The sequence below is a fragment of the Polaribacter uvawellassae genome, from assembly GCF_039748955.1.
Classification (GTDB): domain Bacteria; phylum Bacteroidota; class Bacteroidia; order Flavobacteriales; family Flavobacteriaceae; genus Polaribacter; species Polaribacter uvawellassae.
This window is the reverse complement of sequence record NZ_JBDIZN010000004.1, coordinates 57672-115342: the sequence shown is the minus strand read 5'-3', so window position 1 is coordinate 115342 and position 57671 is coordinate 57672. Positions and strand designations below refer to the sequence as shown.

The 57671-nt window shown below is 30.8% G+C and carries 54 protein-coding genes (2 of these 54 cut by a window edge); 30 read left to right on the top strand and 24 right to left on the bottom strand.

What is annotated here, in order from left to right:
• Positions 1-217, bottom strand: the beginning of a protein-coding gene (aroB, locus tag ABDX67_RS10490; RefSeq protein ID WP_347174981.1) for a 3-dehydroquinate synthase. The gene continues 842 nt to the left of window position 1, outside the view; 217 of the gene's 1059 nt are visible here — the first part of the coding sequence; it begins with the start codon at positions 215-217; its stop codon lies beyond the left edge, outside the window.
• A 94-nt stretch (positions 218-311) separates the two neighbouring features.
• Between aroB and ABDX67_RS10485 the strand changes: the two genes are divergently transcribed.
• The 13 genes from ABDX67_RS10485 (at position 312) to hisIE (ending at position 13006) form a co-directional block, all read left to right on the top strand.
• On the top strand, positions 312-1475 hold the full coding sequence (locus ABDX67_RS10485) for a proline dehydrogenase family protein (protein WP_347174980.1): 1164 nt from the start codon (positions 312-314) through the stop codon (positions 1473-1475).
• Positions 1472-1777 carry an LETM1 domain-containing protein gene (locus ABDX67_RS10480; RefSeq protein WP_347174979.1) on the top strand — a complete coding sequence of 102 codons (306 nt, stop codon included), beginning with the start codon at positions 1472-1474 and terminating at the stop codon, positions 1775-1777. The genes ABDX67_RS10485 and ABDX67_RS10480 overlap by 4 nt, the downstream gene beginning before the upstream one ends.
• A 77-nt stretch (positions 1778-1854) precedes the next feature.
• Complete coding sequence (gene typA / locus ABDX67_RS10475) at positions 1855-3627, top strand: translational GTPase TypA (protein ID WP_347174978.1); 1773 nt, start codon at positions 1855-1857, stop codon at positions 3625-3627.
• Between the two features lie 73 nt (positions 3628-3700).
• Positions 3701-4729: an endonuclease/exonuclease/phosphatase family protein gene (locus ABDX67_RS10470; protein ID WP_347174977.1), complete on the top strand. Its 1029-nt coding sequence runs from the start codon at positions 3701-3703 to the stop codon at positions 4727-4729.
• 18 nt (positions 4730-4747) lie between these two features.
• Positions 4748-5125, top strand: a complete 378-nt coding sequence (locus tag ABDX67_RS10465) for a hypothetical protein (RefSeq protein WP_347174976.1) — start codon at positions 4748-4750, stop codon at positions 5123-5125.
• 266 nt (positions 5126-5391) lie between these two features.
• Entirely contained in the window at positions 5392-6249 is an 858-nt protein-coding gene (gene hisG, locus ABDX67_RS10460) for an ATP phosphoribosyltransferase (RefSeq protein WP_347174975.1), read from the top strand.
• Between the two features lie 104 nt (positions 6250-6353).
• Positions 6354-7637, top strand: a complete 1284-nt coding sequence (hisD, locus tag ABDX67_RS10455; RefSeq protein WP_347174974.1) for a histidinol dehydrogenase — start codon at positions 6354-6356, stop codon at positions 7635-7637.
• A 126-nt stretch (positions 7638-7763) separates the two neighbouring features.
• Positions 7764-8816, top strand: a complete 1053-nt coding sequence (gene hisC, locus ABDX67_RS10450) for a histidinol-phosphate transaminase (protein ID WP_347174973.1) — start codon at positions 7764-7766, stop codon at positions 8814-8816.
• Positions 8817-8824: 8 nt separating this feature from the next.
• The gene (hisB, locus tag ABDX67_RS10445; protein ID WP_347174972.1) at positions 8825-9934 is read left to right on the top strand and encodes a bifunctional histidinol-phosphatase/imidazoleglycerol-phosphate dehydratase HisB; all 1110 of its coding nucleotides are present in this window, start codon (positions 8825-8827) and stop codon (positions 9932-9934) included.
• 68 nt (positions 9935-10002) lie between these two features.
• Positions 10003-10584, top strand: a complete 582-nt coding sequence (gene hisH, locus ABDX67_RS10440) for an imidazole glycerol phosphate synthase subunit HisH (protein WP_347174971.1) — start codon at positions 10003-10005, stop codon at positions 10582-10584.
• A gap of 92 nt (positions 10585-10676) precedes the next feature.
• The gene (locus ABDX67_RS10435; protein WP_347174970.1) at positions 10677-11462 is read left to right on the top strand and encodes a 1-(5-phosphoribosyl)-5-[(5-phosphoribosylamino)methylideneamino]imidazole-4-carboxamide isomerase; all 786 of its coding nucleotides are present in this window, start codon (positions 10677-10679) and stop codon (positions 11460-11462) included.
• A gap of 71 nt (positions 11463-11533) precedes the next feature.
• Complete coding sequence (gene hisF / locus ABDX67_RS10430) at positions 11534-12289, top strand: imidazole glycerol phosphate synthase subunit HisF (protein WP_347174969.1); 756 nt, start codon at positions 11534-11536, stop codon at positions 12287-12289.
• Between the two features lie 78 nt (positions 12290-12367).
• Positions 12368-13006, top strand: a complete 639-nt coding sequence (gene hisIE / locus ABDX67_RS10425; RefSeq protein ID WP_347174968.1) for a bifunctional phosphoribosyl-AMP cyclohydrolase/phosphoribosyl-ATP diphosphatase HisIE — start codon at positions 12368-12370, stop codon at positions 13004-13006.
• A gap of 40 nt (positions 13007-13046) precedes the next feature.
• On the opposite strand, the gene ABDX67_RS10420 is transcribed toward hisIE, so the two are convergent.
• On the bottom strand, positions 13047-13997 hold the full coding sequence (locus tag ABDX67_RS10420; protein ID WP_347174967.1) for a DUF5694 domain-containing protein: 951 nt from the start codon (positions 13995-13997) through the stop codon (positions 13047-13049).
• A 94-nt stretch (positions 13998-14091) separates the two neighbouring features.
• Positions 14092-14889, bottom strand: coding sequence for a LytTR family transcriptional regulator DNA-binding domain-containing protein (locus ABDX67_RS10415; protein ID WP_347174966.1), 798 nt, complete (start codon positions 14887-14889; stop codon positions 14092-14094).
• 130 nt (positions 14890-15019) lie between these two features.
• On the opposite strand from ABDX67_RS10415, the gene creD reads away from it, so the two are divergent.
• A complete protein-coding gene (gene creD, locus ABDX67_RS10410) occupies positions 15020-16378 on the top strand; it encodes a cell envelope integrity protein CreD (protein ID WP_347174965.1) in 1359 nt (452 codons plus the stop codon).
• On the opposite strand, the gene ABDX67_RS10405 is transcribed toward creD, so the two are convergent.
• Entirely contained in the window at positions 16375-17202 is an 828-nt protein-coding gene (locus ABDX67_RS10405; protein WP_347174964.1) for a DUF1853 family protein, read from the bottom strand. The genes creD and ABDX67_RS10405 overlap by 4 nt on opposite strands.
• A 67-nt stretch (positions 17203-17269) precedes the next feature.
• On the opposite strand from ABDX67_RS10405, the gene ABDX67_RS10400 reads away from it, so the two are divergent.
• On the top strand, positions 17270-17941 hold the full coding sequence (locus ABDX67_RS10400; RefSeq protein ID WP_347174963.1) for a DUF2461 domain-containing protein: 672 nt from the start codon (positions 17270-17272) through the stop codon (positions 17939-17941).
• An 88-nt stretch (positions 17942-18029) separates the two neighbouring features.
• On the opposite strand, the gene ABDX67_RS10395 is transcribed toward ABDX67_RS10400, so the two are convergent.
• The 8 genes from ABDX67_RS10395 to ABDX67_RS10360 all read right to left on the bottom strand — a co-directional run bounded on the left by ABDX67_RS10395 (position 18030) and on the right by ABDX67_RS10360 (position 24871).
• On the bottom strand, positions 18030-18368 hold the full coding sequence (locus tag ABDX67_RS10395) for a hypothetical protein (RefSeq protein WP_347174962.1): 339 nt from the start codon (positions 18366-18368) through the stop codon (positions 18030-18032).
• 192 nt (positions 18369-18560) lie between these two features.
• Positions 18561-18740, bottom strand: a complete 180-nt coding sequence (locus ABDX67_RS10390; RefSeq protein WP_347174961.1) for a hypothetical protein — start codon at positions 18738-18740, stop codon at positions 18561-18563.
• Positions 18741-19022: 282 nt separating this feature from the next.
• Positions 19023-20051 (bottom strand): hypothetical protein, encoded by a 1029-nt coding sequence (locus ABDX67_RS10385; protein WP_347174960.1) that lies wholly within the window; start codon positions 20049-20051, stop codon positions 19023-19025.
• Between the two features lie 230 nt (positions 20052-20281).
• Positions 20282-21439: a hypothetical protein gene (locus ABDX67_RS10380; RefSeq protein ID WP_347174959.1), complete on the bottom strand. Its 1158-nt coding sequence runs from the start codon at positions 21437-21439 to the stop codon at positions 20282-20284.
• A gap of 315 nt (positions 21440-21754) precedes the next feature.
• Positions 21755-22522, bottom strand: a complete 768-nt coding sequence (locus ABDX67_RS10375; RefSeq protein WP_347174958.1) for a cyanophycinase — start codon at positions 22520-22522, stop codon at positions 21755-21757.
• 4 nt (positions 22523-22526) lie between these two features.
• Entirely contained in the window at positions 22527-22697 is a 171-nt protein-coding gene (locus tag ABDX67_RS10370; protein WP_347174957.1) for a glycine zipper domain-containing protein, read from the bottom strand.
• A gap of 14 nt (positions 22698-22711) precedes the next feature.
• Positions 22712-23470 (bottom strand): DUF3667 domain-containing protein, encoded by a 759-nt coding sequence (locus ABDX67_RS10365; RefSeq protein WP_347174956.1) that lies wholly within the window; start codon positions 23468-23470, stop codon positions 22712-22714.
• A gap of 63 nt (positions 23471-23533) precedes the next feature.
• Entirely contained in the window at positions 23534-24871 is a 1338-nt protein-coding gene (locus ABDX67_RS10360) for an MATE family efflux transporter (RefSeq protein ID WP_347174955.1), read from the bottom strand.
• A 109-nt stretch (positions 24872-24980) separates the two neighbouring features.
• Between ABDX67_RS10360 and ABDX67_RS10355 the strand changes: the two genes are divergently transcribed.
• The 3 genes from ABDX67_RS10355 to ABDX67_RS10345 are packed head-to-tail and all read left to right on the top strand — an operon-like array spanning position 24981 to position 27163.
• Positions 24981-25379, top strand: coding sequence for an acyl-CoA thioesterase (locus tag ABDX67_RS10355; RefSeq protein ID WP_347174954.1), 399 nt, complete (start codon positions 24981-24983; stop codon positions 25377-25379).
• Positions 25380-25416: 37 nt separating this feature from the next.
• Positions 25417-26535, top strand: a complete 1119-nt coding sequence (locus ABDX67_RS10350) for a DEAD/DEAH box helicase (RefSeq protein WP_347174953.1) — start codon at positions 25417-25419, stop codon at positions 26533-26535.
• A gap of 1 nt (position 26536) precedes the next feature.
• Positions 26537-27163 carry a trimeric intracellular cation channel family protein gene (locus ABDX67_RS10345; protein WP_347174952.1) on the top strand — a complete coding sequence of 209 codons (627 nt, stop codon included), beginning with the start codon at positions 26537-26539 and terminating at the stop codon, positions 27161-27163.
• A gap of 139 nt (positions 27164-27302) precedes the next feature.
• Here the strand turns inward: ABDX67_RS10345 and ABDX67_RS10340 are convergent, their stop codons facing one another.
• Positions 27303-30551 carry a S41 family peptidase gene (locus ABDX67_RS10340; RefSeq protein WP_347174951.1) on the bottom strand — a complete coding sequence of 1083 codons (3249 nt, stop codon included), beginning with the start codon at positions 30549-30551 and terminating at the stop codon, positions 27303-27305.
• A gap of 96 nt (positions 30552-30647) precedes the next feature.
• Here ABDX67_RS10340 and ABDX67_RS10335 point away from each other — a divergent pair, with 96 nt between their 5' ends.
• The gene (locus ABDX67_RS10335; protein ID WP_347174950.1) at positions 30648-31109 is read left to right on the top strand and encodes a MaoC family dehydratase; all 462 of its coding nucleotides are present in this window, start codon (positions 30648-30650) and stop codon (positions 31107-31109) included.
• Between the two features lie 53 nt (positions 31110-31162).
• Here the strand turns inward: ABDX67_RS10335 and ABDX67_RS10330 are convergent, their stop codons facing one another.
• Positions 31163-31582: a hypothetical protein gene (locus ABDX67_RS10330; RefSeq protein WP_347174949.1), complete on the bottom strand. Its 420-nt coding sequence runs from the start codon at positions 31580-31582 to the stop codon at positions 31163-31165.
• A gap of 163 nt (positions 31583-31745) precedes the next feature.
• Here ABDX67_RS10330 and ABDX67_RS10325 point away from each other — a divergent pair, with 163 nt between their 5' ends.
• The 5 genes from ABDX67_RS10325 (at position 31746) to ABDX67_RS10305 (ending at position 40801) form a co-directional block, all read left to right on the top strand.
• Entirely contained in the window at positions 31746-33302 is a 1557-nt protein-coding gene (locus ABDX67_RS10325) for a DEAD/DEAH box helicase (RefSeq protein WP_347174948.1), read from the top strand.
• 32 nt (positions 33303-33334) lie between these two features.
• The gene (locus ABDX67_RS10320) at positions 33335-34240 is read left to right on the top strand and encodes an EamA family transporter (RefSeq protein WP_347174947.1); all 906 of its coding nucleotides are present in this window, start codon (positions 33335-33337) and stop codon (positions 34238-34240) included.
• 46 nt (positions 34241-34286) lie between these two features.
• On the top strand, positions 34287-35162 hold the full coding sequence (locus tag ABDX67_RS10315) for a sterol desaturase family protein (RefSeq protein ID WP_347174946.1): 876 nt from the start codon (positions 34287-34289) through the stop codon (positions 35160-35162).
• Positions 35163-35187: 25 nt separating this feature from the next.
• A complete protein-coding gene (locus tag ABDX67_RS10310) occupies positions 35188-37974 on the top strand; it encodes an alpha/beta hydrolase family protein (RefSeq protein ID WP_347174945.1) in 2787 nt (928 codons plus the stop codon).
• A gap of 97 nt (positions 37975-38071) precedes the next feature.
• A complete protein-coding gene (locus ABDX67_RS10305) occupies positions 38072-40801 on the top strand; it encodes an alpha/beta hydrolase family protein (protein ID WP_347174944.1) in 2730 nt (909 codons plus the stop codon).
• Between the two features lie 61 nt (positions 40802-40862).
• Here ABDX67_RS10305 and ABDX67_RS10300 read toward each other — a convergent pair whose 3' ends face one another.
• On the bottom strand, positions 40863-42938 hold the full coding sequence (locus ABDX67_RS10300) for a S9 family peptidase (protein ID WP_347174943.1): 2076 nt from the start codon (positions 42936-42938) through the stop codon (positions 40863-40865).
• A gap of 166 nt (positions 42939-43104) precedes the next feature.
• Here ABDX67_RS10300 and ABDX67_RS10295 point away from each other — a divergent pair, with 166 nt between their 5' ends.
• The 6 genes from ABDX67_RS10295 (at position 43105) to ABDX67_RS10270 (ending at position 50873) form a co-directional block, all read left to right on the top strand.
• The gene (locus ABDX67_RS10295) at positions 43105-43947 is read left to right on the top strand and encodes an aminotransferase class IV (protein ID WP_347174942.1); all 843 of its coding nucleotides are present in this window, start codon (positions 43105-43107) and stop codon (positions 43945-43947) included.
• Positions 43948-44023: 76 nt separating this feature from the next.
• Positions 44024-47032 (top strand): hypothetical protein, encoded by a 3009-nt coding sequence (locus ABDX67_RS10290; RefSeq protein WP_347174941.1) that lies wholly within the window; start codon positions 44024-44026, stop codon positions 47030-47032.
• A 112-nt stretch (positions 47033-47144) separates the two neighbouring features.
• A complete protein-coding gene (locus tag ABDX67_RS10285; protein ID WP_347174940.1) occupies positions 47145-47600 on the top strand; it encodes a cold-shock protein in 456 nt (151 codons plus the stop codon).
• A 276-nt stretch (positions 47601-47876) separates the two neighbouring features.
• Positions 47877-48068, top strand: coding sequence for a cold-shock protein (locus ABDX67_RS10280; RefSeq protein ID WP_347174939.1), 192 nt, complete (start codon positions 47877-47879; stop codon positions 48066-48068).
• Positions 48069-48216: 148 nt separating this feature from the next.
• Positions 48217-49557 (top strand): DEAD/DEAH box helicase, encoded by a 1341-nt coding sequence (locus ABDX67_RS10275; protein ID WP_347174938.1) that lies wholly within the window; start codon positions 48217-48219, stop codon positions 49555-49557.
• A 2-nt stretch (positions 49558-49559) separates the two neighbouring features.
• Positions 49560-50873: a DEAD/DEAH box helicase gene (locus tag ABDX67_RS10270; RefSeq protein ID WP_347174937.1), complete on the top strand. Its 1314-nt coding sequence runs from the start codon at positions 49560-49562 to the stop codon at positions 50871-50873.
• Positions 50874-50882: 9 nt separating this feature from the next.
• Here ABDX67_RS10270 and ABDX67_RS10265 read toward each other — a convergent pair whose 3' ends face one another.
• The 9 genes from ABDX67_RS10265 to ABDX67_RS10225 all read right to left on the bottom strand — a co-directional run.
• The gene (locus ABDX67_RS10265) at positions 50883-51731 is read right to left on the bottom strand and encodes a restriction endonuclease (RefSeq protein ID WP_347174936.1); all 849 of its coding nucleotides are present in this window, start codon (positions 51729-51731) and stop codon (positions 50883-50885) included.
• Positions 51732-51744: 13 nt separating this feature from the next.
• Complete coding sequence (locus ABDX67_RS10260; protein ID WP_347174935.1) at positions 51745-52638, bottom strand: hypothetical protein; 894 nt, start codon at positions 52636-52638, stop codon at positions 51745-51747.
• A 3-nt stretch (positions 52639-52641) separates the two neighbouring features.
• Positions 52642-53070, bottom strand: a complete 429-nt coding sequence (locus tag ABDX67_RS10255) for a DUF2141 domain-containing protein (protein ID WP_347174934.1) — start codon at positions 53068-53070, stop codon at positions 52642-52644.
• Positions 53067-53459, bottom strand: coding sequence for a hypothetical protein (locus tag ABDX67_RS10250; protein WP_347174933.1), 393 nt, complete (start codon positions 53457-53459; stop codon positions 53067-53069). Before ABDX67_RS10250 ends, ABDX67_RS10255 begins: the two co-directional genes overlap by 4 nt.
• 12 nt (positions 53460-53471) lie before the next feature.
• Positions 53472-54593, bottom strand: a complete 1122-nt coding sequence (locus tag ABDX67_RS10245) for an ABC transporter permease (RefSeq protein WP_347174932.1) — start codon at positions 54591-54593, stop codon at positions 53472-53474.
• A 45-nt stretch (positions 54594-54638) separates the two neighbouring features.
• The gene (locus tag ABDX67_RS10240) at positions 54639-55745 is read right to left on the bottom strand and encodes an ABC transporter permease (protein ID WP_347174931.1); all 1107 of its coding nucleotides are present in this window, start codon (positions 55743-55745) and stop codon (positions 54639-54641) included.
• A 48-nt stretch (positions 55746-55793) separates the two neighbouring features.
• Complete coding sequence (locus ABDX67_RS10235) at positions 55794-56180, bottom strand: GxxExxY protein (RefSeq protein WP_347174930.1); 387 nt, start codon at positions 56178-56180, stop codon at positions 55794-55796.
• Between the two features lie 66 nt (positions 56181-56246).
• Positions 56247-56972 (bottom strand): ABC transporter ATP-binding protein, encoded by a 726-nt coding sequence (locus ABDX67_RS10230; RefSeq protein ID WP_347174929.1) that lies wholly within the window; start codon positions 56970-56972, stop codon positions 56247-56249.
• Between the two features lie 50 nt (positions 56973-57022).
• On the bottom strand, positions 57023-57671 hold the 3' portion of the coding sequence (locus ABDX67_RS10225; protein ID WP_347174928.1) for an ABC transporter ATP-binding protein. 254 nt of this gene lie beyond the right edge of the window; 649 of the gene's 903 nt are visible here — the last part of the coding sequence; its start codon lies beyond the right edge, outside the window; its stop codon occupies positions 57023-57025.

Genomic DNA, 57671 nt, shown 5'->3' with positions numbered 1-57671 from the left:
AGTTTTTATGAATCTCTCCAGATTCAATTTCGATGATTTCAATCGGACAATTTGCAGTTAAATTTGGAATAAATTTTCCGTAGCAACATTCATTTGTATTCTCATCGACTAAAATAAAAATTGAAGAATACGATTTAGAAGCTATTAATGTGTTTAATTGTAAGTATCCATTTTCTTGAAAATGAACAAAATAGGTTGCTGATTTAATTGATTTCATTACTTGCATATTGTGCTTGCAAAATAAGCAGAAATAATTGAAATATAAATACATTAAAGTTATCTTTGTTATAATAAATTACAACTGTTTATCTATGAAACTTTTTGAAAATACAGAAGTAGCATTTTCTTTAAAATCTGATTCTCAATTAGAACGCGCATATTTTTTATTTAAAATGATACAGAGCCAACCAATGGTTCGTATAGGAACTGCGGTTACAAACTTTGCCTTAAAAGCACATTTACCTGTAGAAGGCTTAATACGTTCAACTGTTTTCGATCACTTTTGTGGCGGAGTAACAGAAGAAGATTGTATGCCAAACATAGATAATCTGTTTACTAAAAGAGTAAGCTCTGTATTAGATTATTCTGTTGAAGGAAAAGAAAATGAAGAAGAGTTTGATAAAACTTTAGGCAAAATAATGCGAATTCTTGACTTTTGTGAAGAGAAAGAATCGATTCCTTTTGCTGTTTTTAAACCAACAGGATTTGGTCGTTTTGCTTTGTATCAAAAAATTACAGAAGGAGAAACTTTAACAGTTGATGAAAAATCTGAATGGTTACGAATTGTAGAGCGTTATCATACAATTTGCAAAGCAGCAGCAGAAAAAGATGTTCCTATTTTAATTGATGCAGAAGAAAGCTGGATGCAAGATGCAGTAGATCATTTAATTGAAGAATTGATGGAAGTTTACAACAAAGAAAAAGCCATCGTTTTTAGCACATTGCAAATGTATCGTCACGATAGATTAGCATATTTAAAAGAGCTGCATCAAAAAGCACATCAAAAAGGTTTTCATATCGGAATGAAAATTGTTCGCGGAGCTTATATGGAAAAAGAGCGAGAAAGAGCAGAAGAAAAAGGGTATGAATCTCCTATTTGTGCTGATAAATTAGCAACTGACGAAAACTATAATGCAGCTATTGTATATATGATGGAACATCCAAAAATGGCATTGTTTGCAGGAACACATAACGAAGAAAGTTCGTTTTTAGTAATGGATTTAATCAAAAAGCACAACATCGAGTTAAATGATAAACGTGTTTGGTTTGGTCAGCTATACGGAATGAGTGATCACATCAGCTTTAATTTAGCGAAAGAAGGTTATAATGTAGCAAAATATGTACCGTTTGGACCAGTAAGAGATGTGATGCCGTATTTAATTAGAAGAGCAGAAGAAAACACATCTGTAGCCGGACAAACAAGTAGAGAATTGAATTTAATTAAAACAGAAAAAAAACGTAGAAAACTATTGTGAGTACTACAATTCAAGAAATAAAAGTAAATATTTATAAAAATAAAAAACGACTTGCAAAAGAAATTCAAGAAAGCAAAGAGTTACTTTCATTATTAACTAAATCTACACACAAAAAACTTACTTCAGAAGAAAAAGGAAAAGTAAAAAAACAATTGATTGACATTTGTAAAAGTATTCCTGCATTGGCAGTTTTTATGCTTCCTGGCGGAGCTTTATTATTGCCACTTTTAATAAAATTGATTCCAGATATTTTACCCAGCGCATTTAGAGAAGACGATTCTATCAACATAGACTTAAAATAAATCAAAAGAATTCAACTTTTAACTTCTTTATATTCAATCAAAAAACACTACTTTTGCACGAAATTTAAGAAGCAAGTATGCAATCAATTAGAAATATCGCTATTATAGCACACGTCGATCACGGAAAAACAACCTTGGTTGATAAAATTATAGATCAAGCTAAAATCTTAGACGATCGTAAAGAACGTACAGATTTATTATTAGATAATAACGATTTAGAACGAGAAAGAGGAATAACAATTCTTTCTAAAAACGTATCTATAAATTACAAAAACACAAAAATTAATGTAATTGATACTCCTGGTCACGCCGATTTTGGTGGAGAAGTAGAGCGTGTATTAAAAATGGCAGATGGTGTTTTGTTATTAGTTGATGCATTTGAAGGACCAATGCCACAAACTCGATTTGTATTAGGAAAAGCACTAGAATTAGGGCTGACTCCTATTGTAGTTGTAAATAAAGTAGACAAAGAAAACTGTACTCCAGATTTAGTACACGAGAAAGTATTCGATTTAATGTTTGCGTTAGAAGCAACAGAAGAACAATTAGATTTTACCACAATATATGGTTCTGCAAAGAACAATTGGATGAGCACTGATTGGAAAAATCAAACAGACAATATTATTCCTTTATTAGATGCTGTATTAGAATCTATACCAGAAACTAAATACAACCCAGGAACTCCACAAATGCAAATTACTTCATTAGATTTTTCTTCATTTACAGGAAGAATTGCTATCGGACGTATTTTCCGTGGAGATTTAGAAGCTGGTAAAGATTACATGTTATGTAAAGCAGATGGATCTACTAAAAAAGTAAGAATTAAAGAATTACACGTATTCGAAGGAATGGGTAAAGTGCAAGTAGATAAAGTTCCTTGTGGAGATATTTGTGCAATTACTGGAGTTGAAGGATTTGAAATTGGTGATACCATTGCAGATTTAGAAAATCCAGAAGCATTGCCAAGAACAGAAATAGACCAACCTACAATGAGTATGTTGTTTACCATTAACAATTCTCCTTTCTTTGGCAAAGAAGGTAAATATGTAACTTCTCGTCATATTCGTGACAGACTGTTCAAAGAATTAGAAAAAAACTTAGCATTAAAAGTTGAAACAACTGATAGTGAAGATAAATTTAACGTTTTTGGACGTGGAGTTTTACACTTATCAGTATTGATTGAAACAATGCGTAGAGAAGGATATGAATTACAAGTAGGAAGACCACAAGTAATTATCAAAGAAATTGATGGAAAAAAACACGAGCCAATGGAAACATTGTCTATTGATGTGCCAGAAGAAGCTGCTTCTAAAGCAGTAAACTTAGTTTCTTTACGTAAAGGTGACTTATTGATTATGGAACCGAAAGGAGATTTGCAACACTTAGAATTTTCAATTCCATCTCGTGGATTGATTGGTTTGCGTAACAAAATTTTAACAGCAACTGCTGGTACTGCAATTATCAACCATAGATTTAGTGAATACGGACCTTATAAGGGTGATTTTAATGAAGACATCAAAGGAGCAATTGTTTCTTCTGCGGCTGGTAAAGCAACTGCATATGCATTAAATCGCTTACAAGATAGAGGACGTTTCTTTATTGATATAAATCAAGAAATTTATGTAGGTCAAGTAATTGGAGAAAACTCGAAGTCAGAAGATATGGCTGTAAACTTAATCAAAGGAAAGCAATTAACAAATATGCGTAAATCTGGCACAGATGATGCGATGAAAATTGCACCGAAAGTTGACTTTTCTCTTGAAGAAAATATGGAATATATTAAAGCAGACGAGTATTTAGAGGTAACTCCAGTGAGTTTACGTATGCGTAAAATTGATTTTAGAGCATAATAAAAATTACATTTATTATTAAAAGAGCTACATTTTGTAGCTCTTTTTTTATTTAAAAAAGTACATTTACTAAATGAAATCAATTCAAAAAAACATTTTTATTATACACTTACTCGTTTTACTTTCTAGTTGTTCTAAAGAAATTAAAGTCGATTTTGCTGCTTTTAACATTTATCATGAAGGAACCAAGGTTGATAATGGTTTCAATCAAATAAAAGAAGTCGTACTAGCTGTAAACCCAGATGTTATTGGTTTTACTGAAGTTAGAAACTATGATGGAGATTGGACAACTAAAATTCAAACTTCTTTAAAAGAAAGTAATAGAAATTATTATAGAGGATATGTTGGTGGAGATATATCATTATTGAGTAAATTTCCAATAATCGATTCAGTTTTAACAGGAAACGGTAGTATCGGAAAATTTACAATTGATATTAAAGGAAAAATAATTACGGTTGCTGTTGCTCATTTAGATTATACTCAATATGCATGTTATTTACCTAGAGGATATTTTGGTGGAACTCCAAATTGGGGAGAAATAACTGATAAGAACGGGCAATTAAAACCAATAAAATCTATTGATAGTATTTTATCTTACAATTTGTCATCACAACGAGATGAACAAATCAATAGCTTTTTAAAGTCGATACAAAACTCTTTAAACCCAATAGTTCTTTTAGGTGATTTTAATGAACCTTCTCATTTAGATTGGCAGCGGAATACCAAAAGCCTATTTGATCATAATGAGTTGGTTATTAATTGGCAAAATAGTATTGTTTTAAAAGAAAATGAATTTATAGATTCTTATAGGGAAATCTATCCAAATGTAGTTAAAAACCCTGGATTTACATGGCCTTCATCATATAGTGAAAATAAAAGTACAAGTTGGACTCCAAAAGCTGATGAAAGAGACCGCATTGATTTTATTTATTATAAAGGGAAAGATATTTCAGTGTTAAAATCTGCAATTATTGGACCTAAAGAATACTATGTAAGAAATGTTGTATCTACAAAAGGAACAGAAAATGACACTTATTTAGCTTCAGAATTAAATTGGCCTTCTGATCATAAAGCTGTTTTTACAAGTTTGATTATTAAATAAACAATTTATCTTTGCAACATGAGTGATTTTAAAGTTTTTTTTGAAACATTACGCAATAGCGTTATAAATGATGAATTCGTAAAATTAACATTAAGCAAACCCATCAGAAAAAGTAATGGTTTATTAAATGTGTATTTGCGCTTGTTTGTAATTGACGGAAAAGAAATTTTTCAGTTCAAATACCGTTATGCAACCGAAAACACATACAAACAATTTTCTTTAAATGAAGCAATTTCTGAATTGGAAATATTACTTATGGAATCTTTTAGAGTTGGAACTTTATTTACCTTAAATGAAGATTTATTGGTAACTGTTTCTAAAAAGAAAGTAATTTCTTACAGAGATAATGCGCCAAGTTTTAAAAATAAATTACCTGAAATTCCTTTAGAATCGTAGTGATTCTAACAAAAAAAAATTTTAATCAAAATTTTACAGAAATCATTTGTGTATTAAAAAATAAAATCACAATATTTGCGGAGTTAAAAACAACGACATGACATTTATTCAAAACCATCATCATCATTTTCATAATTCGACTCAGGCGAAGTGAAAGTGTATTGAATAAATTCAACATATATTTTAAACCCGTTTGAGTACATCGAACGGGTTTTTTCTTACACAGATATTTCCTTTTGGTTTACTCAAACAAATTTAAAAAAACAATGAGTAAACTAAGAATAGCCATTCAAAAATCAGGAAGATTAAACGAAGATTCCTTACAAATTTTAAAAGATTGTGGTATTTCAATCGACAACGGAAAAGATCAATTAAAAGCAATTTCAAGTAATTTTCCACTAGAAGTTTTTTATTTAAGAAACGGAGATATTCCACAATACCTAAGAGATGGAGTAGTAGATATCGCCATCATCGGAGAAAACATTTTGATTGAAAAAGGAGAAGATATCAATATCGCAGAAAAATTAGGTTTTTCAAAATGCAAGGTTTCTTTAGCAATTCCTAAAAATGAAACTTATACAGGAATTGAATATTTTGACAATAAAAAAATTGCTACTTCATATCAAAATACAGTAAAAAAATATTTGCTAGACAAAGGAGTTGATGCACAACTACACATCATTAATGGTTCTGTAGAAATTGCGCCGAATATAGGTTTGGCAGACGGAATTTGCGATATCGTTTCAAGCGGAAGCACTTTATTTAAAAATAATTTAAACGAAGTAGAAGTTTTGTTAACATCGGAAGCTGTATTAGCCGTTTCACCTTTAATTTCTGATGAAAATCAGCAAATATTGAACAAATTACAATTCAGAATTAAAGCTGTTTTAAAAGGACGAAACTCTAAATATATTTTATTGAATGCTCCGAATGAAAAACTATCAGAAATCATTGCTGTTTTACCTGGAATGAAAAGTCCTACAGTTTTACCATTAGCAGAAGAAGGTTGGTGTTCTGTTCACTCTGTGATTGATAAAAATCAATTTTGGGAAATTATTGATGTTTTGAAAGTAAAAGGTGCAGAGGGAATTTTAGTATGTCCAATTGAAAAAATGGTACTGTAATGAAATTATAGTGTTAGGTCGAGCGGAGTCGAGACCTCATAATTAGTTCTCAGCATCGTTTGTACAGACAAAATATTAAGTGATGAAATAATAAAATTAAAAAAATGAAAGTAATCCAAAACCCACAAAAAAAAGTTTGGGAAACTATCTTACAACGACCAACAAAAACTTTGGATGATATTGAAAAAACAGTCAATCAAATTTTTAATGAAGTCAAATTACACGGTGATGTTGCCTTAAAAAAGTACACAGAAAAGTTTGATGTTGCTGCTTTAAATAAGACACTTGTTTCTAAAGATGAAATACAAGAAGCAATTGAGTTCGTTTCTGATGATTTAAAAAATGCTATTACTGTTGCTAAAGAGAATCTCACAAAATTTCACGTTGCTCAAAAAACAGAAAAAGTAGTTGTTGAAACTATGATCGGAGTACAATGTTGGCAAGAAAAAAAACCGATTACAAAAGTTGGTTTGTACATTCCCGGTGGAACAGCGCCATTATTTTCTACCGTTTTAATGTTGGCAATTCCTGCTCAAATTGCAGGTTGTAAAGAAATTGTGTTGTGTTCTCCACCAGATAAAAACGGAAAAATCAATCCAGCAATTGTATATGCAGCAAATCTTTGTGGAGTTACCCAAATTTTTAAAGTAGGCGGAATTCAAGCGATTGCTGCCATGACATTTGGTACAGAAAGCATTCCTAAAGTGTCTAAAATATTTGGACCAGGAAATCAGTATGTAACGGTTGCAAAACAAATTGCTACAAAATATGGCGTTGCCATTGATATGCCAGCTGGTCCAAGTGAAGTTTTAGTTGTAGCAGATAATTCAGCAAAAGCATCGTTTGTTGCTTCAGATTTGTTGAGTCAAGCTGAACACGGAATCGATAGTCAAGTTGTATTGGTTTCGGATTCCGTGGAATTGATTGAATCCGTTCAGCATGAAATACAAAAACAGCTTTTAGAACTGCCAAGAAAAGATATTGCTGCAAAAACATTAGAAAATTCGAAAGCTATTTTAATTGAAGATGTAAATGAAGCCATAGAACTCATCAACAATTATGCGCCAGAACATTTAATTATTGCAACAAGAAATAACGATTTTTTTATTGAATTTATAGAAAATGCTGGCTCGGTATTTATTGGAAATTATACACCAGAAAGCGCGGGAGATTATGCTTCTGGAACCAATCACACCTTACCAACAAACGGATTTTCAAAAGCCTATTCAGGAGTGAATTTAGATAGTTTTTTAAAGAGCATTACCTATCAAAAAATATCAAAAGAAGGTTTGCAAAATATTGGAAAATCCATTGAAATTATGGCTGAAGCAGAAGGATTGCAAGCGCATAAAAATGCGGTTTCGATTCGGTTAAAAGAAATTAATTAATACAAATGTCTGTTCGAGTGATTTCGAGGAACGAGAAATTGTATCGAGAACAAATGAATATTACATCTCGATACAAATTTATTCCTGAAGTCATAAACTCACTCAATGTGACAACATAAATATAAAATGAAAACAAATTTCAACATCAACAATCTAGTAAGAGAAAACATCAAATCTCTAAACGCTTATTCATCCGCAAGAGACGAATATAAAGACACAGCATCTAAAGAAATGATTTTCTTAGATGCCAATGAGAATCCGTTTGCAAATGGTGTCAATCGTTATCCAGATCCGCAGCAAAATTCGGTAAAAGAATTGCTGTCAAACATTAAAAAAATTGACACTAAAAACATTCTTTTAGGAAATGGAAGTGATGAAGTATTGGATTTACTTTTTAGAGCATTTTGCGAACCAAATAAAGACAACATCATCACATTACCACCGACGTACGGAATGTATGCTGTATTGGCAAATATCAATGCAATTGAAAACAAAAGAGTTGCTTTGACAGCAGCTTTTCAACCCAAAGTCGCACAAATTTTAAGTAGAGTTGATGAAAACACAAAACTCTTGTTTTTATGTTCACCGAATAATCCAACCGGAAATAGTTTTTCTGAAGACGCTGTTGAAGAATTATTATTAAAATTCAACGGTTTGGTGATAATTGACGAAGCTTATATCGATTTTTCTGAACAAGAAAGTTGGTTAAATAAATTAGAAGAGTTTCCGAATTTGGTCATCACACAAACCTTTTCTAAAGCGTATGGAATGGCAGGAATTCGGTTGGGAATTTGTTATGCTTCCAAAGAAATTATTTCGGTTTTAAACAAGATAAAACCTCCGTATAATGTGAATGAATTGTCACAACAAAAAGCCATAAGTAGATTGTTAGATTTTAATTCAGTTCAAAAAGAAATTCAACAACTAAAAAGTGAAAGAGTTCAACTTGAGAATGAATTAAAAAATATTGATTTTATTAAAAAAATCTATCCATCAGATGCAAATTTTCTGTTGATACAAGTAGACGATGCTACGAAAAGATATCAGCAATTAATTAGCAACGGAATTGTAATTCGAAATAGAACTAATGAGCCTTTGTGTGAAAATTGCTTGCGAATTACTGTTGGAACTGCATTAGAAAATAAAAAATTAATAAAAATCTTAAAAGAAATTAATTAAAAAATATCATGAAAAAAGCACTATTTATAGACAGAGACGGCACGTTGGTTATTGAACCACCCATCGATTATCAATTAGACAGTTTAGAAAAATTAGAATTCTATCCAGGTGTTTTTAGATGGCTGAGTCGCATTGCAGAAGAATTAGATTTTGAGTTGGTAATGGTCACCAATCAAGATGGTTTGGGAACAAAATCTTTTCCGGAAGAGACTTTTTGGCCAGCACAAAACAAAGTAATTCAAGCCTTGAAAAACGAAGGAATTGTTTTTAATGATATTTTAATCGACAATAGTTTTCCTGAAGAAAATTCGCCAAACAGAAAACCAAGAACAGGTTTGTTAACAGCATATTTGAAAGGGAATTACGACTTAGAAAACTCATTCGTTATCGGAGATCGTTTAACAGATATTGAATTGGCAGAGAATTTAAAGGCAAAGGGAATTCTTATCACCGTTGATGAAACATTGAACTACAAAAACGATACACAAGCTTTAAAAACAATCAGTTGGAAAACCATTTACGAGTTTTTAAAGTTATCAGAAAGAACTGCATCGATAGAAAGAAATACCAACGAAACAAAGATTAAAATCGATGTTAATTTAGACGGAACTGGAAAAAGTATTATTGATACTGGAATTGCTTTTTTTGATCATATGTTAGACCAAATTGCGCGTCACGGACAAATGGATTTAAACATTCAAGTGCAAGGCGATTTAGAAGTTGATGAACACCATACCATTGAAGATACCGCAATTGCTTTAGGAGAAGTATTCAACAAAGCATTGGCAAACAAATTGGGAATTGAACGTTATGGTTTTTGTTTACCAATGGATGATTGTATGGCGCAAGTTGCCATCGATTTTGGTGGTAGAAATTGGTTGGTTTGGGATGCCGATTTTAAAAGAGAAATGATTGGCAAAATGCCTACAGAAATGTTTTATCACTTTTTTAAATCGTTTACAGATGGTGCAAAATGTAACCTAAATATCAAAGCAGAAGGAACTAACGAACACCATAAAATTGAAGCAATTTTTAAAGCTTTTGCAAAAGCAATTAAAGTAGCAGTAAAAAGAGATGTAAATAAAATGGTATTGCCATCTACAAAAGGAATGTTATGAAAATTACGAATTATAAATTACGAATTTTGATTTGTAAGAAACTAATTACTAAACCCTAACTACTAAATATGAAAATCATAATCATAGATTACGGAGCAGGAAATATCAAAAGCATTCAGTTTGCCTTTAAACGATTGGGTTTTGATGCAATTTTATCAAACAATATCGATGAAATAAGAAATGCTGATAAAGTGATATTTCCTGGAGTTGGAGAAGCAAGTTCTGCCATGAAAATGTTGCAAGAAAGCGGATTGGATGCATTAATTCCGACGTTGAAACAACCAGTTTTAGGAATTTGCCTAGGAATGCAATTGATGTGTAAATCAACAGAAGAAGGAAATACAAAAGTTTTGGGGATTTTTAATACGAAAGTAAAACGCTTTTCATCAAAGGTAAAAGTTCCGCAAATGGGTTGGAACACTATTTCTAATTTGAAATCAGAATTATTCACTGGAATTAAAGAAAAGGAATTCATGTATTTGGTGCATAGTTTTTATGCAGAAAATTGTGATGAAACCATTGCAACCACCAATTATGAAATGGAATATGCAGCAGCTTTGCAAAAAGATAATTTTTACGGAGTGCAATTTCATCCAGAGAAAAGTGGCGTTATAGGAGAACAAATTTTGAAGAATTTTATAGCGCTTTAACGTTATTCTGAACTTGTTTCAGAATCTTATAAAATAAATATAAATCAAAAGACCCTGAAATATATATTCAGGGTTGATTAACAAGTTAATCAATGAGAATCATACCAGCAATAGACATCATCGACGGAAAATGCGTCCGATTGTCAAAAGGTGATTATAACACCAAAAAAATATACAATGAAAATCCGTTAGAAGTTGCCAAAGAATTTGAACAAGCAGGAATTGAGTATTTACATTTAGTAGATTTAGATGGTGCAAAAGCGAGCAAAATTATCAATTATAAAGTATTAGAAAACATCGCATCAAAAACCAATTTAAAAATCGATTTTGGTGGCGGTTTAAAATCTGATAAAGATTTAGAAATTGCTTTTAATTCTGGTGCAAATCAGATTACTGGCGGGAGTATTGCTGTAAAAAATCCAGCATTATTTGAAAAATGGATAACTAAATATGGAAGCAATACAATCATTTTAGGTGCCGATGCAAATCATGGAAAAATTGCGACCAATGGTTGGTTGGAAGAAAGTGAACAAGAGATCATTCCATTTATTCAAAACTATGTAGAAAAAGGAATTGAATATGTGATTTCTACTGATATTGCAAAAGACGGAATGCTTTCTGGGCCTTCGTTTGAGTTGTACACTGAAATTTTAAAAAATTGCAGAATGTCAGTTCGAGCGGAGTCGAGAACGAATGACTTCTCAACTGCGTTCCAGGAGACAAAATTTCTGAAATTAATTGCTTCAGGCGGAATTTCAACCTTTGATGAATTGCCAAAATTAGCAGAACTAGGTTGCGAAGGCGTCATCATCGGAAAAGCAATTTATGAGAATAGAATTTCATTGAAACAATTAAAACAATTTATAATTAATAACTAAATGTCTGTTCGAGCGGAGTCGAGAACTATTTATAACCTCTCGACTCCGCTCGAGGAGACAATATAATAACTATGTTAACAAAAAGAATCATTCCGTGTTTAGACATCAAAAACGGAAGAACAGTAAAAGGTGTCAATTTTGTGAATTTACGTGATGCTGGAGATCCTATTGAGTTGGCAAAATTTTATGCAGAAAATGGTGCTGATGAATTGGTGTTTTTAGACATTTCTGCAACAGAAGAAAAACGAAAAACATTGATTGAATTGGTGTTAAAAGTAGCAGAACAAGTAAATATTCCGTTTACCGTTGGTGGCGGAATCTCAAGTGTAGAGGATGTTTCTGTCTTATTAAATGCTGGCGCTGATAAAATTTCAATCAATTCATCCGCAGTGAAAAACCCAAAATTAATCAATGAGTTGGCACGTAAATTTGGAAGTCAATGTATTACTGTTGCAATTGATGCAAAAAGAATAGAAGGAACTTGGAAAGTACATTTGGTTGGTGGAAAAGTAGCAACAGAACTCAATTTATTTGATTGGGCAAAAGAAGTGGAACAACGCGGTGCAGGAGAAGTTTTATTCACATCGATGGAAAATGATGGAACAAAAGACGGTTTCGCAAATGATGCTTTGGCGAAATTATCAAGCTTGGTAAATATTCCGATTATTGCTTCTGGTGGCGCAGGAAATAAGCAACACTTTACGGATGCTTTTATCAAAGGAAAAGCAGATGCAGCATTGGCAGCAAGTGTTTTTCATTTTAAAGAAATAGAAATTAACGAATTAAAAAAAGAATTACGTCGAAATGATATTCCGGTAAGATTGTAAATCCCCCTTTAATCCCCCAAAGGGGGAGTTTCTGCGAGGATTATTTATTGGAGTTATTTGAAAAATAAAAAATATAATATGAGTTTTATAGATATAGAAAAGAGTAAAATCTTTTCCCCTTTGGGGAAATTAAAAGGGGAATTAGTCCCAGCCATCATTCAAGATGCAACTACAAAAAATGTATTGATGTTGGGTTATATGAATGAAGAAGCATTTGCTAAAACGAATGAAACGAAATTAGTAACCTTTTTTAGCAGAACTAAAAATCGTCTTTGGACTAAAGGAGAAGAAAGTGGAAATACCTTGCAATTGATTGATATGAAACTAGATTGTGATAATGATACGTTGTTAATTCAGGTAATTCCAACTGGACCAACGTGCCACAAAGGTTCTGATACCTGTTGGAATGAGGAAAACAGTTCAAACTATGGCTTCTTTTCAACCTTAGAAGACGTAATAGCAGAAAGAGTTGTCAATAAAGAGACTCAGAAATCGTATGTAGCCAGTTTATTTGCAAAAGGAATTAATAAGGTAGCACAGAAAGTAGGAGAGGAAGCTGTTGAAGTTGTAATAGAAGCAATGGATACAAACGATGAATTATTCATATATGAATCTGCGGATTTGCTATTTCACTATTTGATGTTATTGCAAGCAAAAGGGTTTACGTTAAAAGACATTGAGGCAGAATTAAAGAAAAGACAAAAAAAATCGTCATAAAAATTAATTTATGACGATTGCAATTCTAACTTACTCAAGTTTAATATTCATTCATCAGAATTACTTTAAAATTCGGATATTTTTCTTTGAACTCTTTTTCTAAACCAATCACATGAGCGGCACCTATAATAACAACATTTTTGTGTTTTTGCGATTTTAGTACATCATTAGCAATGTTTTTAGCAATTCTCATATTTCTTTCATCAAAATATTTTCTACCTTCTTTACAACCTTCTGTATCGGTAATTACATAAGAAAAAGATGCCATGTCATGCAGCTGTTGTAAAGATTTTCTCTTATTGGTGTGTTTTCCTAAGCCTCTAAAAAGTGCCGGTAAAATGGCGCTATTATAATTTTTCTTGTACAATTTAGAATTCGCTTGGTTATTTCCGTTGCTTACACCTTCTTTTCTACATTTTGTCCATGCATCATGATACTCTTTATTAGTTTGTTGATCATCTATATTGATAACTTTTTTATGATTCATTGCCAACGCCAATTTGTACGTTAAATCTCCATCTTCGTGTCTTGTTGGCTTTTTGGCACCTTTTATTCCGTATTTTTTGATGTATGAATACAATTCATAATTTCCATTATCTCTTTGATATGCGAAAGACTGAACTAAATAATCGAAATCGGCAGCGCTCATTTGTGTAAAGTGCTTTTGTAAAATGATTGTGAATTTTGATTCATTAAAATCGAAATGCTTTTGTAAAGAATCGGATAGTTTATAAAATTGTTGGTACCCTTTAGACCAGCCATTTTTTAAATATTCCCAAGAAATAGAATCATTTGGCATTGGCGATTCTACATAAATAGCTTCTGGATTGTAGTCCTTTGCAAAACGCAACATTGGTTTGTAACTGTTTTTTACAATTTTAGGAACTGTGTGCATCGTTCCAATAATTAAAATTTCTTGTTGCTTTTTTTCTTGGCTAAAAAGTGATACAACTGATAAGATGAATGCGAATACTGTAATTTGAGTTTTCATAATGTGTTTTTTTAATGATTTAACTTGATGAGACAAATCTATATCAGAAAAATAAACAAACTCAATTATAATAGGTCTTTGGGGCGAAATACAGTTATTCTGTGGTAGAATTCAAAACTACTTTTACATCGTTTTGATAGGTTCTAGAAACTGGCACCTCTATGTGGTGAGATAACAAGGTAAAAAGTTTGCTATTTGCTGTTTTCCATTGTAAAAAGTGAAAAGGATTGATTAAAAAAGAACGATGTGTTCTTAAAAATTCAGGAAACTCATCAGCAACTACAGACAATTTGTTTCTAATTAAGCTTTTCTTTAAAGCATTTCCCGAAATATAAAAAACTTCTACATAATTATCGGAAGACTGAATGCAAATGACATCATTAAAAAACAACCGTAAACCTTCATAATTTCCTTCGCCTTTAATTTCTATTTTTTGTTTTTCTACTTTTTTGTTTAGGTATTTTCCAAAAGCAAATCGAGCAATAATAAGCATTGGTAAAATTGTTGCCATTGCAGGTAAAATAATCGATTTTATATGATATGATAAATCATGTGCATTTGGATGCCAATTCACAACAAATTGTAGATAAAATAACCGAACCAAAACAATGGTGATTATTATAAAAACAGTGAAAAACAATAGCTCAGTTCCAAGAGTCCATCTCTTTTTACTTTTTGTATACAACCAATATTGAAATGGAAGTGAAATGCTATATAAAAACCCTCCTAACAAACCATAACCTGATAAATACAGTAGCTTTTCATTAGCCAAAAGTTCGTTTACATCAAAAGGTTCAGTAAAATAAAGGAATATAAAAATCCAGAACGCCAAACCTAAAGCAATAATAAAATGGTTTTTCACTGACGGATCAAATGGATAACTTTTATTCAATGTAGAGTTTTAAGGTTTTCAAATATAATAAAACGAATTCTAATTGATTATGAACGAATTCTAGTTTTGAAAATTTAATGTTTCCTTTCTAGACTAATTTTAAAGTCATAAACTTTAAACACTTTTAATTATGGAACAACAACCAAACAAATTTTTACACTGGATTAAAACATCAACAACTGCAAGAATGGGAATGATTGGCTTTTTAAGCTTTTTATTAATGATTCCTTTATTTTATATCGAAAATTTAATTAGAGAACGTTCTTTTCGGCAAGAAGCTGTTGTGAATGAAATTAGCAATCAATGGGGAAATGAAGTCGCTATTTATGGACCCATTATAAAAGTTCCCTATAAAGTATTTTCTGATAAAACAATCACTAATCAAAAAACAAAATTAGTAACAACAGAAACTGTTGAATATATAGAATATGGCTATTTTTTTCCTGAAAAATTAAACGTTAATTCCACCATTAATCCAGAACAAAAAAAACGAGGAATTTATACCACAGCAGTTTTTAACAGTAGCATATTAATTAATGGAACTTTTGATTCATTGAGTTTTAAACAAAAGGAAATTGAAGATGAAAATATTCTGTGGGATAAAAGTAAAATTATATTAAAAACAACCAATGTAAAAGGTGTAAACAATGCTTTATCTATAGTTGTTAACGGAAAGAATTTTGCGTTATCATCAGCAGGAAAAAGCAGGTATAACAGTCAAGGATATTACACTTTAGAAAGTGGAGTAATAGCTTTAAAAGAAAATAGAAAATCTGCCAAACCAATTTCGTTTTCTGTAGATTTTAGTGTTCGTGGAAGCAAAGAAGTCCGTTTTATTCCAATAGGAAAAGAAACAACTGCACAAATAAAATCGAGTTGGAAAACTGCAAATTTTATGGGTGAATTTTTACCATATAATTCTGATAAAATTAATAAAGATGGATTTGATGCAAAATGGAAAATTCTAGATATCAACCGACCATTTTCTCAACAACATTTTAACGAATTACCGTTTTTTAATGAATTTGATTTTGGTGTAAACTTTAAAATTCCGGTTGATGAATATCAAAAAAGTGAACGCTCTGCTAAATATGGTTTCTTAGTAATTTGCTTAACTTTTCTAGTTTTCTTTTTAATACAAACCATGAGTAAAATTAACATGCATCCATTCCAGTATTTGATGATTGGACTTGCTTTGCTAATGTTTTATACTTTATTAGTTTCAATTTCTGAACATAGCAACTTTTTAAAAGCTTACGGAATAGCAAGTGTTTCTGTAATAGGATTGATTACCATTTATGCAAAGAACATCTTAAAAAGCGCAAAGTTTATGATGTTAATAGGAACTTCATTATCAATTTTATATGCTTTTATTTTTGTAATTATTCAGTTAGAAAGTTATGCATTGTTAGTTGGTAGTGTTGGTTTGTTTTTAATTCTTGCAACTGTAATGTATGTTTCTAGGAAAATAGATTGGTCAAACACTTAAACAAGCTGAGCTTGCCACCAAACCATAAAAAATTTAGAAATTTCTCCGTTTGGATGTTTCATCCAGCAAAGCGGAGACGTTTCTTTGTTGAGTATTTCTGAAACTTCTTTTTCAAAAGAAAGATAGTTTTGCCAATTAACTTGCGTGTGTGGTTTGAGTAGCCAATTCTTTTTCGTCGGAATGTAAAACTTACAATCTGTAAAAGCTGTTAATTCTTTTTGGTTGATGTAAAACCCAACAATACAATCCGAATTTAAAACCTTTAACTGAACATCTTGTTGTGTAAACGGAACAAATAATTGCGCTTTAAAATACACTTGTTGTTCAATTTCTGATGATTCTAAACCAAGTTCTTCTAAATACGATTCACATTCAGCAGCGTAGAGCAAAGGCAATTGTTTATCTTTTAGTTTTGTGATTTTTTGCACCAAAGAATCTTTTCTGTTTGGGCCAATACAATGATCAATTTCAGATTCTCCAACCGAAGTATCGTACACATAAAACTTGTAAATCACTTCTAAATGAATGGGTTTTTCATCTTTTAAAAGCAAACAATCCAACTCGCCAAGCGTAATTTTTTTGCGCTGAATTTGAATGTTTTCAGCCAAAATTTGTGTCGATTTTTCTTGTTGTAACTGAAATGAAACAAAGCGTTCTATGTATTTTCCTAATCGGAGTTTTGTATTGATGGCTAAATTAAATGTAACATCGTTTTGTGTGATTTCAAATTGTTGCAAACCAAAAACAGCATCTTTTTCCCATAAACGATGTGTTTGCAGAAAACCTGTGTACTGTTGTTGTATTTGTTTTGATGGCAATTTCATTCTGCATCGAAAATACAAATCTATTTCCGATTTCTTTTGTACATTGAACTTTTAAAATTTCTACTTTATGCAATTCGACAAATCAGCCTTTCAATTTTTATCAGATTTAAAAGAAAACAATAATAGAGAATGGTTTACAGCACATAAACCAAGGTTTGTAGAAATACAGAATGATGTAAAAAAGTTATTCTCAGAAATGCAAGTAAACCTTGAAAAGCATGATGAAATTGAAAAAATGAAAATCTATAGAATTTATAGAGATGTTCGTTTTTCTAAAGATAAAACTCCTTACAATCCGCGTTTAGCAGTTTCGTTTTCAAGATTAGGAAAACAATTACGTGGTGGTTATTTCTTGCAAATTAAACCAGGAGAAACTATGATTGGCGGTGGATTTTGGCAACCAGAAAAAGAAGATTTATTAAGAATTAGAAAAGAAATCGAATTAGATGCTACTGAATTTAGAGATGTATTAAGTGATGAAAATTTTCAAAAATATTTTGGAAAAGAATTTCATGGCGAAGAATTAAAATCTGCGCCACGTGGTTTTGACAAAGAACATCCTGATGTAGATTTGTTGCGTAAAAAAGGATATATCGCTGTCAGAAACTTTTCTGATAAAGAAGTGTTATCGCAAAATTTTTTAGAAGAAATAGATAATACATTTAAAGCAATGCGTCCGTTTTTTAATTTGTTTTCTGATGTGTTGACTACCAATTTGAATGGAGAATCGTTGATTTAAGAAAACCTGTTCTCGATACAGTTTCCTTTATTCTCGACTCCGCTGGAATTGACAGAAAATTACTCGAACTGACATATCGTTTACATAGTTAGTCTTCTAACAATTCATCATCTTCTTTATATTCTTTAGAAAAACGTGCTAATAAAAGCGGTAAAATAATAGAAATGATTCCTATAATTGTTAGAATCGGACTCTTTTCTATAAAATTTAGTGCAATAATATAAAGTCCACAAAGAATAAAAACTGCTTTAAATAATTTTTTATTAAAAATAATTCCTGCAATTGTATAGAAAAGTCCAATTAACACAAACATTATTGTATTAAGTAGTTGTTTTGTTTCTGGGCTGTAATCTAGAAACCAATTAGATATTTGTCCAATTAAGACAATTGCTATCAATACTCTAAAAATTGTAATTCCGATTTTCATTATTTATTTTTTTTGGAGTGTTTACTCAATTTTATATAGTTATAAATCATAAAAAACATTACAATTGTATAAAAGGAAACTTCCAATATAAATAGTGTGTTTACTTCTTTTATATCTGATAGTTTAAGAAATAAAAGTATGAATGCACATATAAACATTAATACAGAGTATGTTTTATTCATGATTTTTTAGTTAATTATTTGTAAGGTTAAAAATATATTTTCCAATAGAAAATCCAAATAAGTAGAGTAGTGCTACACCAATTAATACTGAGTAAATTCCAATAAATAGCTTTTTTCGTTTTGCATCTTTTTCATCTTTTAATGTAAAAAATGCTGCCAATGCTAAAAGTATAATGTAAAAATAATCCATAGTGTTTGTTTTATTTGTTGTTACAATATATTATTTTTAATGAATACAGTCTACAATGTGTTTAAGCGTTGTTACATTTTGATAAATTTGCTTTAAATTTTATTGAATTACTGATGCATTTATGTAAATACGGTTTACAATGCCTTTAAGTGAACTTACATTTTAATTAATTTGATTTGCATTCTACTAAAGTACCGTTTCTTTTTAATTGGGTTGACTTACTTTTTATGAAAGCGACGTTGCTTTTTAATTTATTTAGTTTACATTATTATTAGATTGCCTTTATCTTTTTAGAAACCTGTATTCATAAACTTTCGGTTCAATTTTTTTTGCAAGAGATTTTAAGTTATTACGTAGATCTGAAATCAATTCGGTATAAATTGTATCATCACTAGAATTATTCATTTTTCCTTTTTCATTTCTTCCTTGAAAATATTCTCTGATTTCATAAAGTGATGCATTAACATTCAAATTATTTTTTGAATGATAGTATTTCCATAATTCTCGTCCTGAATTTAATGCTTTTTCAGATTCTATTGAAAATACCCGAGAACCTTTTGGGTTATTTAACTCATTTTCAAAAAGAGTAGATTCATCTATATTGACCTTTTCTATTTTTCCATTAATAAAGTCAAACATAAAATTACTTTTAAACTTTTCTTTTGCATTAACTTCTTGTTCTGAAAATGGAATCCAATAATTTGTACCTATTTCACTTTTGATAATAGTACTAAAAATTGTAAAAACAAGACAATCATTTTGAAATTCTAAATCTTTTTTCCAATCTGAATTTGGGACTAAATATTGATCTCTGTCATTTATCCATGTTTGAGCAATAGATTTTCTAACAGAATAATATATGGTAACAGGAATGAGGTTATTTTGGTTAATCCAAATCCCTCTAGGATTTGCCATTTGTTCTTTTTTATTTAGAATATAAACGATACCATTTTGTTGAAAATCATTACCGTTTGTTCCTGCTAGAAACCCAATATAATTATCTTTAATTTTGTATGATGAAATCCACTTGTTAATATACTCACTTTTATCAGCAGAATAAAGTTCTTTAGTTCCAATAAATTCTGCTTTTTCGTCATAAATATCTGTATTTATACTGTTAAAAACCTCCTTTTCTTTTGTATTCCAAATTTTAAACCCAATTGGAAACTTACCTTTTACATTGTCAAAAGTATATGCAGGTGCAATAAACATTTTTTCAATTCTTGCTTTTAAATAGTTACGTAGAGATATGAAAGCAGAACCTTGTAATACTTTTAATTTTGAGAATTCCGCTATTATTACTCCTTCCATTTCTGCGTATATTCTTATCAGAAATTGTGCATAAATTTCTCTTCCAGCTGTTCCTAAAATATTATTATATTTTGAATGAGTTTTTGATTGATTTACTCCAGCTTTTCCTTTTTTACCAATACTTGAAACTTCCGCATAAGGAGGATTTATATAAATAATAAGTTTTTTTCTTTTTTCTTCATCATTTATAATGTCTTGTAAGTTTTGTGGAAGTTTTGTAAAATCATCATTTAAAAAATCGAATTGAAAAACGTGGTTTTTAAAAGGTTTGCACCGTGTTCTATACGTTCGTGTACTACGTTTACATCTGCTTGGTCTAAAGTACTTGCATAAATGTTGTATTTATTTGTTAAACCTGCAAGAAGATTACCAGTACCAGCAGCACAATCCCAAATATAATATTCGTCTTGCCAGTTTTCTCCTAAAGAATTTGTAAGATACTTTTGTGAAAGTTCTACCCATTTACGAGGAGTAAAAAAAGCTCCTTTACGTTCTCTAATATCTTGAGGAACTAATAAATCTCTTCGCTCTATAATATAGTCTTGAAATTCTTTTAAAGGTGGTCTTTTGTAAATTTTCCAAAACTGTTGGTATGTTTCTTTAATTCTAATGTTAATTGTTGCATCAAACATTTGTTTGATATTTTCTTTTGCTATTGTATAACCTTGGTTGTTAAAAACAACAAATAAACTATCTCGTATTGAAAGGTCATCATCAATATTTTGAGTTCCTTTATCGTCAACAAATAAATCTGCAAGGTAAAAATCGCTATCAAAGATATTTGCTTTTCTTAAATCGTCCCAATTAACATCAATTATTGGTTTTACAATTTCTAGCCAACGTAAATAAATTGGTATAAAATTATTTTTATCAATCTTTATTTTGCTTTTAGATGTTGCTTTGGCAACATTATTTTTTATAAATGTTTTTAATTCTTTTTCGTCTTTTTGGTAGTTGTAAACGTAAGTGTTAAGTTTTAGATTGGCTTCTATTCGTTCTTTAATAAGTTTAAATTCTTTGGTTTCGTGGTTACTTGGTGTAACATTCCAATTAAAATCATTTATATAAAAAATATCTTGAATGTTTATATAAGGCACAAATGCAATTTTTTTAAAATCAAAAGCACCAAGAAATGCTGGCGGCATTGTTTTATCAAATGTTCTAGCTTTTCCAATAGTTAATATAAGTTGCACAAACATTGTTGGTACATCAAAATTACCTGTTTTTGCTTCTGCCCAAAGAAGTGGTGTTCGACCAAACAAACTATCTTGTTTAGGAAAAACTGTAAAATCTATATTTCCTAATATTTCTGTTGTATCAAATTGCTTAAACCAGTCAACACCAACTTTATTTTTTAATTCTTCTTCTCTAATTTTTTTGTACTTCATTTAATTATTATGGAGATTTTTTTATAACTTCTATTGTCACATATTAAATAAAAGCTTTTTGTTTGGATAAAATATATTTTTAAAAAGCAATTATTGAGCAATGACGAAATTCTAAAAGCTAAGATACTAAATACAGAACAATATAAAATTGTAGAAAACCGCAACTGTTTATAAGTATTTAAAAAGATACCTTAACTCCCAGCAAAAGGAGAACCAAAAATTCCAACCGCCATTTCTATATAAAGCAACACCAAAAGAAATAGGAGTATTGCAATAAGGAGCAATTTTTTATTTTTTAGAAGTTTCATTTTATAGTTATTCTTTCTTCGTTTTCTTCATCGGTATTTCTTCTCCGTTTTCAAAAGCATCAATTTTTAGTGTTCCGTTTACCATTTCAAAACGTAATACATAAGAGCTGCCAACTACTTTGTAGGTATTGTTGTTTACCACAATTGCGGTTGCTTCATCAATTCCAAAACCTAACATTTCTGGATGGTCTTTTACTGCTTTGCTCAATCTAGCCAATCGGTTTCTCTTTAAAAAATGTTGATCTATAATTGCGGGTAATAAATCAAATCCTGTAGCAATTTTTGGTTCATCTTTTCCGCCAACAATCATAATTTTTGTTTGTATTGCTGCTCCGGCTGAGCTTCCACCAATAACTCCGCCACGTTGTATTAAGTTGTACAATTCTTTTTCTACTGTTGTGCCCAAATACGCATCGGCAATTCTTATTTGCGAACCTCCGTTAAACCAAACGGCTGTTGCTGTTTTTAACGGCGCAGCAAAGTCGGTAGAATTTGCAATGTTTTTATCTCTTGTGTGTAAAATGTGTATTTCTTTAAATCCGCGAGAGAGCCAAAGTGCTTGCATTTTTTGTACATCAATTTTCAAACTAGAAGCAGTTGGCACAACTACCAATTTTGCATTTGGACCTGTGAGTTTTAAAAACTCTTTGTACATAGTTTCTGGTAAAGCACCGCCGCCAATAAATAATTTTGGAGCTGTTTTAGTATTTTGACTATTCGCTGTAAAAACGAATACCATTAAAAATAGCAAAAATAGTTGAATTGCTTTTTTCATTTTTTTACTCTTTTTTTTTATCATTCTCATTTTGCTCTAATCTGCGCCCAATTACCAAACCAAAAACAAGACCTAAAGGAATCCAAAGTCCAAGATTATCTAAAGCAACTCCAATTGCAACTCCAAATCCAATTCCGATTGCCATTGCTTGTCCTTTTTTATTTTTATTCTTCATGTTTTATTGTTTTTTTATGAATTTATTCTTGGAAATAATATACTTAGCAAATACACTAATAAGAAAACCCGAACAAGCATAAAAATTAGCAATGCAATACACACTTTAAAAAAGCGTTTCCAAAAAGGCACTTTTTTAAAAAAATGCATATTTGCCCATGTAATATATAACATGGTAATAATGATGATGGCAGCTTTGGGTAAAATATTATCACTAAATAAAGAGAAAGATAATATCAAAAACAAAATGATGATCAATCCGGTAGAAAAGTAATAAAAGCTCACCGCCAAGAGTTCTGTAAAATTGAATTGTAGTTTCTTAAAGAGCACTAAAAAGGCGAGTGGAAATATACAAATCATTGTTAAATTATGTATCAATGAATATTGTGTTGCCAACGTATGATTCCAAAAAGCCATGCTTTTATTGATTTCATCAGAAAGAAAAGAAATGTTGATAAAATCGGGTTGTTCTGTCAATTCTGGATGAATAAACCAATAATCAACAAATGCTTGTAGTGCAATGGCAATAATTAAAAACCTAACAGGATTGGTGTATTTTTTTCGTTGTCCAGAAATATAGGCATTACCAACATTTCCTGGTTGTATAATGAGTTTATAAAAGGTAAAAAATAAGCCTTTATGAATGTTAAACACATTGTCGAAAAAATCGGAAATAATATCAGAAAACTGCAACCTTTTATTGGCAACAGCTCTTTGTCCGCAATTGGAACAGTAATTTTCTGAGATTATATGCTGACAATTATTACAGTTCAATGGTTTCTATTATTCATTAATCTCTAAAGATATAATAAACTAGAAAAACTCTATGAAGAAAGTTTATACTTTATTTTTACGCAATTCACGTTTTAGATAGATTAGTGTAATTGCCGTTGCCAAAACATCTGCGATTGGAAAAGAAATCCACACGCCATTAATTCCATAAAACATAGGTAAAACAAATACCAAAGGAATTAAAAAGAAACCTTGTTTAAGCAGCGTTAAAATTAATGCAGGCAACGCTTTTCCAATGGCTTGGAAATAAGCAGAACCAACCAATTGAGCTGTAATTACTGGTGTTGCAAAAAAAGCAATTATCAAAGCATTTGGAGTTCGGTTTAACAACTCTGCATCATCGGTAAAAATGAGCGCAATTTGAGTTGGAAATAACATAATTCCAATAAAAATAATTGTAGCAATTGCGGTTCCAAAAATAATAGCTGTTCTAATTGTTTCTTTTACTCTAACTAAATTATTTGCTCCATAATTATATCCAGCAATTGGTAAAAAACCTTGTGTAACGCCTAAAACTGGGAATAAAGCAAACATCATTACACGGTTAATAATTCCGTACACAGCTATAGAAACTTCTCCGCCATATTTAAATAGAGTGTAATTTAAGATGATTACTAAAATACTAATTGTTCCTTGTCTTACAATAGTTACACCACCTAAAGCAACAATTTCTTTTAAAATATTAAAATTGATTTTAAAATATTTTGGAACAATTTTTAATTCCGTTTTTTTAGACAAGAAGAACCATAAAATAAACAATCCGCAAACAGCGTAAGAAATAGATGTTGCTAAACCAGCTCCAAACATTCCTAAATCTAAAACCTTGATAAAAACAATGTCTAAAACGATATTTGCAATTGCAGGTAAAATCATTGCCACCATTGCATAGTTTGGTTTCCCTACTGCTCTAATTACTGGATTTCCCATCATTGCAAATGCTAAAAAAGGTACTCCCCAAATTATCACATGAAAATATTCTGTTGCAGGAATAACAATATCTCCGTTTGCGCCAAATAATTGTAAAATTGGAAAGCAAAAATAAGTGCCGATAAATACAAATAAAGTTGATAAACCAACTGTTAAAGAAATTTGATTTCCGAAAACTTCAAATGCTTTTTCCGATTTATTTGCACCTAAAGCTCTTGATATAATTGAGCTACCACCAATTCCAATTCCCATTCCGATAGAAGAAATTAAAAAAGCAATTGGCAAAACAACAGTTACTGCAGCAATAGCCATTACACCAATCCATTGACCCACAAAAATGGTGTCAACAATCATGTTTAACGACATTACTAAAATACCGATAGAAGCAGGGATTGCTTGTTTTAAAATAAGCTTACTGATTTTTTCTGTACCTAACTCGTTGGCAATTTTATTCATGAAGTATATTTGGTTGGCTCAAAGATGCATTCTTTCTCTTTGATATTTTCAGAAAAAAATGTTAAAGATTTCTTTAAGTATGTTGTAATTTTACTGTTCAATTTTATAAATGGATTTACGCAAACATATTTTTACTTATTCTCATATTGTTACTAATGATGAAATTGATACACTAAACCATGTAAATAATGTGGTGTATGTACAATGGATTCAAGATATTTCTACCAAACATTGGAACGATTTAACAAAAAATAGTCCAGATTTAAATTTTGTTTGGGTAGTTACCAGACACGAAATCGATTATAAAGGACAAGCTTTGTTGGGTGATAAAATTACTTTTAAAACTTGGGTTGGCGAAACCAAAGGAGTAACTTCTGTGCGTCATGTAGAAATTTTAAAAGGCAACAAATTATTGGTAAAAGCGCAAACCATTTGGTGTATGTTACATGCAGAAACACTTAAGCCTGCAAGAATTACAGAAAGTGTTTTAAAAGTCTTACAAACATAGAAATATACGTACATTTGCACTTTCAAAACAGCAAGTTATGTCAACATTTAAAGATTTAGGAGTTCGTAAAGATTTTATCGATTCGTTAAAGGAATTGAAGATTACAGTTCCTACAGATATTCAAGAAAAAACAATTCCAGTTTTATTAAATTCTGAGGTGGATTTTGTTGGTTTAGCACAAACCGGAACAGGAAAAACTGCTGCTTTTGGATTGCCAATTTTACATAAAGTTGATGCTGATAACGATGCTGTACAAGCGTTAATTTTATCACCAACAAGAGAATTGGTACAACAGATAAAAAAGCAACTTTTTAAATACACAAAACATTGTAGTAAAAAGATTTTTGTGGAAGCTGTTTATGGCGGAGAAAAAATCGACAGACAAATTAACAACCTAAAAAGAACCACGCACGTTATTGTTGCAACTCCAGGAAGATTGATCGACTTGATTGAACGTGGAGATGTGAATCTTAAAAACGTAAAAAATGTTGTTTTAGACGAAGCCGATGAAATGTTAAGCATGGGATTTAAACAAGATTTAAATAGGATTTTAAAATATACAAGCGGTACAGGAAATGTGTGGTTATTTTCTGCAACGATGCCAGATGAAATTCAAAAAATCATCAAAAAGTATATGAGTCCAGATGCAGTCCGTGTTTCTGTAAATCCAAACAGTTTGGTCAACGAAAACATTACGCATCAATATATCAAAACTACGATTAAAGAAAAAACAGAATTGATTGTTTCTTTTTTAGAAAAAAGACCCAATGATAGAGGAATTATTTTTTGTAGAACAAAAGCAGGAACACAAAACTTAACTCAACAATTAAAAGAAGAAGGTTTTGCGGTAGAAGCCTTAGAAGGAAACATGCAACAAAAAGAAAGAGACAAAGCAATGCGTGCGTTTAAAAACGAAAGCATTCAATGTTTAATTTCTACGGATGTTTCTGCGCGTGGCATTGATGTAAATAACTTGGCTTTTGTATTGCATCATCAATTACCAGATCAATTAGAGTATTATACGCACAGAAGTGGAAGAACTGCAAGAGCTGGTAAAACCGGATTTTCTTTGGCCTTTATTTTGCCTTATGAATTGGAAGAAATTCATAAAATTCAAAAAGAACTAGGAATAAAATTCACGGAAATTTCTTTTTAAAATGGATTTAATTTATGTGTTAGATATCATCGGAACTTTTGCTTTTGCAATTTCTGGAGCATTGGTTGCTTCTGATAAAGATTTCGATTTATTTGGCGTAATAATCATTGCATTTGTTACTGCTGTTGGTGGCGGAATGACACGGGATGTTTTAATAAATGCACATCCAATAAACTGGATTGGCGATTTAAATTATATCTGGACCATTTTAGCGGCTGTTGTTTTTACCTTTTTATTTAAAAGTAAAATTGCACCGTTAAGCAAAACCATGTTTTTGTTTGATACCATCGGAATTGGCGTTTTTACAATGTTAGGAGTACAAAAAGGATTGTCGTACGATTTGCATCCATTTATTGCAGTGGTTATGGGAATGGTTTCTGCTGTAATTGGAGGAGTTATTAGAGATGTATTAACAAATGAAGTTCCGTTAATCTTTAAAAAAGAAATTTACGCTTCTGCATGTTTGATAGGTGGAACCGTTTTTTTGATAACGTATCATTTTAAAGCACCAGAAAGCATTCAATTTTTTGCAACCATTTTAACTGTGATTCTCATTCGATCTTTAGCTGTAAAATTCAAATTACAATTACCAAAAATCAAAGATGATTTATTTGGAAAAACCTCATAAAAAAAGCGAAGCATTTAGCTTCGCTTTTTTATTTTTATAATTTTAATGTCTGTTCGGCGGAGTCGAGAACTATACAATTTGAAGCCTTAAATTAGGTTTCGACTCCGCTCGACCTGACAAAACATAAGACTCCTCTTTTTTATTTTACATCTTTTAACAATTCTCTAATAGAACGCTCTAATTGTTGATCTCTACCGTTATCAATAACGCCAGGCATATTTTTTACCTGTATTAAAGGATTTGTTTGGTTGTTTTCCATCCATTCTCCCGCTTTGTTTTTTGCACTCACAGGAACAACTCCCCAATACGAACCATTTGGCAATCCTTCCCAACCAGCAAAACTACAGGTTCCAGGAACTGGCATTCCAACTGTTTTTCCAATTTTTAAATCCGTATAACCAGAAGCATAACAATGTCCGTCTGAATACATGCTTTCATTAAAAATAGATAAAGTAGGCTTTGTCCAACGAGAAGTTGGTTCTCCACCAACAACTTTTGCAGCTGTTTCATAACTTATAAAAGGAACACCAGTAAAGAACATTGCTAAATCTGCAACTAAATCTCCACCGCCATTAAAACGTGTATCGATAATTACACCTTTACGATTAGAAAATTTCCCCATCATATCTTGATAAATACTTCTGTAAGGACCATCGCTCATTCCAGGAATATGCACATAACCTAATTGTCCATTACTTTCTTTGTCAACTTGCTTTTCATTGATTTTTACCCAACGGTCATATAACAATCTGTTTTCAGCGCCAATTGAAATAGGTTTTACAGTAATTGTTTGTGTTTTCTTAGTTCGTGTATCTAACACCTCTAACAGCATAAATTTTCCACTCATTCGGTTTAAATATTTAGCAACATCTTGATCTTTATCAACGGTTTTTCCATTGATTTTTTCAATCACCATTCCGGCTCTAATATTAAACTTTGCCTTGTCTAATGGACCACCTTTAATAATCTCATCAATTAGAATTCCATCTCCTTTATGATTGTAATTCATAAAAATTCCTAAAGAAGCAGTTGCATCTGCATTAGACATTGGCTCGCCTCTAAATCCGGCACCTGCATGAGAAACATTTAATTCTCCTAACATTTCTGATAACATTTCAGAAAACTCAAACGCATTGCCAATATGTGGCAAGTACTTTTGGTATTCTTTTTTCATTAAGTTCCAGTTTACACCATGAAAAGTTGGCTCATAAAAAACAGCTTTTGTACGAATCCAAACATGATTAAACATGGCAACTCTTTCTGCTGCTTCATCAAATTTCATTTCGCCATTAATTTTCACACTAGTTTGTTTTCCTGCTTTAGGATCTATTTTAGAAATTCTACCACTACTTAATAAGTATAGGTTTTTCATCTCTTTATCCCATTGCAAACTACCGCCACCAATATTTAGTTTTAAAACCATTTTGGTTGCTTTTGTTCTAAGATTTGTACTCCAAAGATTTGCTCTTCCTTCAAATCTTGATAAATAGTATAAGACATCACCTTTTTTAGATAGAACAGCATCTCCCAAACTAGAAGAATGTATTGTTAATCTTTTTGTTTGGTCTTTCATAGAATCCCAATCAAAAGTAAGTGGAGTAGGACCTTTCTTTTTATCGTCTTTCTTGTCTTTATTTTTAGATTTTTTATTGTCTTTTTTCTCTTTATCTGCTTTTTCTTTGGCCTTCTTAGCTTCTTCTTTTAATGCCTCCATTAATTTAAAATCTTCATCACTTAAATTAAACTCATCCCAAGCATCTTGAGTAAAAAACATGCTGTACACATCACTCTGAGATTGACCACTAGTTGCATACGATTTTAATCCGTTTCTATTGCTAAACCAAATCATTTGTTTACCGTCATTTACCCATTTTGGATTGTAATCATAGTAACCGCTTTCGTTTAAGTTAACTCTTTTAGAACCATCTGCTGCCATTAATAAAACTTCGCCATTACTTAGTGTTTTACTCCAATCTACCAACAGCCATTTGCTATCTGGACTCCAAGTAAAATTTTGATCTCCATCTCCCATTGTAAATAAATCCTTTGGTGTAAGTAAGGTGGTTTCTTTCCTTGATTTTAAGTCTTTTACTTTTAAAGTTCTTCGTCCTTCAATAAAAGCCAATTGTTTTCCATCTGGCGAATATTGAGCTAAATAATTGTCGTGTTTATTTTCTATAACTACAGATTCTTTTACCAAAGTTGCTGCGTAAAAGAAAGGCTCTTCGTCTCTTAATTTCTCCGTTTTATAAATGTTCCATTTACCATTGCGTTCGCTACTATAAACAACCGATTTACCTTCTGGTCCCCAAGTTACAAAACGCTCATTTTCTGGAGTATTTGTCAATCTTTTTGTAAACGATTTATCTACAGAAGTTACAAAAACTTCTCCTCGGGCTATAAATGCAATTTCTTTTCCATTCGGAGAAATAGCCATTTCGTTAATTCCGCCATTGATAGAAATAAACTTATCGCTATTATCAATATTTTGAGTGGTAATTTTTACGTTTACTTTTGATGGTTTTTTGCCTTCTCTCATCGTGTAAATTTCACCATCAAATCCAAAAGAAATAACACCGTTACCAACACTTAAGAAACGTACTGGATGTAACTTAAAATTAGTGATTTGTTCTGTTTGACTTGGATTGTTTAATGAAAGTTTGTGCACATTAAATGTGCCACTTTTTTCACTTAAATAATAAATACTTTTTTCATCAGCACTAAAAACAGGTTGTCTGTCTTCGCCGTTAAAAGTAGTCATCATTTTATGTGTTTTTGTTTTGGTATCGTAGGTCCAAATATCTCTAGTTATAGAAGAAGTATGGTGTTTTCTAAATTCATTTTCTCCACCTTTTTTATCGTGATAGACCATGGTGTTACCATTTTTTGATACTTGCACATATTCTGCTGGAACAGTAAAAATCTGAGTTACTTTTCCGCCTTTAACTGGAACGCTATATAATTCTGGTTGAGAACCCGTTGGATATTGTCTATGTTTAACATCATCTTGACGTTGTGCACCAAAAATAACATCTTTGTTATTTGAAGAAAAAGAATAAGGTGATTCGTTTGCAGAATGAAAAGTAAGACGTGTTGCATCGCCACCATTTGCAGCCATTACAAAAACATCAAAGTTTCCGTATCTGTTAGAAGCAAAAGCTATTTTAGAGCCATCTTTGCTCCAAACTGGCATATAATCATGTGCTTTATGAAAGGTTAATTGTACTGCATCACCGCCAGAAGCAGCAACCTTATACAAATCTCCTTTGTAAGTAAATGCAATTTGATTTCCGTTTGGTGAAATGGATGAATAACGCATCCATTGTGGATTATTTTGTCCGCTGATTGTCAGACTAATAAATAAAAATAAAAGTGTTAGTTGTTTCATGTTTTATAATTTTTGTCTAAACTAATCATTTATTTTAAAAATTATTTATTTGTAGATTAATTTTATCTTCACTACATCAATTTAAATTATATCAAAATGAAAACATTAGCATTTAAAAATGTATCAGAATTTAAAGAAATGATTGGTAAAGAGTTGCCAACTTCTGATTGGATTACAGTTTCTCAAGAAATGATCAACGACTTTGCAAATGCTACTTTAGATAAACAATGGGTTCATGTTGATGTTGAGCGAGCTAAAAGAGAATCACCTTTTAAAAGTACCATTGCGCACGGATTTATGTCGGTTGCGTTGTTGTCTAAATTTTTAGAAGATTTGATACAAATTGACAGTATTAAATTGGGTTTAAATTATGGATTGAATTCCGTTCGGTTTGCAAACGCAGTTCCTGTAAATAGTAAGTTGCGATTAAAAAGTACAGTAAAAAATATTGAAGATCATAAAAACGGAATTAAAGTAACATTTTCTTGTTTTGTAGAAATAGAAGGAGAAGAAAAACCCGCTTGCATCGCCGAATTTTTAACCTTATTATTTGAATAAAAAAATCGCTTAATTTCTTAAGCGATTCTTTAGATTCTTAAAAAGGTTCTTTTTTAAGAGATAAAACCTTTCTTAGTTACATCTTTAGAATACCAAACTAAAAATAGACAAACAATAATAATCATAATTGGCATTACAAAATCTTTCATTTCAACATTCATAAATAAATATACGTGTTGAGCAATTGCACCAACCGCCGAAACTAAAAATAAAGTTGCTGCAAATTTTTTCTTAAATAAAAGAAATAAGGCTCCAAATGCTCCGCCAAAAACGGCTAATGCAAAAGCTGCTGTGTACCAAGCAGGATAGTCAACTAAAAATTCTGCTTGTGCTTCTGGTGGTAAAGCAGCAATCATATCATCTGTAATAAAAGCTCTTGTTAAATAAGCCATTACACCCATTAAATTCCAGATTAATGCAACTACTGCAATAACCCAAAATGCTGTATTTGGTTTGTTTGTTGATTCTGACATTTGTTAATATTTTATGGTTAATATGGTTACAAGATAGTTAATATCTTAAAAGTTAGAAAATTATAGAATATAAAATATAATACTAGCAAATATATTTTTGAGAATTTATTCGTTAAAAACCTTAAAAACAACGTACTTTTGCAACTTTCATTAAACACAACAAATGTCAGAAATTATTGCAACTACAGAAACAGAAGAACGTAAAACTGGTAAAGATTTATATAGTTATCAAAAAGGCGCAATTAATAAAATTTTCAAGCTTTTTGAAAGCGCTCCAGACGATTATCACTTATTATATCAATTACCAACTGGAGGAGGAAAGACGGTAATTTTCTCTGAAATGGTGCGTCAATATTTGAAACATCATCAAAAGAAAGTGTTGGTTATGACACACAGAATTGAGTTGTGCAAGCAAACTTCTACAATGTTAACAGAGTTTGGTGTAGTTAACAAAGTAATTGATAGTACAGCAAAATTAGACGATCAATCTAATTATTCTTGTTTTGTTGCGATGGTAGAAACGCTTAACAACCGTTTAAATGATGATAAACTTGATATTTCTGATATCGGTTTGGTAATTATTGATGAAGCACATTACAATTCGTTTACAAAATTGTTTAAGTTTTTTGATAAATCGTTTATTCTTGGAGTTACAGCAACGCCTTTAAGCTCGAATATTAAATTGCCAATGAAAGACAATTACAATGAGTTAATTGTTGGCGAAACGATAGAATCTTTAATAGAAAACGAGTTTTTAGCACAAGCAAAAACCTATTCATATAATGTAGGATTAACCTCTTTAGTTGTTGGTTCTAACGGAGATTATACGGTAAAATCATCAGAAGATTTATATTCAAACACGATGATGCTTGGTAAATTATTACAAGCGTATGAAGAACGATCAAAAGGTAAAAAAACATTGATTTTTAACAACGGAATTAATACTTCTATTCACGTTTACGAAACATTTAAAGCCGCTGGTTACCCGATTGCACATTTAGACAATACAGCAACCAAAAAAGAAAGAGCATTTATTTTAAGATGGTTTAAGAAAACGCCAAATGCAATTTTAACTTCTGTAAGTATTTTAACAACCGGTTTTGATGAGCCAACGGTAGAATCAATCATCTTAAACAGAGCAACAAAATCGCTAACTTTATATTACCAAATGATTGGAAGAGGCTCTAGAATATTAAAAAATAAATCGCATTTTAATATTATAGATTTAGGAAATAATTTTCACAGATTTGGTCCTTGGGGAGCAGATTTAGATTGGCAACAAATCTTTAGATCACCAAATTTCTATTTAGAGAAATTATTAAGTGATGAAGAATTAGAAGAAACATTTTCTTATAATATGCCAGAAACTTTAAGAGCAGAATTTGCGAATTCTAAAGACATAACTTTTGATGTAAAACAAACCTATTTAGATTCTTTAAAAAACAGAGAATCAACAAAAGTGGTATTAGAAAAATCTTTATTACATCATGCAAAAATGTGTGTTGAAAATAGTGAAGATGTCTATGATGCGCTAGATTTAGCCAAGAAATTAGGCGATGACATTGATTTTAGATTGCAACGCTATTCAAAATGTATTAGCAAAAGCACCAACAATTTTATGGATTGGTTAAAAAACGATTATAGAGTTAAATTAAGGCTGCATCTAAGAGCAAATTTTGATGAAATGTTTGAAGAAATTCATGGAAGACCAGCTGAATAAGCAATTAAAATAATTGTAAAAGAGGCTGTTTTATGAAATTGACTAAAGAAACCATATTAATTGTTTTAGCCTTTTTTGCTATTTATGTTATTTGGGGTTCTACGTATTTGTTGAATAAAATTGCAGTTCAAGAAATTTCACCTTTATTTTTATCGTCTACACGGTTTACTTTTGCAGGATTTTTAATGTTAATTATTGCTAAATTTTTAAAGTTACCGTTAAAAATTACTAGAAAACAATTATTTAATAACACGCTTGCTGGCTTTTTATTTTTGGTTTACGGAAACGGTGTTTTTGTTTGGGCTTTAAAATATGTTGATAGTAGTTTTGCAGCTTTAGTTGCTTCGTCTTTACCGTTAGTTGTAATTATTTTAATGAGGATTTTATACGGAAATAAAATCCATAGAATGTCTTTGTTTGGTGTTTTCTTAGGAATTATCGGAATCTATTTATTGGTTAGTCAACAAGAAATTACAAGCGGAGAAAATAGTTTATTGGGTATTTTTATGATTGCTACCTGTATTATTAGCTGGGCTTTTGCAAGTATTTTTGTTTCTAAGGCAGATATGCATTCTAGTTATTTTGTAAATTCTGGTTATCAGATGTTTATAGCCGGAATTTTATTGTCAGCATTTAGTTTATTGTTAGGAGAAGAATGGAAATCACCTTTTTTATGGAACTTTACAACCTTAAATTCCATGGTTTTACTCGTCATTTTTGGGAGTATTATTGCATTTACTTCTTTTAATTTTTTATTAAAAAAAGTATCTCCAGAAAAAGTAGCAACTTCTTCCTACGTAAACCCTTTAATTGCCTTACTTTTAGGTTGGTATGTATTAGACGAAAATGTAACATTACAATCAATTATAGCAGCAGTTATTTTACTTTTTGGCGTTTACTTTATAAATTCTAGTAAGAATACAAAAGAATCATCATAAAATTAAATAGAGTTTAATATCTTTAAAGTCTATTTAATTTTTATTGATGGAAAAATACTTTACTGCTTTTAAAAATGCATTTTTTGGTTCTGTAGATTGGACATGGAAATCTATTTTATTTGAAGTTCCGTGGTACACAAATTATTTTTGGGGATTAATTTTGATTTCTTTGATAGTTTGGTCTTTAGAAATTGCTTTTCCATGGCGTAAAAATCAAGCAATTATTAGAAAAGATTTTTGGTTAGACGCATTCTACATGTTCTTTAATTTTTTTATTTTTTCTATCGTTATTGCAGGTTTTTATACAGTCTTTGAACTTGTTTTTCAAAACTTCGGAATCACTTTAAAAAGCTTAGCAATTATAGATTTAAAGAGTTTACCAACTTGGGCTGCGCTTTTAATTTTCTTTATCATTCTTGATTTTGTACAATGGTTTACACATGTTTTATTGCATAAATACGAGTTTTTATGGCAGTTTCATAAAGTGCACCATTCGGTTAAAGAAATGGGATTTGCAGCGCATTTGCGTTATCATTGGATGGAAAATATTTTGTACAAACCGCTAAAAACAATTGGTGTAATGCTACTTGGTGGTTTTGAACCAGAACAAGCGTTTATTGTACATTTCTTTGCTATATCAATCGGACATTTTAATCACTCGAATATTAAAATTACTTGGGGATTTTTAAAATATATTTTCAACAATCCAGTGATGCATCTATATCATCATATTAAAGTATTGCCAGAAAATAGACCTAACGGAATTAATTTCGGAATTAGCTTAAGTATTTGGGATTACATTTTTAAAACCAATTATGTTCCTGAAGATAGTGGAACTATAGAATTGGGTTTTTCTGATGAAGAAAATTTCCCTAAAGGATTTTTCGGACAATTATTTTACGGATTTAAAAATAAAAAATAACAACTATAAATTAAATACAAACCAAATGAGAACAACACTTTACAGTTTGCTTTTTTTACTTACTATATCGGTAAGTGCACAGAAAAAAGTTTTAGATCATCCAGATTTTGATATTTGGAACACCATAAGAAGTCAGTCTATTTCTAACAACGGAAAGTATATTTTGTATTCTTTAGAAAGAGGAGAAAAAGACAGATTTCTAAAAATAAAAGATGTAAAAGCGAGAGCAATTTTTAAGTATGATAGAGTAGAAGGTGGGCAATTTACTTACGATTCTAAAAATGCAATTTTTACGATAACTGCATGGAAAGACAGCATTACAGAAATGCAAAGAAGAAAAGTTAAAAAAGATAAAATGCCAAAAGATACGTTGGCAATTTATAACCTTTCAAGTAAATCGTTAACTAAAATAGCGAATGTAAAATCATATAAAGTTCCACAAAAATGGGCTGGTTATGTAGCTTATTTATTAGAAGATATTAAAAAACCAGCATCAAAAGACGCTGCTAAAAAGACAGATAAGAAAGAAAAACCTAAAAAGATTAAAAAAGTAAATGCTAAAAACGGATATCATTTGGTTTTAAGAAATTTAGCTACTCAAAAAGAAGATACAATTAAATATGTTACTTCATATTCATTTGCAAAAGAAGGTAAAACTTTGGCGTTTATATCTACTGGAGAAACAGATGATGAAAATGGCGGAGTTTCAGTATTAAACTTAGAGAATAACAAGCAAGCAGAAGTGTTTACAGCAGCAAATGCAACCAAGTATTATCAATTAACTTTGAATGATGTTGGTAATAAATTAGCCTTTGTTATTGATGCAGATACTACAAAAGCCTTGGTAAGACCATATCAATTGTATGTTTGGAATGGAAATGCAAAAGCAGCTGAAATTACTGCACAGAATGCAGCTTCAAATGGATACTATATTTCATCAAACGGAAGAATTAATTTTTCTAAAGACAATTCTAAAATGTACTTCGGATTGGCAACAAAACCAATTGTAAAAGACACCACTTTATTAAAAGACGAAATCGTAAATGTTGAAGTTTGGGCTTACAATTCTCCGAGATTATATACCGTTCAAGAAATTCAAGTAAATAACGATAAAAGAAAATCGTATACAGCAGCTTTACATTTAAACTCTAATAAAGTTGTGCAATTGGCAACTACAGAATATCCAAATGCAACAATTGGAAACGAAGGAAATTCAGAAAATGTGTTGATTTCTAATCCAACTCCATATATGTTAGAAAGTCAGTGGTCTGCAGTTAGAGCAAGCGATTATGCAATAATAAACTCTACTACTGGAAATCGTAGAGATATTTTGCAACAAGTTGCTGGTAGAGTTCAATTAAGTCCGAAAGGAAAATTTGCTTACGGTTATAATAGTGTTGATAGTACTTGGTTTGCATATAATATTGCTAAGAATACAAGATTAGATTTTACAAAAGGAAAAGTGTTTTACAATGAATTAAATGATACTCCAAATCATCCTGGTTCATACGGAATGGCTGGTTGGACAAAAGATGATAATGAGATTTTGATTTATGACAGATATGACATCTTTAAATTTAATCCAACAACTGGCCAGAATACTAAGTTAACAAATGGTAGATCAACAAAAACGGTGTATCGTTATGCTAGATTAGATAGAGAAGATCGTTTTATAGACGATTCTAAAACATGGCTTTTAACAACGTTTAATGAAACAACTAAGAATAGTGGATATTACGAATACAATGCGAAAAGAAATAGAGGAAAACAATTATTAGACGGTCCTTTTAGGTATTCTAATCCAATAAAAGCAAAAGATGATAATAATGTATTATTTACACGTCAATCTTTTATTGAGTTTCCGAATTTACGTGTTTCTGACTTGAGTTTTAAAAAGCAAACGGTTGTTAGTGATGCAAATCCACAACAAAAAGAATACAATTGGGGTACTATTGAATTGCACGAATTTACTTCTTTAGAAGGAAAAGCGTTGAAAGGTTTATTGGTAAAACCAGAAAATTTTGATCCAAATAAAAAATACCCAATGTTGGTAAATTTCTACGAACGTAGTTCTGACGGATTGCATAATCATAGAGCACCATCACCAGGAAGATCAAGTATTAATTACAGTTTTTATACAAGTAGAGGTTACATAATTTTTAATCCAGATATTGTATATAGAGATGGTTATCCTGGAGAATCTGCTTATAATGCAGTAATTCCTGGAATTACTTCTTTAATTGATAAAGGTTTTATTGACAAAGATAAAATTGGAGCACAAGGACATAGTTGGGGTGGATATCAAGTAGCTCATTTAGCAACAAAAACAGATATTTTTGCAGCTATTGAATCTGGAGCACCAGTAGTAAATATGATTTCTGCTTATGGCGGAATTAGATGGGATTCAGGTTTAAGTAGACAATTCCAATACGAACACACACAAAGTAGAATAGGAGGAACTCCGTGGGAATATCCAATGCGTTATATAGAAAATTCACCAATATACAATATGGATAAAGTGAACACTCCAATTCTAATAATGCATAATGATAAAGATGGACATGTTCCATGGTATCAAGGAATAGAATATTTTAATTCGTTAAGACGTTTAGGAAAACCAACATGGTTACTAAACTATAATGGTGCTCGTCATTGGCCATTAAAGATGCAAAACAGAAAAGATTTTAACATCAGAATGGCGCAATTCTTTGACTATTATTTAAAAGATACAGCAAAACCAACTTGGATGGAACGTGGAGTTCCAGCAATTGAAAAGGGAATAAATCAAGGATATGAATTGATGAAAAATTAACTTTTTAAAAAGCTTCTAAGAAATTAGAAGCTTTTTTATTTGTCTTGTTATACTGATATTAATTTCATTTCTTTGAGAAAGATAAAAACAAACACACATGATATTTATACAGAAAATTTTTAAACCAATCTTTACTACAATTGTATTTTTTGTTTCACTAAGTTTAACTGCGCAAAATGTTGCTGAAAGTAATTTAAAAACAGTTCCTGTTGATGATTACGGAAAATGGGAACGTATTAATTGGGGAACATCTTTTTCAAATGATGGTAACTGGCTGCAATATGTAAAGGTTAATAATGAGAGTGATAAAACATTATTTATTGTAAATACAAAAACAAAAAAGGCAAAAGAAATTAATAACGCCGAGTTTGCAAGGTTTTCGGTAAATAGTAAATGGTTGGCTTATGCAAAAGTTTTATCTGGTAAAGCAAGTAAGAAATCAAAAAAGAAAGCTCCAAATAAATTGGGCGTTCTAAATTTAATAACAAATGATTCTCTTGAGTTTTTAGATGTTGTTAATTATAAATTTAGTGGTTCTGGATCATATTTAGCAATGAAACGTCAAAAGAATAAATCGAATACACTAATTGTTAAAAACTTAGAAACGGGTTTAGAAGTAACTTTTGGAAACGTAAAAGAATATGCATGGCAAGATAAAGGAACATTGCTTGCTATGTTGATTAACACTACAGATAAGGTTGGTAATGGAATACAATTGTACAACGCAATTACAGGAAATTTAAAAGTGTTAAATCAAAAAGAAGAAATCTATTCTGGTTTAGAATGGAGAAAAGAGAGCAGTGATTTATTTGTAACAAGAAAAAATATTGATAAAAACTATAAAGAAAGTTCTAATGATTTATTGTATTGGAAAAATTTAGATTCAAATTTCAGTTTTAAAATATTTGATCAAAGTAGTTTTTCTAACTTTCCAAAAGACACAAAAATAATCAATAGAAATATTCGATTTTCTGATGATGGAAACATCGTTTATTTTAATACAGAATATAGAAAACCAAATGACAAGAAAAAAGAAGATGATAAAAAAATAAAAAGCATAACTGACGATGATGAAGCACCTGCATTAGAAATCTGGAATAGTTCTGATGCTGTAATTATTCCTGCTCAAAAGATGAATTCTAGATTTGGTTTTAAACTAGCAGCTTGGAATGTTAGTAACAATTCATTTTATAAAATTGAAAATGATTTAGTTGAAAGAATTCGTTTACAAACCGATACAAATAGTAGTATTGGTCAAGATCAAACTCCTTATGAGTTTGATGGAATGTTTGGAAGACCAAGTTCTGATTTATACGTTGTAAACAATAAAAATGGAAACCGTAAGAAAGTAGTTACAAAAGCAAACAGATATTGGAGTATTAGCCCTAATAATCAATATTTTGTATACCTGAATAATGATCATTTACACCTTTATAATATCAAAAATGAAACATCTTCAAATATCACATCAAATATTAAGGATCAATTTATCGATGTTGAAAATGATCATCCAACTCCACAAAAACCAGCATTTGGGTTTGTAGCTTGGAGTAGTGATAGTAAATCCTATTTCATCAATTCAGAATATGATGTGTGGCAAATATTTACAAACGGATCAAAACCTAAAAGAGTTACTCAAGGAAAAGAGAAAGGTGTTATTTATAGATTTTATAATTTTGATAGAGAACAACAATATATTGATGTAAAAAAGCCAGTTTATTTTTCAATGAGAAACAAATTAACGAAAGCTTCGGGCTTAGCTTCGGGAAAACTTGGAAAAAAGATAAATACTTTAATTTTTAAAGAAGCTTCTATATCAAGTTTTATTAAAGCAAAAGAATCTAATAATTTTGCTTTTGTAGAACAAACCTATATGCAATCTCCTAATTTATTTATTTCAAATTCAACGTCATTTAAATCACCAACGCAAGTTTCTAATACAAATATTTTTCAAAAGGATTATGCTTGGGGAAAAGCAGAATTAATAACGTTTACAAATGCTTTAGGCAAACAAGCACAAGGAATTTTATATTATCCTGCAGATTATAAAAAAGGAAAGAAATATCCTATGATTACTTATATTTATGAGAAATTAACACAAAATTTTCATAGATATATTTCTCCTTCAAGAACAAATTATTATAACACAACAGTTTGGACTCAAAACGGATATTTTGTGTTAAATCCTGATATCGAATTTATTGCTGGTGATCCAGGAATTTCATCAGCAAAAACATTAGAAAGTGCAGTAAAAGCAGTTGTTAATAAAGGAGATGTAGATGCAAAAAGAGTAGGTTTAATTGGTCATTCTTGGGGTGGATATCAAGCTGCTTTTGTGCCTACGCAAACCAATATATTTGCAGCAAGTGTTGCTGGTGCAGGCTTAACGGAATTAATTAGTATGAATTTAGCGGTGACTCCAGCATTTGGAGGAATGCCAGAAAATGCACATTTTGAAGTTAGTCAAGAACGTATGGAAGTTGCTCCTTGGGTTTCACCAGAACGTTATTTAAGAAACTCTCCGGTAATGAACATCGAAACTTTAAATACTCCGATGTTATTTGAAGTTGGAGATAATGACACGAATGTAAATTGGTTTCAAGGAATTGCCTATTACAATGCAGCAAGAAGAGCTAAAAAACCTTTTGTTTTATTGGTGTACGCAAAAGAAGGACATGGTTTAAGGCAAGATAAAAATAGAATTGATTATCAACAACGAATTTTAACGTGGTTTGGACATTATTTAAAAGATGAAAAAGCTGAAGATTGGGTTTTAAAAGGAATTCCTTATGCAGAACAACAGCGCAGATTAAAAAAGAAAAAGTAAACAAAAAGCTCCTAAGAAATTAGGAGCTTTTCACTTTTATAATTTAAATTGATATGTTTTTTTATTTCAACACTAAATGCTGAATAAAGAATTCCATCATTCTATCTCTTCCTAAAGCAGTATGTCCTTTATCTGGACCAATCTGAACTTCAAAACTTTTACCAGCTTTTTGCAACGCTTGTATCAATTGTAAAGAATTTGCTGGATGCACATTGTTGTCATTGGTTCCGAAGAAAATCATTAATTCTCCTTTTAAATCCTTTGCATAATTCATAATGCTAGAAGCATCATATCCTTTTTTATTGTTTGTTATTAAGTTCATATAACGTTCTGTGTACACATTGTCATAATTTCTCCAATCTGTTACAGCAGAATTTGCAACTGCAACATGATACACATCTGGATGTCTTAATAAACTTGTTGCAGCTGTTGTTCCTCCATAAGAAGTTCCGTACACACCAACTCGGTTTTTATCAATATAAGAACGATTGTACAATGATTTTATTCCTTCAGCAAAATCGTCCATTTCTACGATTCCTAAGTTTCCATATAATGTATCTAATAAGCGTTTTCCTCTTCCACGAACATTTCTTCCATCAATATTTAAAACGATAAATCCATACTCTGTAATAGAACTTGGATATGTAAAAGATTCTCTAAAAGCGTTTGTTGCAGGTCCGCCATAATTTGCTAAGATGACTGGATATTTTTTATTTGGATCAAAATTAGAAGGAAAGTGAATCATTCCGTGTAATTCTGTTTCACCATCAGCAGAAGTAAATGTAAATACTTCAACAGTTTTAAAACCTAATTGTTTAAATTCAGTCATATCACTTTTAGCAATTTCAGAAATCTTTTTACCTCTCGAGTTCATTAAATTTACAAAAGGAGGAATGTTGTGTGTTTGTGCAACATCCACAAAATACTTTCCGTCTGGAGAAATAATTGCGCTATGGTTGAACTTAGGATCTGTTAAACGCACATCTTTTGTTCCGTTAAGATTTACACGATGCAATTGCATTTTCATGTGATTTTCTCCACTACGAGCATAATAATATACTTGTTTCTTTTTTTCATCAACCTTCACCAATCTAGAAACTTCAAAATTGTGATTCGTTAAAGTATTCACTAAAGTTCCGTCATAATTATACACATAATAGTTGTTAAAACCATTTCTTTCTGAAGCCCAAATAAAATGTTTTCCATCAGCTAGTTCATACATTTCTGGAGTGTTTTTTGTAAAACTCGGCAACCATTCTTCTCTTACAATTACTCTGGTTTCTCCGGTTGTTGCATTTCCAGCACTAAATTCCATGATGTCTTGCTTACGGTTTGTAGAATGATACAACAATTCTTTTCCGTCTGGCGACCATTTCATTCCGTATAAATACGTTCCTAAAGCACCATCGTTATATGGTTTTCCTTTTCTAACATCTAACGTAACCGTTTTTTTAGTTTCTAAATCATACACCAATAAATCTACTGGTAAATTTTTAGCACCAACTTTAGGATATGCTTCAACCTCAACAGAATCTTGTATTTTTGTTTGATTGTACAATACATAATATTTCTTTGCGTCTTTTTCTTCAAAGCGATAAAAAGCTACTTTTTTAGAATCTGGCGACCACCACATTGCAGTATTTTGACCTAATTCTTCTCCGTAAACCCAAGTTGCGATTCCGAATTTAATTTGATTTTCATCATTTCCTTTAGTTGTTACAGCTTGTACGTTTGATCCATCAGCATTACTGATATACACATTTCTGTCTTTTGTAAAAACTTTTAATTTGTTGTCTGGAGAAATATGAGAAGCATATTGTCTTCCACGAGCTGGCCTGTTTCCTCTTCTAAAACGTTGTTGTCTTTGTGCTTTTTCTGATGCAACAACTTTCTTTTTTCGTACATCGTACGTGTGCTGCATTCCGTCTTCCACATAGGTAAATGTTTTACCGTCTTTTGCCCAAACAACAGAAGTTGGTGCTCTTTTTACAGAACTAAATAGTTTTGGTGCCATTTTTTGATACTGTTCGTAACCTGGCATCTTTTTTAATTTGTCTTGTGCAGAGCTATGTAACGAAAAGACAAATAATAGCAACAATGAAAGTAATGTTGCTTTTTTAGAATGATTGAAATTCATTTTGAGTTAGTTTTAATTTTATTCGAGTAAAGTTAAATCAAAAAAAGTTCTAAGGAAAAAAAGATGCTAATTTTAACGTAAGCTTATAATTTTATTAAAATTAAAGTTTTCTTAGAAAGATTTATATCCCTAACTTTCACTTCTCAATTTATAGAAATATATCCTTATGAATCAGTATCCAAAAAAAGTATATATAAATGGTAAAATTGTAGATGCAAAATCTGCAAAAATATCTGTATTCGACCGAGGTTTTTTGTTTGGTGATGGCATTTATGAAGTAATGGTTCAGATAAATGGTCAGTTTTTTTATGGCGATGAACATTTAAAACGATTGCAGTTTTGTGTAAATAAAATCAATATTCAATTTGATGCAACATCCTTAACTGATGAAATTCCAAAATTATTATCTGCATCAGAATTGCAAAATGAAGATTGTTTGTTGTACATACAAGTTACAAGAGGAACTGCACCAAGAACACATTCATATCCTAAGAATACTGCTCCAACTGTAATGATGTACGCTGTTCCGAAGAAGTTACCAGATATTAATTTGATAAATGCTTCTGTAGTTACAACAAACGATTACAGATGGGAAAAGTGCGATATTAAAATGACTTCACTTTTAGGAAATGTAATGGCAAATGATTTTGCGATGCAACAAAATTGTTTTGAAACTATATTTGTAAAAAACGGAATTATCACAGAAGCATCGCATTGTAATGTGTTTTTTGTTAAAGACAATGTTATATGTACACATCCAGCAAATGAGTTTATTCTAAACGGAATTACACGTCAAATTGTGCTTAATTTATGTAGAAAACTTAATTTAAAGGTTGTAGAAAAAGGAATTCATTTTTCTGATATTTCAAAAATGGACGAAGCTTTTTTAACAGGTACATCAACCCAAATTGCTGCTATAAGACAAATCAATAATCATTCTTTTTATAAAAATGATGAGATAGGAATGATTACAAAAAAACTACAACAAGCCTATTTTGAGTTAAAATAATACTCTCACAAAATAATTAAAAATCAATTTATATATTTACGATAGTAACGTATTTACTTTTAAAACTACCAAACAAATGAAATCACATTCCTTTTTAATTCGCTTATTTTTATTTTTAATTGCTCCATTTACATTAATTGCTCAAGATTTTAGTGCTTTAAAATACAGAACTGTTGGTCCAGAAAGAGGAGGAAGAGTTACTGCTGTAACCGGAACACCAATGTTGCCAGGAACTTTTTATTTAGGAGCAACTGGTGGTGGCGTTTGGAAATCTGATGATTATGGAGTTTCTTGGAATAATGTTTCTGACGGATTTTTTGCAACACCATCAATCGGCGCAATTGAAGTTGCCGTAAACGACCCAAATATTGTTTATGTTGGTACTGGTTCTGATGGTTTACGAAGCAATGTAATTTCTGGAAAAGGAGTTTATAAGTCAATAAACGCGGGTAAAACTTGGGAACATATCGGTTTAAGAGAAACTGGGCAAATTGGAGCTGTAGAAATTGATCCTACAAATCATAATATTGTTTGGGTTGCTGCCATCGGAAATGCTTTTAAAAACAACAATGAACGTGGAATTTATAAAACAATTGATGGTGGAAAGAATTGGGAAAAAGTATTATTTATTTCTGATGAAGTAGGTTTTGCTGATTTAGAATTATTACCAAGTAATCCTGATATTGTGTATGCTGCAGCTTGGAAAGGGCAACGCAAACCTTGGACAATCATTTCTGGTGGAACGAATGATGAAGGCGGAATCTATAAATCTATTAATGGTGGAAAAGATTGGGTAAAATTAGAAAATGGTTTGCCAAAAGGTTTAATTGGTAAAATTGATTTAGCAGTTTCTGCAGTAGATTCGAGTATTTTATATGCAGTTATTGAAGCGCCAGGAAAAGAAGGAGGTTTGTATAAATCTGTAAATCAAGGAAAATCATTTGTGCAAGTTTCTGATAATAAAGGTTTGGTAAATAGGCCTTTTTATTATACCAATATTGAATTAGATCCTACAAATCCGGATATCATTTATTCAAATGCAAATCCCTTATTAAAATCGATTGATGGCGGTAAAAGTTGGAGAAGAATGTCGGTTCCTCACGGAGATAATCATGATATTTGGATCAACCCAAACAATCCAAATTTATTAATTCAAGCTAATGATGGCGGCGCAAATGTTTCTCATAATGGAGGAAGAACATGGTCAACTCAATACAATCAACCGACAGCAGAATTATATCAAGTAGAAGTAGATGATCAATATCCATATTGGTTATATGCTGGTCAACAAGACAATTCTACCGTTGCCATACCGAGTTTACCTCCGTCTGCAACTGTAATCTCTAGAAGAGGTTGGGGAATAAGTGTTGGTGGATGTGAAACGGGTCCTGTTGTTCCAAAACCAGGAAATCACAACATTGTTTATGCAAACTGTAAAGGGAATTTTGGAGTTTTTAATAAATTAACAGGAACAGAGAAAAAATATACTGTTGGTGCTTCTTATATTTACGGTCACAATCCAAAAGATTTAAAATATCGTTTTCAGCGTGTGGCTCCAATTCATGTTTCTCCACACAATCCAAATCTGGTGTATCATGGTTCTCAGTATATTCATAAAACAATGACAGACGGAAAAATTTGGGAAACTATTTCTCCAGATTTAACAGCTTTTGAAGAAGACAAACAAGTTAATTCTGGAAGTCCAATTACAAGAGATATTACTGGAGAAGAATATTATAGTACTGTTTATTCGATTAGAGAATCGAAATTAAAAGAAGGTTTAATTTGGGTAGGCTCTAATGATGGAGTGGTTTCTGTTACTCAAAATGGTGGAAAATCATGGAAAAATGTAACACCAAAAAAATTACCAAAAGGAGGTAGAGTAGAATCTGTTGAACCATCGCAATTTAATCCTGCAAAAGCATATATTGCTGTTGATAGGCATTTATTGGGCGATGATAAACCTTATTTTTATAAAACTGAAAATTATGGAAGAACTTGGGAGTTGATTTCTACAAGTTCAAACGGAATTCCAGATGACTTTACAAGCAAAGTTTTACGTGAAGATCCAGTAAGAGCAGGATTATTATATGCTGGTACAGAATTCGGAATGTTTGTTTCTTTTAATGACGGAAAATCATGGGAGAAATTTCAACAAAATCTGCCAGTTACACCAATTACAGATCTTAAAATATTTAGAGGAGATTTAATTTTAAGTACTATGGGAAGAGGTTTTTGGATCTTAGATAATATTACTCCTTTAAGACAGAAAGAAATCAATAGTTTAAAATCTTCTCCTTGGTTATTTAAACCAGATACAACGATTCGATATCGTTCTAGAGGTTATAGATCTGAAGGTATTGTTCAATATCCAGGAACTAGTGTAATGATTGATTATTTTATTCCGAATGGAAACAAATCACCAATACAATTAGAAATTTTAGATGCAAATAAAAAAATAGTTGCATCAATTGTTAGTGATAAAAACTTAATTGCAAAAACAACCATTGTAGAAGATATGAATTTAAGTCAGACTTTTGTTTATGTTGATAGCAGGTTAGAATCCAAAGCTGGAATTAATCGTTTTAATTGGAATTTACAACAAAAAGGAGTTTGGTCAGCAAACAAAAATAGAAGTTTTAAAAACGGACCAATGGTTGCTCCAGGAATTTATTCTGCAAAATTAACAGTAAACGGAAAATCGTTTGAACAATCGTTTGAAATTGTAATGGATCCAAGAGTAATAGAAGAAGGAATTACAAAAGCAGATATTGTTAATCAGCTTGCAATGCAACAAAAAGTAATGGATTTTCTTTCTGAAGCAAGACAATTTCAAGATAGATTAGAAAAAGAAGCAACCACTTTACAAGGAAAAAAATCAGCTAGATTAGATAAAGTAAATACCGCTTTAAAACAATTAAAAAATGCTTCAGGTGCTTATCCTCAACAAATGTTGGTTTCGCAAATCTCGTTCTTACTAAACATGATTAGTAGTGCAGATCAAATTCTGGGACAAGATGTAGAAAACAGATTTAAAGAATTAAAAAATCAGTTTTATACATTAAAAAATGAACTTAGAAATTAGTTTTATTTGAAAGAAACATTAGTGTAACAAATAAATTGCTTATTTAATTTCTCTATTATTAACGGTAAAATAGATATATTTGCATAATAATTTTAAATAATTTACAGTACGAATGGCAAAATCGCAACAGACATACAATAAGAGTGAAAAAGAAAAAAAGCGTTTAAAAAAACGTGAAGACAAAAGAAAGAAGATGGAAGCTCGTAAAGCTGAAACAAAAGAGAAAGGTTCTTCAGGTATTGAGTTTGCTTACGTAGATCATAATGGAAATTTAACTGATACTCCGCCAGATCCAACTTTAAAAGTGGAAGTTGAGTTAGAAGATATCATTTTAGGAATTCCTAAAAAAGAAGAAGGTGAAGCAGAAGATCCGATTAGAAATGGTAAAGTTTCATTTTTTGATTCCTCTAAAGGATATGGTTTTATTTTAGACACTGATAATCAAGAAAAATATTTTACTCACGTTAGTGGTTTAATTGATGAAATCACAGAAAACGACAAAGTTACTTTTGAATTAGAAAAAGGTTTAAAAGGAATGAACGCTGTAAAAGTGAAACAAAAAAAGTAATTATAATTAATACATAAAAAAAGCAACTTTCTTAAAGTTGCTTTTTTTATGCTTTAAAAGTTGGCGTGTAAATGGTTCGTTAATGAATTTTACACCATTTTATGACACTTTTGATGTAAAGCCTTGAGATAAAAACTACAAGCCTAAAAACGAAAGAATAAAGATTTGGTAGTTATATTTTAATAAATTGAAAATAAGTCAATTAAAGTGTTGAATGTCTAAATAATGTAACCACCTTTGCAAATCAATAAGTATTATAAATTTAATTACATTACAATGAGTAACGGAACAGTAAAATTTTTCAATGAATCTAAAGGATTTGGATTTATCACAGAAGAAGGAGTAGACAAAGATCATTTTGTACACATTTCAGGATTAATCGACGAAATTCGTGAAGGCGATAGCGTTGAATTTGATTTACAAGAAGGAAACAAAGGATTAAATGCAGTTAACGTAAAAGTTATCTAAAACATATACTTTAAGTTTTATAAAAGTCCATCAGCAATGATGGACTTTTTTTATGCTGATATTTCGCCTATAAATAAGAAAATATTAATACACTAATTTCTTCAATTCCCGACATCGGTATGATTACCTTTGCAAAAATTATTATTTTATGTCTAAACGTTTTTCCGATTTAGGAATTCATGATCAGCTAATACAAAGTTTGTCTGATTTACAGATTTCTACTCCAACAGATATTCAAAAAAAAACAATTCCGGTTATTTTACATCAAAAAGAAGATGTAGTTGCGTTGGCAAAAACAGGAACAGGAAAAACTGCGGCATTTGGTTTGCCTTTATTGCAATTGATTGATGTTGATAAAACTAATATTCAAGCAGTAATCTTAGCGCCAACTAGAGAATTAGGACAACAGATTTACACAAATTTAGTCTCTTTTTCTACACATTTACCTGCTGTTTCCATTGCTACAGTTTGCGGTGGAATTCCGATTAAACCTCAAATTGAACGTCTAAAAAGCATCACACATATTGTAGTTGCAACTCCTGGTCGTTTGGTAGATTTGGTAGAACGAAAAGCAATTGATATTAAAAACATCTCTTATTTTATTTTAGATGAAGCGGATGAAATGGTGAGTGCTTTAAAAGTTGGATTGGATGCAATTATTAAAGAAATTCCGAAATCTAGAAGAACATTATTGTTTACGGCGACAATGCCAGGAACCATTAAACAATTGATTCAGAATTACATGTCAAAACATGTTGTTCAAATTGAAGCAGATATGACAACTGTTGGGCATCAAGGAATTGAGCATCAATATGTGGTAGTAGAACCAATAGAAAAATTAGAAGTGTTGTTACATTTCTTAAATTCTAAAGAAGGAAAACGAGGCATTATTTTTTGTAAAACAAAAGCTGCGGTAAATAAACTAGCGAAGAACTTAGCCATCAATAAATTTTCGTCTGGAGCTATTCATGGGAGTCTAACTCAAGGAATTCGAGATCGAATTATGGGGCAATTTAGAGAAGGTTTTATTGATATTTTAGTTGCAACAGATTTGGCAGCAAGAGGAATTGATGTCAAAGACATTTCTTATGTCATTAATTATCATTTGCCTGATACTTTTGATGCTTATGTTCATAGAAGTGGACGAACAGCAAGAGCAGGAGCAACGGGACTTTCATTAACAATTTTACAACAAGAAGAAGTTGCTGATATTGCTGATTTTGAAAAAGAATTAGGCATTGTTTTTAAAGAATTTAAAAAAGCGGATGCTAAAAGTATTGAAGAAAATAATGGCTTATTGTGGGCAAAGAAAATATTTAAGACCAAACCAAATCGTTCTATTTCTGAAGAGTTTAGAAAAGAAGTAAGAACGATATTTCATCACTTAACAAAAGAAGAATTGATAGAAAAAGTATTGGCAAATTATATAGCACAAGCCAATTCTGGAGCTTCAAAATTAGAAGAAACTAAAAAGAAAAAGAAGAAATAGACATGGCAAATAGCATTAAAGACCAACAAGATATTCTTGATAAGTTAAAAATATATAGTTTAAATCCGATGCAAGAAGAAGCGTTGGAAACAATCAATAACAATGCAAACACCATTTTGTTATCTCCAACTGGAACTGGAAAAACACTCGCTTTTTTATTGCCTTTACTAGAACAGTTAGATCCAGAAAGTAAAGAAGTACAAGCTTTAATTATTGTACCTTCTAGAGAATTGGCAATTCAAATAGAACAAGTTGTTAGGAATATTGGCTCAGGTTACAAAGCCAATGCAATTTATGGTGGAAGAACGATTGCTAAAGACAAAACAGAATTAAAACATACGCCAGCTATTTTAATCGGAACTCCAGGTAGATTGTCAGATCATTTTGAACAAGCGCGTTTTACAACAGAAGAAATCAAAACATTGGTGATAGATGAGTATGACATTTCTTTTGAAGTTGGTGCTGGTGGAGACATGAGAAACATCATCAGTCATTTACCAAATATTACAAAACGCATATTGACTTCTGCTACAAAAGGAGCTTCGATTCCAAGTTATTTTAGAATGGACAATGCAGTAACGTTGAATTATATCAAAGAAAAAGCAGCTTCAAAACTGATAATAAAAACCATTCTTTCTCCATCTAAAAATAAACACAATACCTTGGTTGATTTATTAAATCATTTAGGAAATGATCCAGGAATTGTGTTTTGTAATAAGAAAGATAGCATTGAAGATATTAGTGCATTTTTAGATAAAAAGAAAATTGCACATACATGTTTTCATGCAGGAATGGAACAAAAAGACAGAGAACGTGCTTTGATAAAATTAAGAAACGGAAGTGTTTCAATTTTAGTAGCAAGTGATTTGGCTTCAAGAGGAATTGATATTCCTGAAATGAAATTTGTAGTTCATTATGAAACTCCAGATGCTTACGAAGAATACACGCATAGAAATGGAAGAACTGCTAGAGTAGAAGCTAAAGGAACAGCGTATTTGATAAAAGGAGATCGAGAAGTTTTTCCTGAATTTATAGAAAATGCTAAAGTTGAAAAATTGTCTACAACCGGAAAAAGAAAACCTCAATATTGGATAACTTTATTTATTTCTGGCGGAAGAAAAGATAAAATTTCTAAAGGAGATATTGCTGGATTGTTCTTTAAACAAGGAGAAATCAATAACGATCAATTAGGAACTATTGATTTAAAACAAGATTGTGCTTTTGTTGCTGTACCATTAACAATTGCTGATGCTTTGGTAGAAAAATTGAATAATACACGTTTAAAAAAGAAAAAAGTAAGAGTCAGTGTTATATAAACGAAGTCCTTAATTTGGAATTAGATAACACATCTTTTTTACCTCGTTTATAACACGGTTAATTTTTACATCTGATAATCCTATTTGTTTCATTTTATTCGAAGCAACTAAAAGCTCTTTTACCAAGATAACATCATTCTCAATAAGTAAATGTTTTTCTTTTTTACTTAATGTTGTTAAAGTTGTAATTGGATAGAGCGCATGTGTATCAATATTTGCTTTTAAACCATTATTTACTGGATAATCCCAACTTAATAAATGTAAACCAACACATTTACCATAATTAATGGCATCTTCTGAAAACCGGGTATTGGTAACCAACCAACCTTGTTTTAAATGTGTGTTACGGTTAGAATTTGTATTCCATTCTTTCTGAATATCCAAAAATCTAGAATTAATATACAATGGAATTTTTACTCCACTTGAGTTTCTAGCATCCGAATGAAATTTACATTCAATTGCATAAACATTTCCATCTTTTTCTGCCAATACATCAATTTCATGAGTTACACATTCTCCATCTAAAACAACACTTACTTGGGTTTTATAACCTTTCTCTTTTAGTAAAGCGCCAACCAATCTCTCAAACGGATAACCCGTTGGTCCTAAATCAAAAATAGCACGTTTTAAACTATAGCGAGAAGCAGAAATACGGTTTTGTTTTTTTAATAGTGCAAAAGCTTTTTTATAAATTGTGTTTGATGAAATACCATCATAAACATCTATTTGTATTTTTTCTACTATAGATTCAATTAAACCTTTGGAAGCACCAGCAGATAAGAGTGAGTTTCTTAATTTGTTAAATGAAAAAAGCTCAGTTTCTCCATTACTCTTTCTAATATAAATTTGTTTTTCCATTTTATTAATTGTTTTAAAACCTCAAAATTTCTGTCATTAATCCAAAACGAATGATAGACATTTGATGTTCAAAGTTAATATTATAATAATCGGTACCACGATATAACTGAACAAACAATCCAATATCTTCCAAAAATTTTGGATGATAATAAAAAGTAAGACTTGCATTAAGTCTATCTAAATCAAAAAAATCTAAGTTATTAAAATGATCTAGCATAAAGGTCGTTTCAACTTTTAAAGAAAACTTCGCTTTTCCGTTTTCATCATCTTGCAAAGGAAACTTAAATGATGTAAATGAATTGTGCCATCTTAATCCGCTATATTGACCTCTCATCTCTTGAAGCATCCAGTTTTTTGGATGAAATTCAACGGAACTTTTTATTGTTTTTATCGCTTTTAACTTCGTGCTATAAGATGTTTTAAGAAAACCTAATTCTATGAAATTAGTTGCAAAACTTCCAGATTTTGTATTAATTGTGTTGTCTGCATTATAAAATTCTCCTTCTTGTCCGTTGGAGTGATGTGCAATCCTTCCAAATAAAACCGAATAATTAAGAGCTGCTTTTTTACTAGCTAAATAGTAAAATGATATTTGAGGAATGTAACTTGGTGTTCGAATTGGATACGAATCCTCATTAAACATTCTAAGTATTATTTGTGGCGTTAATACTGCCATTAGTTTAGAATCTTTACGTTCTCTTATTATAAAAGAAGGGTTTACGTTGGCTTCAAAAATTAATGGAACAATGTTTCCAATATCTGTTGGAAAGGTGATATAGGTGTCATTTTGATTGATTAATGCAATTCTTTCTAATGATAGTTTTGGTAAAACTGTATCTATTTTTTGCGCCATCAATTGACTGAAAGAGCTACTAACCAGAAGTAAAATGATAATTCTTAATTTCATCTTTTATTTATAAATTACTTGTATTGTAATTATGGTATCTTTATCTAAATTAAAACTTGCTTTTTTAAAATCTGGACGATTATTCAATCCGAAGTTTTTAAAATTGGAAAAACCAACGCCTTCAGCAGGTAATGGTAAAAGGAATTTTTTATCTAATTTTTCATTTTTATTCTCATCGTGCAAAATGGTTGCAGCATACGTTCCTTTAGGTAAATTATTAAATGTAGTTTCAGCTTTATCATTACGTATGATAACCTTTTTTTTCTTATAAAAATTTTTAAATTTTTGATCTGGAATTGAGCCTTCTTTATTGTATAAAGCAACAATAACAGTTCCTTTAGAGTTTTCTAAACCAATTGTTTTAATAGTTAATGAATACGAATCTGTATATACATTGGTTAAAATTAAACTTAAATAGATCAATGTTTTCATTTTGCTTTAGGTATTGTAAGCTTTGCTAGTATTGCAAATACCAAAGTAAACGTCATTCTAAAGATCATCGCTTTTACCGTTTTATCCTCATAAATTCCATCGTTATAAATATGAATTTGCAAAGCAATAAATGCAATAGCTAACAGGATAAAAACAAATCGTAAAATAGAAAAAGCTTTGCTGTTATTTTTAAATAAATAATATGCGGCGGCTAGATATAACAAGCCAGAAATTAGATTCACCCAAACAATAAACAATACATAATTTCCTTCTTTGGCTCTGATTCCAAACCAATCAAAAATAACAGAACTGCTCATAAATAGTGTTGCAAAAGCAAATAGTAATAGGATAAGCACACTAATTTTGTTAATGATGTTTTTAGTTTTCATATTATGAGATTTTTACGTTGTTTTTTTATAACTCCAAATTGCTAAGCAATTCATAATAATTGCATACAAGAGTGTTTTTAATACCTGCGGAAGAATGTCCGTAAAGCTTGCGCCTTTTAACATCACCATTCTCATCACTTCAACAAAATATTTTATCGGATTGAATTCCGTAACAATCTGGGCCCATTTTGGCATGCTTTCTATTGGCGTAAATAAGCCGCTCATTAAAATAAAAATTACTGTAAAAAACCACGCAATAAACATGGCTTGTTGTTGTGTATCTGTAAAATTTGAGATGAATAAACCAATTCCTAAAATCACTAAAATGTAAATAGAGGTGTAAGCATACATTAAAAATAAACTTCCAAGCATTGGCACGTCAAATATAATTTTAGCGATGACTAATCCGATGGTTAACAAGCTCATGCCAATGGCCCAAAACGGAAACAATTTTCCGATGATAAACTGACTTTTTTTAATTGGTGTCACGTTGATTTGTTCTAAAGTTCCAATTTCTTTTTCACGCACAATATTCATCCCAGAAAGAAATAACGTAATCATAGTTACCAATAAAACTAAGATTCCGGGAACCATAAATGTCTTGTAGTTTAAGGTTTCATTATACCAAAAAGAAGGAATGGAAATGATGTTTACTGGTCTTGCTTTAGCATCAGAAAACTGAATTAAATCTGTTTGTATTTGTTTATTAAAACTTTGTAACAACTGCAATATATACACATTCGTAACTCCGGCTGCAGCGCCATCAATTGCATTTATTCCGATGCCTAACGATACTTTTTTCTCTTTTAACAAATCACGCTGAAAATGCGCTGGGATTTCTAAAATAACATCAACATCGCCTTTTAACATCGCTGTATTTGCCACTTTTGATGAAGTGAAATTTTCCAATACATCAAAATAGGTGGAAGCACTAAACTTGTCAATCAAAGCTCTAGAAGTACTGCTATGATCATTATCAATATAAGAAAACTTAATGTTTTTAACCTCAAACGTTGCCGTGTTAGAAAGAATGATCAATTGGAGTAGTGGTAGCACAAAAATAATTGGCAACATTCCTTTATTTCTAAAGATTTGCTTGAACTCTTTTTGTATGATGTATAGAATTATTTTCATTTTTAGTTTTTTTCTGCCAACTGATACTGCTAACTGAATACTTATTTATTCCAACCTAATTTTATATTTCTTAATACTTAATGCGATAAAAAACACTGTCATTCCTAATAAAATCAATGTTTCTTTCCAAAGGAATTGGATTCCCACACCTTTTAACATAATACCTTTTACAATGATGATAAACCATTTTGCAGGAATTATATTACTAATTACTTGCAAGGGCAATGGCATACTTGCAATCGGAAAAATAAATCCGGATAATAAAATTACGGGCAACATCAATCCCATTAAAGAAATCATCATTGCAGTTTGCTGAGTTTCTGAAATGGTGGAAATTAAGATTCCCAATGCCAATGCAGAAACAATGAATAAAATGCTTTCCAATCCTAATAAAAATAGACTTCCTTGTACTGGCATTTTAAATATAAAAATGCTCAATACAATAATTACTACGGCATTAATAATCGATAAAAATATATACGGAAATACCTTACCAACAATTACTTGAAAAGGTTTTAAAGGCGATACCAATAAGATTTCCATCGTTCCTTGTTCTTTTTCACGAGTGATAGAAATCGAAGTCATCATCGCAGAAACCAACATTAAAATGATAGTCATTACTCCAGGAACAAACATGTACACACTTTTTAATTCTGGATTGTACACCATCCGTGTTTCTGGAATCATTTGAACGGCCATTTGAATGCTTTTATTTTGCTCTTTTTGATATTGCTGAAGGATAGCATTTACATAATTACTTATGGTATTTGCTGTATTTGGGTCAGTAGCATCAGTAATAATTTGCACAGTTGCTTTGTTTTCTTTGACGAGCTTACTGCTAAAATTTTGCTCAAAATTTAACACTGCTTTTACTTTTCCTTTTTTAAAAATAGCTTCAATTTCTGATTCTTTTTCTAAAAATTTATCGATACTAAAGTATTTTGAAGAGGATATTTTATTGATAATTTCTTTGGTAGTTGCATCTTTCGAATGATCTAAAATGGCAATATCTACATTGTTTATTTCATTTGTGATGGCAAAGCCAAACAGTAAAATCTGAGCAATAGGCATCCCAAATAGAATAAACAACGAGCGTCTATCTCTAAAAATATGATAGAACTCTTTTTTTATAAAACCTTTAAATCTTTTCATTTATTTTTCTGTTTCCCGCAGATTTCGATGATTTTCGCGGATTTTTTTTCACAATCCATTTACTTTTCTAAAAATTCCTTTTACTATACTTTCTACATTAAAATTCACTAAAATTCCTAGTTTTAAATTAGAAAGCTTCAAATATGTTAATACTTGTTTATGATGAACTTCTGCTAAGTTATCTACTGATTTTATTTCAATAATGACTTTATCATTTACAAGTAAATCTAATCTAAATCCCAATTCTAATTTAGTTCCTTCGTAGTATACAGGTAATGGTACTTGACTTTTTACTTCCAAACCTTGCTTTTGTAATTCAAATAATAGAACTGTTTCATAAACAGATTCTAATAAACCTGGACCTAATTCATTATACACTTTAAAAATTGCACCTCTAATTAAGTAAGAAATGTCGTTTTCTGATAAAATTTTCATATAGCTCTTTTTTATTTTTATTTATGTTTTTTCTGCGTATATCCGCGTAATCTGCGGGAAACATTTTCATCCACGTGCTAATTTTAAAAACACGTCATTCATGCTTTCTGCATTGAACTGCTCTTTTAATTTTTTTGGTGTATCCAACGCTTCAATTTTTCCGTTGACCATAATTGATACGCGATCACAATATTCTGCTTCATCCATATAATGTGTGGTGACAAAAATGGTGGTTCCTGCATTTGCTGCTTTGTAAATTAGTTCCCAAAACTGTCTTCTTGTTATTGGATCTACGCCTCCAGTTGGTTCATCTAAAAAAACAATTTTAGGATTGTGTAATAAGGATACAGAAAAAGACAACTTTTGTTTCCAGCCTAATGGGAGCGAACCTACAAGCTGATTTTCAACCTTTCCTAAACCTAATTCCTTGACCAATTCTTTCGATTTTTCTTTGATGATTTTTCTCGACAACCCATAAATTCCACCAAAGAAATTAATATTCTCTTTTACTGTTAAATCGTCATACAAAGCAAATTTCTGACTCATATATCCAATATTCTTTTTGATGTCTTCAGCATGACTATACACATCAAAACCAGCCACAGTTGCTTCTCCTGAAGTTGGATTAGAAATTCCGATAAGCATTTTCATTGCTGTCGTTTTTCCTGCTCCGTTTGCTCCTAAAAATCCGAATATTTCCCCTTTTTTCACATCAAAAGTAATGGCATTTACTGCCGTAAAATCTCCAAATTTTTTGGTAAGTTGATTGACTTGTATGACGTTGTTGTTCATGTTTTGCTTTTTATTTATACCTACAAGGTTTTAAAAACCTTGCAGGTTTTTTATTTTGCCAACTCCATAAAAGTATCTTCAATCGTTGCAGTTGTTTTCTCAATTATGATATCGGATACATTTTTAGAAACTAAATATGCTTTTAGTGTTTCTGGGGTAAAATCATCATTCAAATCAGTATAATGAACAAACTCTCCAAAAGGATAAACGCTATACTGATTTTTATAATTTTTTAAACTTTGTATCAACAGATACATATCATTTGCACGCACATTGTAAATGGATTTAGGAAACCTGTTCACAATTGCTTTTGGCGTATCAATCTCTAAAATTTTTCCACCTTGAATCAACGCAATCCGATCACACAATGCAGCTTCATCCATATACGGAGTAGAAACTAATATGGTAATTCCTTTTAATTGTAAACGTTTTAGCATTTCCCAAAACTCTTTTCTAGAAACAGGATCAACACCTGTTGTTGGTTCGTCTAAAAACAACACCTTAGGTTTATGAATTAAGGCACAACACAAGGCTAGTTTTTGCTTCATTCCGCCAGATAATTTTCCCGCTCTACGGTTTTTAAAAGGAGCTATTTGAACATAAATTTCCTTTATTAATTCGTAGTTTTCTTCAATGGTTGTTCCGAAAATTGTTGCAAAAAAATCTAAATTTTCTTCAACTGTTAAATCTTGATATAAG

Coding starts and splice junctions, on each gene's coding strand:
- ABDX67_RS10485 (WP_347174980.1), top strand. CDS start 312: ATGAAACTTTTTGAAAATACAGAAGTAGCATTTTCTTTAAAATCTGAT.
- typA (WP_347174978.1), top strand. CDS start 1,855: ATGCAATCAATTAGAAATATCGCTATTATAGCACACGTCGATCACGGA.
- ABDX67_RS10470 (WP_347174977.1), top strand. CDS start 3,701: ATGAAATCAATTCAAAAAAACATTTTTATTATACACTTACTCGTTTTA.
- ABDX67_RS10465 (WP_347174976.1), top strand. CDS start 4,748: ATGAGTGATTTTAAAGTTTTTTTTGAAACATTACGCAATAGCGTTATA.
- hisG (WP_347174975.1), top strand. CDS start 5,392: ATGAGTAAACTAAGAATAGCCATTCAAAAATCAGGAAGATTAAACGAA.
- hisD (WP_347174974.1), top strand. CDS start 6,354: ATGAAAGTAATCCAAAACCCACAAAAAAAAGTTTGGGAAACTATCTTA.
- hisC (WP_347174973.1), top strand. CDS start 7,764: ATGAAAACAAATTTCAACATCAACAATCTAGTAAGAGAAAACATCAAA.
- hisB (WP_347174972.1), top strand. CDS start 8,825: ATGAAAAAAGCACTATTTATAGACAGAGACGGCACGTTGGTTATTGAA.
- hisH (WP_347174971.1), top strand. CDS start 10,003: ATGAAAATCATAATCATAGATTACGGAGCAGGAAATATCAAAAGCATT.
- ABDX67_RS10435 (WP_347174970.1), top strand. CDS start 10,677: ATGAGAATCATACCAGCAATAGACATCATCGACGGAAAATGCGTCCGA.
- hisF (WP_347174969.1), top strand. CDS start 11,534: ATGTTAACAAAAAGAATCATTCCGTGTTTAGACATCAAAAACGGAAGA.
- hisIE (WP_347174968.1), top strand. CDS start 12,368: ATGAGTTTTATAGATATAGAAAAGAGTAAAATCTTTTCCCCTTTGGGG.
- ABDX67_RS10420 (WP_347174967.1), bottom strand. CDS start 13,997: ATGAAAACTCAAATTACAGTATTCGCATTCATCTTATCAGTTGTATCA.
- creD (WP_347174965.1), top strand. CDS start 15,020: ATGGAACAACAACCAAACAAATTTTTACACTGGATTAAAACATCAACA.
- ABDX67_RS10405 (WP_347174964.1), bottom strand. CDS start 17,202: ATGAAATTGCCATCAAAACAAATACAACAACAGTACACAGGTTTTCTG.
- ABDX67_RS10400 (WP_347174963.1), top strand. CDS start 17,270: ATGCAATTCGACAAATCAGCCTTTCAATTTTTATCAGATTTAAAAGAA.
- ABDX67_RS10395 (WP_347174962.1), bottom strand. CDS start 18,368: ATGAAAATCGGAATTACAATTTTTAGAGTATTGATAGCAATTGTCTTA.
- ABDX67_RS10390 (WP_347174961.1), bottom strand. CDS start 18,740: ATGGATTATTTTTACATTATACTTTTAGCATTGGCAGCATTTTTTACA.
- ABDX67_RS10385 (WP_347174960.1), bottom strand. CDS start 20,051: ATGGAAGGAGTAATAATAGCGGAATTCTCAAAATTAAAAGTATTACAA.
- ABDX67_RS10380 (WP_347174959.1), bottom strand. CDS start 21,439: ATGAAGTACAAAAAAATTAGAGAAGAAGAATTAAAAAATAAAGTTGGT.
- ABDX67_RS10375 (WP_347174958.1), bottom strand. CDS start 22,522: ATGAAAAAAGCAATTCAACTATTTTTGCTATTTTTAATGGTATTCGTT.
- ABDX67_RS10370 (WP_347174957.1), bottom strand. CDS start 22,697: ATGAAGAATAAAAATAAAAAAGGACAAGCAATGGCAATCGGAATTGGA.
- ABDX67_RS10360 (WP_347174955.1), bottom strand. CDS start 24,871: ATGAATAAAATTGCCAACGAGTTAGGTACAGAAAAAATCAGTAAGCTT.
- ABDX67_RS10355 (WP_347174954.1), top strand. CDS start 24,981: ATGGATTTACGCAAACATATTTTTACTTATTCTCATATTGTTACTAAT.
- ABDX67_RS10350 (WP_347174953.1), top strand. CDS start 25,417: ATGTCAACATTTAAAGATTTAGGAGTTCGTAAAGATTTTATCGATTCG.
- ABDX67_RS10345 (WP_347174952.1), top strand. CDS start 26,537: ATGGATTTAATTTATGTGTTAGATATCATCGGAACTTTTGCTTTTGCA.
- ABDX67_RS10340 (WP_347174951.1), bottom strand. CDS start 30,551: ATGAAACAACTAACACTTTTATTTTTATTTATTAGTCTGACAATCAGC.
- ABDX67_RS10335 (WP_347174950.1), top strand. CDS start 30,648: ATGAAAACATTAGCATTTAAAAATGTATCAGAATTTAAAGAAATGATT.
- ABDX67_RS10330 (WP_347174949.1), bottom strand. CDS start 31,582: ATGTCAGAATCAACAAACAAACCAAATACAGCATTTTGGGTTATTGCA.
- ABDX67_RS10325 (WP_347174948.1), top strand. CDS start 31,746: ATGTCAGAAATTATTGCAACTACAGAAACAGAAGAACGTAAAACTGGT.
- ABDX67_RS10320 (WP_347174947.1), top strand. CDS start 33,335: ATGAAATTGACTAAAGAAACCATATTAATTGTTTTAGCCTTTTTTGCT.
- ABDX67_RS10315 (WP_347174946.1), top strand. CDS start 34,287: ATGGAAAAATACTTTACTGCTTTTAAAAATGCATTTTTTGGTTCTGTA.
- ABDX67_RS10310 (WP_347174945.1), top strand. CDS start 35,188: ATGAGAACAACACTTTACAGTTTGCTTTTTTTACTTACTATATCGGTA.
- ABDX67_RS10305 (WP_347174944.1), top strand. CDS start 38,072: ATGATATTTATACAGAAAATTTTTAAACCAATCTTTACTACAATTGTA.
- ABDX67_RS10300 (WP_347174943.1), bottom strand. CDS start 42,938: ATGAATTTCAATCATTCTAAAAAAGCAACATTACTTTCATTGTTGCTA.
- ABDX67_RS10295 (WP_347174942.1), top strand. CDS start 43,105: ATGAATCAGTATCCAAAAAAAGTATATATAAATGGTAAAATTGTAGAT.
- ABDX67_RS10290 (WP_347174941.1), top strand. CDS start 44,024: ATGAAATCACATTCCTTTTTAATTCGCTTATTTTTATTTTTAATTGCT.
- ABDX67_RS10285 (WP_347174940.1), top strand. CDS start 47,145: ATGGCAAAATCGCAACAGACATACAATAAGAGTGAAAAAGAAAAAAAG.
- ABDX67_RS10280 (WP_347174939.1), top strand. CDS start 47,877: ATGAGTAACGGAACAGTAAAATTTTTCAATGAATCTAAAGGATTTGGA.
- ABDX67_RS10275 (WP_347174938.1), top strand. CDS start 48,217: ATGTCTAAACGTTTTTCCGATTTAGGAATTCATGATCAGCTAATACAA.
- ABDX67_RS10270 (WP_347174937.1), top strand. CDS start 49,560: ATGGCAAATAGCATTAAAGACCAACAAGATATTCTTGATAAGTTAAAA.
- ABDX67_RS10265 (WP_347174936.1), bottom strand. CDS start 51,731: ATGGAAAAACAAATTTATATTAGAAAGAGTAATGGAGAAACTGAGCTT.
- ABDX67_RS10260 (WP_347174935.1), bottom strand. CDS start 52,638: ATGAAATTAAGAATTATCATTTTACTTCTGGTTAGTAGCTCTTTCAGT.
- ABDX67_RS10255 (WP_347174934.1), bottom strand. CDS start 53,070: ATGAAAACATTGATCTATTTAAGTTTAATTTTAACCAATGTATATACA.
- ABDX67_RS10250 (WP_347174933.1), bottom strand. CDS start 53,459: ATGAAAACTAAAAACATCATTAACAAAATTAGTGTGCTTATCCTATTA.
- ABDX67_RS10245 (WP_347174932.1), bottom strand. CDS start 54,593: ATGAAAATAATTCTATACATCATACAAAAAGAGTTCAAGCAAATCTTT.
- ABDX67_RS10240 (WP_347174931.1), bottom strand. CDS start 55,745: ATGAAAAGATTTAAAGGTTTTATAAAAAAAGAGTTCTATCATATTTTT.
- ABDX67_RS10235 (WP_347174930.1), bottom strand. CDS start 56,180: ATGAAAATTTTATCAGAAAACGACATTTCTTACTTAATTAGAGGTGCA.
- ABDX67_RS10230 (WP_347174929.1), bottom strand. CDS start 56,972: ATGAACAACAACGTCATACAAGTCAATCAACTTACCAAAAAATTTGGA.